The 56,916-nt window shown below is 66.7% G+C and carries 49 protein-coding genes and 1 pseudogene (2 of these 50 cut by a window edge); 24 read left to right on the top strand and 26 right to left on the bottom strand.

The features are described from left to right. Nucleotides 1-1,343: the 3' portion of a cis-3-hydroxy-L-proline dehydratase gene (gene lhpI / locus AC07O0_RS20075; RefSeq protein ID WP_494625464.1), read on the top strand. The gene continues 364 nt to the left of window position 1, outside the view; the window shows 1,343 of its 1,707 coding nt (coding positions 365-1,707); the start codon falls outside the window, past its left edge; the stop codon is at nt 1,341-1,343. A gap of 51 nt (nt 1,344-1,394) precedes the next feature. Here lhpI and AC07O0_RS20070 read toward each other — a convergent pair. The 9 genes and pseudogenes from AC07O0_RS20070 to AC07O0_RS20030 form a co-directional block, all read right to left on the bottom strand. Beyond that, a pseudogene (locus AC07O0_RS20070) lies at nt 1,395-1,766 on the bottom strand (aminotransferase class I/II-fold pyridoxal phosphate-dependent enzyme); the annotation flags it as partial. Between the two features lie 230 nt (nt 1,767-1,996). Beyond that, complete coding sequence (locus AC07O0_RS20065; protein ID WP_494625441.1) at nt 1,997-3,391, bottom strand: acyltransferase family protein; 1,395 nt, start codon at nt 3,389-3,391, stop codon at nt 1,997-1,999. After that, entirely contained in the window at nt 3,388-4,635 is a 1,248-nt protein-coding gene (locus tag AC07O0_RS20060; RefSeq protein ID WP_494625440.1) for a glycoside hydrolase family 5 protein, read from the bottom strand. The genes AC07O0_RS20065 and AC07O0_RS20060 overlap by 4 nt, the downstream gene beginning before the upstream one ends. Beyond that, nucleotides 4,632-5,537: a methyltransferase domain-containing protein gene (locus tag AC07O0_RS20055; RefSeq protein ID WP_494625439.1), complete on the bottom strand. Its 906-nt coding sequence runs from the start codon at nt 5,535-5,537 to the stop codon at nt 4,632-4,634. The genes AC07O0_RS20060 and AC07O0_RS20055 overlap by 4 nt, the downstream gene beginning before the upstream one ends. Beyond that, nucleotides 5,537-6,751, bottom strand: coding sequence for a glycosyltransferase family 4 protein (locus tag AC07O0_RS20050; protein WP_494625438.1), 1,215 nt, complete (start codon nt 6,749-6,751; stop codon nt 5,537-5,539). The genes AC07O0_RS20055 and AC07O0_RS20050 overlap by 1 nt, the downstream gene beginning before the upstream one ends. Next, nucleotides 6,751-7,977 (bottom strand): glycosyltransferase family 4 protein, encoded by a 1,227-nt coding sequence (locus tag AC07O0_RS20045; protein WP_494625437.1) that lies wholly within the window; start codon nt 7,975-7,977, stop codon nt 6,751-6,753. The genes AC07O0_RS20050 and AC07O0_RS20045 overlap by 1 nt, the downstream gene beginning before the upstream one ends. Then, nucleotides 7,974-8,789 carry a polysaccharide deacetylase family protein gene (locus AC07O0_RS20040; protein WP_494625436.1) on the bottom strand — a complete coding sequence of 272 codons (816 nt, stop codon included), beginning with the start codon at nt 8,787-8,789 and terminating at the stop codon, nt 7,974-7,976. Before AC07O0_RS20040 ends, AC07O0_RS20045 begins: the two co-directional genes overlap by 4 nt. Further along, nucleotides 8,782-10,107 carry an O-antigen ligase family protein gene (locus AC07O0_RS20035; RefSeq protein ID WP_494625435.1) on the bottom strand — a complete coding sequence of 442 codons (1,326 nt, stop codon included), beginning with the start codon at nt 10,105-10,107 and terminating at the stop codon, nt 8,782-8,784. The genes AC07O0_RS20040 and AC07O0_RS20035 overlap by 8 nt, the downstream gene beginning before the upstream one ends. Then, the gene (locus AC07O0_RS20030; RefSeq protein WP_494625434.1) at nt 10,104-11,540 is read right to left on the bottom strand and encodes a GumC family protein; all 1,437 of its coding nucleotides are present in this window, start codon (nt 11,538-11,540) and stop codon (nt 10,104-10,106) included. The genes AC07O0_RS20035 and AC07O0_RS20030 overlap by 4 nt, the downstream gene beginning before the upstream one ends. 614 nt (nt 11,541-12,154) lie before the next feature. Here AC07O0_RS20030 and AC07O0_RS20025 point away from each other — a divergent pair. Next, nucleotides 12,155-13,372: a lipopolysaccharide biosynthesis protein gene (locus AC07O0_RS20025; protein WP_494625433.1), complete on the top strand. Its 1,218-nt coding sequence runs from the start codon at nt 12,155-12,157 to the stop codon at nt 13,370-13,372. On the opposite strand, the gene AC07O0_RS20020 is transcribed toward AC07O0_RS20025, so the two are convergent. The 3 genes from AC07O0_RS20020 to AC07O0_RS20010 form a co-directional block, all read right to left on the bottom strand. Further along, entirely contained in the window at nt 13,367-14,365 is a 999-nt protein-coding gene (locus tag AC07O0_RS20020; protein ID WP_494625432.1) for a glycosyltransferase family 2 protein, read from the bottom strand. The two genes, AC07O0_RS20025 and AC07O0_RS20020, sit on opposite strands and share 6 nt — an antisense overlap. Before the next feature lie 10 nt (nt 14,366-14,375). Beyond that, entirely contained in the window at nt 14,376-15,512 is a 1,137-nt protein-coding gene (locus AC07O0_RS20015) for a GNAT family N-acetyltransferase (protein ID WP_494625431.1), read from the bottom strand. Nucleotides 15,513-15,851: 339 nt separating this feature from the next. Next, nucleotides 15,852-16,601: an SDR family NAD(P)-dependent oxidoreductase gene (locus AC07O0_RS20010; RefSeq protein WP_494625430.1), complete on the bottom strand. Its 750-nt coding sequence runs from the start codon at nt 16,599-16,601 to the stop codon at nt 15,852-15,854. Nucleotides 16,602-16,919: 318 nt separating this feature from the next. On the opposite strand from AC07O0_RS20010, the gene AC07O0_RS20005 reads away from it, so the two are divergent. After that, on the top strand, nt 16,920-18,122 hold the full coding sequence (locus AC07O0_RS20005) for an MFS transporter (RefSeq protein WP_494625429.1): 1,203 nt from the start codon (nt 16,920-16,922) through the stop codon (nt 18,120-18,122). Nucleotides 18,123-18,146: 24 nt separating this feature from the next. Here AC07O0_RS20005 and AC07O0_RS20000 read toward each other — a convergent pair whose 3' ends face one another. From AC07O0_RS20000 to AC07O0_RS19980, 5 genes are all read right to left on the bottom strand, one after another. Further along, entirely contained in the window at nt 18,147-19,778 is a 1,632-nt protein-coding gene (locus AC07O0_RS20000; protein WP_494625428.1) for an ABC transporter ATP-binding protein, read from the bottom strand. Continuing rightward, on the bottom strand, nt 19,775-20,605 hold the full coding sequence (locus tag AC07O0_RS19995) for an ABC transporter permease (protein ID WP_494625427.1): 831 nt from the start codon (nt 20,603-20,605) through the stop codon (nt 19,775-19,777). Before AC07O0_RS19995 ends, AC07O0_RS20000 begins: the two co-directional genes overlap by 4 nt. 3 nt (nt 20,606-20,608) lie before the next feature. After that, nucleotides 20,609-21,586, bottom strand: a complete 978-nt coding sequence (locus tag AC07O0_RS19990) for an ABC transporter permease (protein ID WP_494625426.1) — start codon at nt 21,584-21,586, stop codon at nt 20,609-20,611. A 40-nt stretch (nt 21,587-21,626) separates the two neighbouring features. After that, complete coding sequence (locus AC07O0_RS19985) at nt 21,627-23,231, bottom strand: ABC transporter substrate-binding protein (protein WP_494625425.1); 1,605 nt, start codon at nt 23,229-23,231, stop codon at nt 21,627-21,629. A 100-nt stretch (nt 23,232-23,331) separates the two neighbouring features. Then, the gene (locus tag AC07O0_RS19980; RefSeq protein ID WP_494625424.1) at nt 23,332-24,183 is read right to left on the bottom strand and encodes a VOC family protein; all 852 of its coding nucleotides are present in this window, start codon (nt 24,181-24,183) and stop codon (nt 23,332-23,334) included. Between the two features lie 326 nt (nt 24,184-24,509). On the opposite strand from AC07O0_RS19980, the gene AC07O0_RS19975 reads away from it, so the two are divergent. The 11 genes from AC07O0_RS19975 (at nt 24,510) to AC07O0_RS19925 (ending at nt 37,834) form a co-directional block, all read left to right on the top strand. After that, nucleotides 24,510-25,838: an NAD(P)/FAD-dependent oxidoreductase gene (locus tag AC07O0_RS19975; protein ID WP_494625423.1), complete on the top strand. Its 1,329-nt coding sequence runs from the start codon at nt 24,510-24,512 to the stop codon at nt 25,836-25,838. A 126-nt stretch (nt 25,839-25,964) separates the two neighbouring features. Beyond that, a complete protein-coding gene (locus tag AC07O0_RS19970) occupies nt 25,965-26,489 on the top strand; it encodes an RNA polymerase sigma factor (RefSeq protein WP_494625422.1) in 525 nt (174 codons plus the stop codon). A gap of 57 nt (nt 26,490-26,546) precedes the next feature. Beyond that, entirely contained in the window at nt 26,547-27,566 is a 1,020-nt protein-coding gene (locus tag AC07O0_RS19965) for a FecR family protein (RefSeq protein WP_494625421.1), read from the top strand. A gap of 107 nt (nt 27,567-27,673) precedes the next feature. Continuing rightward, complete coding sequence (locus AC07O0_RS19960) at nt 27,674-30,154, top strand: TonB-dependent siderophore receptor (protein WP_494625420.1); 2,481 nt, start codon at nt 27,674-27,676, stop codon at nt 30,152-30,154. Nucleotides 30,155-30,188: 34 nt separating this feature from the next. Beyond that, nucleotides 30,189-31,298: an ABC transporter substrate-binding protein gene (locus AC07O0_RS19955; protein ID WP_494625419.1), complete on the top strand. Its 1,110-nt coding sequence runs from the start codon at nt 30,189-30,191 to the stop codon at nt 31,296-31,298. Further along, nucleotides 31,295-32,041 (top strand): siderophore-interacting protein, encoded by a 747-nt coding sequence (locus AC07O0_RS19950; RefSeq protein ID WP_494625418.1) that lies wholly within the window; start codon nt 31,295-31,297, stop codon nt 32,039-32,041. Before AC07O0_RS19955 ends, AC07O0_RS19950 begins: the two co-directional genes overlap by 4 nt. A gap of 114 nt (nt 32,042-32,155) precedes the next feature. Further along, nucleotides 32,156-33,217, top strand: coding sequence for a multiple monosaccharide ABC transporter substrate-binding protein (gene chvE, locus AC07O0_RS19945; protein ID WP_494625417.1), 1,062 nt, complete (start codon nt 32,156-32,158; stop codon nt 33,215-33,217). A 98-nt stretch (nt 33,218-33,315) separates the two neighbouring features. Continuing rightward, a complete protein-coding gene (mmsA, locus tag AC07O0_RS19940; protein ID WP_494625416.1) occupies nt 33,316-34,848 on the top strand; it encodes a multiple monosaccharide ABC transporter ATP-binding protein in 1,533 nt (510 codons plus the stop codon). An 11-nt stretch (nt 34,849-34,859) separates the two neighbouring features. Then, entirely contained in the window at nt 34,860-36,044 is a 1,185-nt protein-coding gene (mmsB, locus tag AC07O0_RS19935; RefSeq protein ID WP_494625463.1) for a multiple monosaccharide ABC transporter permease, read from the top strand. A gap of 80 nt (nt 36,045-36,124) precedes the next feature. Continuing rightward, entirely contained in the window at nt 36,125-36,898 is a 774-nt protein-coding gene (locus AC07O0_RS19930; protein WP_494625415.1) for a FadR/GntR family transcriptional regulator, read from the top strand. A gap of 45 nt (nt 36,899-36,943) precedes the next feature. Then, entirely contained in the window at nt 36,944-37,834 is an 891-nt protein-coding gene (locus tag AC07O0_RS19925) for an NAD-dependent epimerase/dehydratase family protein (RefSeq protein ID WP_494625414.1), read from the top strand. A gap of 41 nt (nt 37,835-37,875) precedes the next feature. Here AC07O0_RS19925 and kdgD read toward each other — a convergent pair whose 3' ends face one another. From kdgD to AC07O0_RS19910, 3 genes are all read right to left on the bottom strand, one after another. After that, nucleotides 37,876-38,826, bottom strand: coding sequence for a 5-dehydro-4-deoxyglucarate dehydratase (kdgD, locus tag AC07O0_RS19920; RefSeq protein ID WP_494625413.1), 951 nt, complete (start codon nt 38,824-38,826; stop codon nt 37,876-37,878). 63 nt (nt 38,827-38,889) lie between these two features. Next, nucleotides 38,890-39,816, bottom strand: a complete 927-nt coding sequence (locus tag AC07O0_RS19915; RefSeq protein ID WP_494625412.1) for a LysR family transcriptional regulator — start codon at nt 39,814-39,816, stop codon at nt 38,890-38,892. A 51-nt stretch (nt 39,817-39,867) separates the two neighbouring features. After that, the gene (locus tag AC07O0_RS19910) at nt 39,868-40,860 is read right to left on the bottom strand and encodes a Bug family tripartite tricarboxylate transporter substrate binding protein (RefSeq protein WP_494625411.1); all 993 of its coding nucleotides are present in this window, start codon (nt 40,858-40,860) and stop codon (nt 39,868-39,870) included. Nucleotides 40,861-41,221: 361 nt separating this feature from the next. Here AC07O0_RS19910 and AC07O0_RS19905 point away from each other — a divergent pair, with 361 nt between their 5' ends. The 3 genes from AC07O0_RS19905 to AC07O0_RS19895 are packed head-to-tail and all read left to right on the top strand — an operon-like array spanning nt 41,222 to nt 44,068. After that, a complete protein-coding gene (locus AC07O0_RS19905; protein ID WP_494625410.1) occupies nt 41,222-42,097 on the top strand; it encodes a Bug family tripartite tricarboxylate transporter substrate binding protein in 876 nt (291 codons plus the stop codon). 14 nt (nt 42,098-42,111) lie between these two features. Next, entirely contained in the window at nt 42,112-42,561 is a 450-nt protein-coding gene (locus tag AC07O0_RS19900) for a tripartite tricarboxylate transporter TctB family protein (protein WP_494625409.1), read from the top strand. Nucleotides 42,562-42,568: 7 nt separating this feature from the next. Continuing rightward, nucleotides 42,569-44,068, top strand: a complete 1,500-nt coding sequence (locus AC07O0_RS19895) for a tripartite tricarboxylate transporter permease (RefSeq protein ID WP_494625408.1) — start codon at nt 42,569-42,571, stop codon at nt 44,066-44,068. A gap of 54 nt (nt 44,069-44,122) precedes the next feature. Here AC07O0_RS19895 and AC07O0_RS19890 read toward each other — a convergent pair whose 3' ends face one another. Further along, on the bottom strand, nt 44,123-44,266 hold the full coding sequence (locus AC07O0_RS19890) for a hypothetical protein (protein ID WP_494625407.1): 144 nt from the start codon (nt 44,264-44,266) through the stop codon (nt 44,123-44,125). 381 nt (nt 44,267-44,647) lie between these two features. On the opposite strand from AC07O0_RS19890, the gene AC07O0_RS19885 reads away from it, so the two are divergent. Continuing rightward, on the top strand, nt 44,648-45,487 hold the full coding sequence (locus AC07O0_RS19885; protein ID WP_494625462.1) for a DUF6502 family protein: 840 nt from the start codon (nt 44,648-44,650) through the stop codon (nt 45,485-45,487). Beyond that, a complete protein-coding gene (locus tag AC07O0_RS19880; RefSeq protein WP_494625406.1) occupies nt 45,484-46,686 on the top strand; it encodes a DUF5666 domain-containing protein in 1,203 nt (400 codons plus the stop codon). The genes AC07O0_RS19885 and AC07O0_RS19880 overlap by 4 nt, the downstream gene beginning before the upstream one ends. Before the next feature lie 13 nt (nt 46,687-46,699). Here AC07O0_RS19880 and rfbA read toward each other — a convergent pair whose 3' ends face one another. From rfbA to AC07O0_RS19855, 5 genes are read right to left on the bottom strand one after another with little or no spacing between them, the layout of a single operon-like run. Further along, a complete protein-coding gene (gene rfbA / locus AC07O0_RS19875) occupies nt 46,700-47,572 on the bottom strand; it encodes a glucose-1-phosphate thymidylyltransferase RfbA (RefSeq protein ID WP_494625405.1) in 873 nt (290 codons plus the stop codon). Then, on the bottom strand, nt 47,569-48,567 hold the full coding sequence (gene rfbD / locus AC07O0_RS19870; RefSeq protein WP_494625404.1) for a dTDP-4-dehydrorhamnose reductase: 999 nt from the start codon (nt 48,565-48,567) through the stop codon (nt 47,569-47,571). The genes rfbA and rfbD overlap by 4 nt, the downstream gene beginning before the upstream one ends. Next, complete coding sequence (locus tag AC07O0_RS19865) at nt 48,483-49,478, bottom strand: glycosyltransferase family protein (RefSeq protein WP_494625403.1); 996 nt, start codon at nt 49,476-49,478, stop codon at nt 48,483-48,485. Before AC07O0_RS19865 ends, rfbD begins: the two co-directional genes overlap by 85 nt. Further along, the gene (locus AC07O0_RS19860) at nt 49,475-50,248 is read right to left on the bottom strand and encodes an ABC transporter ATP-binding protein (RefSeq protein ID WP_494625402.1); all 774 of its coding nucleotides are present in this window, start codon (nt 50,246-50,248) and stop codon (nt 49,475-49,477) included. Before AC07O0_RS19860 ends, AC07O0_RS19865 begins: the two co-directional genes overlap by 4 nt. A 7-nt stretch (nt 50,249-50,255) precedes the next feature. Then, entirely contained in the window at nt 50,256-51,089 is an 834-nt protein-coding gene (locus tag AC07O0_RS19855) for an ABC transporter permease (RefSeq protein WP_494625401.1), read from the bottom strand. Nucleotides 51,090-51,254: 165 nt separating this feature from the next. Between AC07O0_RS19855 and rfbF the strand changes: the two genes are divergently transcribed. The 5 genes in view from rfbF to AC07O0_RS19830 are tightly spaced (at most 27 nt apart) and all read left to right on the top strand, a layout consistent with a single transcriptional unit that may run on beyond the window. After that, on the top strand, nt 51,255-52,031 hold the full coding sequence (rfbF, locus tag AC07O0_RS19850; protein ID WP_494625400.1) for a glucose-1-phosphate cytidylyltransferase: 777 nt from the start codon (nt 51,255-51,257) through the stop codon (nt 52,029-52,031). Beyond that, nucleotides 52,016-53,101, top strand: coding sequence for a CDP-glucose 4,6-dehydratase (gene rfbG / locus AC07O0_RS19845; RefSeq protein ID WP_494625399.1), 1,086 nt, complete (start codon nt 52,016-52,018; stop codon nt 53,099-53,101). The genes rfbF and rfbG overlap by 16 nt, the downstream gene beginning before the upstream one ends. After that, the gene (locus tag AC07O0_RS19840; RefSeq protein WP_494625398.1) at nt 53,101-54,336 is read left to right on the top strand and encodes a methyltransferase domain-containing protein; all 1,236 of its coding nucleotides are present in this window, start codon (nt 53,101-53,103) and stop codon (nt 54,334-54,336) included. The genes rfbG and AC07O0_RS19840 overlap by 1 nt, the downstream gene beginning before the upstream one ends. Further along, complete coding sequence (rfbC, locus tag AC07O0_RS19835; RefSeq protein WP_494625397.1) at nt 54,333-54,863, top strand: dTDP-4-dehydrorhamnose 3,5-epimerase; 531 nt, start codon at nt 54,333-54,335, stop codon at nt 54,861-54,863. The genes AC07O0_RS19840 and rfbC overlap by 4 nt, the downstream gene beginning before the upstream one ends. 27 nt (nt 54,864-54,890) lie before the next feature. Beyond that, nucleotides 54,891-56,916, top strand: partial view of a glycosyltransferase family 2 protein gene (locus AC07O0_RS19830; protein ID WP_494625396.1) — the 5' portion only. 296 nt of this gene lie beyond the right edge of the window; only the first 2,026 of its 2,322 coding nucleotides appear in the window; it begins with the start codon at nt 54,891-54,893; the stop codon falls past the right edge of the window.

The following is a 56,916-nucleotide window of genomic DNA, read 5'->3' as shown; positions in this document are numbered from 1 at the left end:
CCGTGCTGTCCCGCGTGAAGGAGGCGACGATCGCCCCGGGCGCGATATCGGCTGATGGCGGGCACGTCCGGATACCTCTTTCCACGGCGGCCCATGGCGGGCTGCAGCTGTCTCCCGCCGATCGCCGCAAGCTGGATGGAAGCGAAGGGGTCGCCGTCCAGCAGGCGATGCGCATCGTCTGCGCCATGGCGAGCCAGCAAGGGGCGACTGAGCTGGTCGACGTGACACGAGGGCATGTCGACGGCTGCATCTATGCCGGCCCGGCCAATCTGGTCTTTGCCGAGCGAATGGAGGAGCTGGGCGCGCGCGCTCGCATCCCCACGACGATGAATGCGATCTCCGTCGATCACGCGAACTGGCGCCGCCAGGGCGTCGCGCCAGCGTTCGGCGAGCCTGCGGCGCGCCTTGCCGACGCCTATGTCCGCATGGGCTGCCAGGCGAGCTTCACCTGCGCGCCTTATGCCCTGCCGGATCCGCCGGGTTTCGGCGAGGCGATCGGCTGGTCGGAGTCGAATGCGGTGATCTTCGCCAATTCGGTGCTCGGCGCCCGGACCGCGAAGCATCCGGACTTTCTGGATTTCTGCATCGCCGTCACCGGCCGCGCTCCGCTGGCCGGGGCCTTTCTCGACGAGGGGCGGCGCGCACGGCGAACGGTATGCGTGGAGGTGCCGGCGGGCGCGGACAGCTCGGCCTGGCCGTTGATCGGCTATCTCGTCGGCTTGGCCTCGCCCGACCGGATTCCGCTGATCACCGGCCTGGCGACCATGCGGCCGACGCTGGACGATCTCAAGGCGCTCTGTGCCGCCTTCGGTACGACCTCAGCCGCGGCCATGCTGCACATCGAAGGCATCACGCCAGAGGCGGAGAGCCTCGGTGGCAATCCCGAAGACGATGTCGTCGTCACGCGCGCGGATCTCGCGGCCGGCTGGCGCAAGCTGAATGACGGGCCAGCGGATGTCGATCTTGTCGCCATCGGCAGCCCTCACGCTTCCCTCGATGAATGTCGGGCCGTCGCAGAGCGGCTCGGCGGCCGATCTATCGCTGGAGATCTCTCCGTCATCATCACGGCCGGTAGGGCGGTCGTAGCGGCAGCGCAGGCCGATGGAACGATGGCGAAGCTTCGGCAAAGCGGTGTCGAGGTCATCCCCGATCTCTGCTGGTGCTCGATTACGCGCCCGGTTTTCCCCGAGAGGGCGAAGGTGGTCCTGACCAATTCCGGCAAGTATGCCCATTACGGGCCAGGACTTTCGGGCTGCATCGTAAGGCTCGGGACGTTCGAGAACTGCATTGCGGCCGCGCTGACGGGTTCCTCGCCTGCCCGGCTTCCCGGCTGGCTCTCCTGAGATCTCATCGCCACCAGCACCGGTCGCAATGAAAAGGCGACCTGCGTTGGCTCATTCCGTCGAGTCGAAATCGTCCTCCCTGGCATGCAGCAGCGCGGCCAGCGTGTGCAGGCCGATATCGAGCTGCTCCATCGTCGGCGTTGCCAGCGCCAGCCTAACCGCGTTCGGCGCATGGCCGGGCGTCACCGTAAAGGTGCTCGACGGGGTTAGCGCGATGTCGCGCCGTACGGCGGCGGCAACGAAGCTTTGCGAGCGCCAATAGGCCGGCAGCGTCAGCCACAGATGATAGCAATTCCTGTTGGCCTGGATCTCGAAACCGGAGAGGCGCTCGGCTGCGAGCTCCTGACGCGCGCGGGCGTCAAGGCGCTTCAGCCTCGCGAGCTCGGCGATGGTGCCGTCGCTCATCATCCGCTGCGCGGCCGCCGGGCGCGCTGTTCCGAGCGGTCACGCGCTATCTCAATCAGCGCGCCGTCATCGCGGACCTGCGTGAGTTCGACGAGCAGGCGCTGCACGCCATCGGCATCACCAGAAGCCAGATCGAGGCGGCCGTGCGCGGCCGCATCCCGCGCGTCGGCCGGGGGAGGTTGTGATGACAGCGCGCACTGCGCGCGGCGGCGTCGCCCTCCTGGCGCAGCACGCACTGACCGGAATGATCACAACGACTCGGCAATCTTCCAGCCGACATAGCCGAGCAGGGCGAACCAGCTCAGCGTGACGGCGGCGATCGCGGTGCCGAGGAGCGCACTCACGAGCCTGTCGCCCGAGTGGCTGTCTTCGGCGATGTCGACGACGATATCGGGCAGTTGCGGGCTCAGCTGCCTTGCAGCCGAGCGTCCAGCGCCATGCTCGCCGATCCGGCGAGCCGACGCTGGCTGCAGCACCGAGCCCTGGATGCCGGCCTGCGCAGCTGTGATCGGGCTGTGCCATTGCGCTAGCCCCCGGAGCGCAGCGGCGTGTCGCGAAGACGTGGTGGGAGAAGCCTCGTACTTTGACGATATCCGGCGCCCGAGCTTGATCATCGGGCGTTCGATAGCCCGATAGACGAACCAGGACAGCAGCAGGGTCGCGCCGGTGCAGACCAGCATGGTGGCGATGTCGCCGAGCTGTCCGGTCAAGGGCCGGACGCCATAGACGGCAGCGTTGACCGTCCCGTGGAACAGGTACATTGAATAGCTGATCAGTCCCATCCGCGCGAGGAGGGCTGACCGCGGTTGGTTCAGTCCGATGGCTGCGAGGAAGACCGCGAGGGCGAGGACATAGGCACTCAGGACGGGCCTCAGCCCCTCCATGATGAAGTTGTCGCCGCGCGCCAGTGAGACTTGCGAGACCGAGAGCAGCGCCGCGAACTGTGCCAGTGCGAGGACAAGCGCCGCGAGGCACGCGCCCCGCATCCGCTCGATGAGCCAGAGCCGCAACAGCAGGCCCAGGAGCAGGAAAGACAGATGCATGCCGAGATACTGGATCGGCAGGTTGACGACGCCGCGCATGCGCAACTGGACCGGTATTGCCGTCGCGGCGATCAGGGCCAGGCTGAGGGCGAGCAGGATGCCGACATGCCTCAGGCGGCCTGCGAAAAACAGCAGCGCGACGAGGATGTAGAAGAGCAATTCGATGAACAGAGTCCAGTGGACCGGAGAGAGCCAGGGCTGGCCGAAGAGCGGTGGCGCCATGGTCAGGTTGGCCAGCACGGTCGCCATCCTCGGCATATCCCCGGAGAACCAGCCCATCGTCGCGAGCACCGCCAGCACCAGCCAGAAGGCAGGGTAGAGCCGGAACAGCCGCGAGATGGCGAAATGCCTGAGCGGCCGTTCGCCATCGATACTGAACGGCACGACGAAACCGCTGATCAGGAAGAACAGCGCCACGCCGAACCGGCCGAGGCTCAGATTCTGGACGACCGACTGGGCGAGTGTGCTCATCGGCCCGGTCGCGGCGGGAGCCTGCCTGAGCAGATCGCCGAACATGTGCTCGACCATCACGGCCAGCGCCGCGATCGCGCGCAAGGCATCGAGATTGGCATAGCGCTGCCGGGGCGCGCCCGGGCTCATCGCGCCAGCAGCCCCAGTGCGCGCCGGGTTGCCGCGTCGAAGCCCGGACCGGTCTCGTTCTCGGCGAGCGCGAAGCCGCCGGCCCCCGCATAGGTCCAGCACGCCCAGGCGAAGCCGTGCGCCTCGGCGAGTTCGCGCATGTCGCGCAGCCAGCGCTCGCGCGCAGCCGACCCCTCGGGTGAGCGGAGATAGGGCGTCCTGTGGACTCCAAACTCGCCAAGCAGGACGGCGTGCGCAGGTAGGCCCTGTGCGTTGCGCCAGGCGTTCACCTGCCGGAAGGTCCGTTCGAGGGCCGAGCGATCGAAGCCGGCATAGCGCGCAAGCGTTCGCTTCGCCTGTCGTGCCTGCTCCAGCGCGGAACCATCGAGATCGAGACTGCTGATCCGCCGCCGGGTCGCTGCGATCATCGCCTTGGCGGATGCTGGCGCCGGGTAGGCGATCGCGTCCAGCGCATAGGCGGGATTGCCGCGCACACCCTGATGGGTGAACTGCCAGGGCGAGTAGTCGTGATAGGTGTAGATCAGGCGGCCATCGCCGGCGAACGGGCGCGTATCGATCGCGGCCAACGCCGCCGCGGCGTTCATTGAGCCGCCGCCCAGCACGAGCGGCAACGTTGCGGAGCCGCTACGCGCTGCACGGTAAGCGGCCTCGAGCATGGGCTGCCAGGCTGATTGCGAGACTTCCGGCTCGTTCATCAGCTCGAATGCGAGCCTTGGAGTGCCGGTGGCCGCCTTCTCCTGGACGAGTCGCTCCAGACGGGCGGCCAGGCGCTGCTGCAAGGCCAGTACCGCGCGGAAGCCGGCCGTATCGACGCCTGCGGTCAAAGCGGCCGGCCGGTAAGCCGGATTCATCGCGCTCGGATGCAGGTCGACGATCACGCCGAGACCGGCGTCGATGAGATCGCGAACCGCGCCGATGAGGCGTTCCTCGACCCCGTCGCGCGCCGCCCCGGCGAAGGCCAGGAAGGGGCCGACATCGACGGCCAAGCGGACGAAGTCGAAATCTGCGGTCCGGATCGCCTGCCGCTGCGCCTGATCGAAGCGAAAGCGCGGGCCCGAGAAGGGCGCATCGCCATAGGAGCCGTCGGTCTCGACCTCTGCCCAGCCCCATGCGTGCGAGACGCCGATGCCACGGCGGAACAGCGGGAGGTCTCCGCCGGGCTCGCCCGCGGCTCGCAGCTCTCCGAAGGAGGCGAGCGTCGCGAGACCGGCGATCCCGCCGATGACGGAACGGCGGCTGGTCACGACGCCATCCCCCAATCGCCGTCCGGCCCAGGATAGCGCGCCGTCAGGGCGCCATCGAGGATGCTCATGTCGTCCCGGCCAGCAAAGGGGGCGGCCAGGCCTTGCAGCGAGGTCTCGCGAAGCGCGGGATCGATCGTTCGCGACGGCACGAAGCGAACATCGCTCCAGCCCTCCGCTTCGAAGCCGCGCACATAGTCGGCAGGGCGTTGCCGGTTCGGCTGCCCGGGAAACCGGAACATCCGGTAGACCGGTTCGGGATAGCGATAGATGTTGTTCGGGTCGCGCTCGCGGATCCAGCGCGAATGCGTCTGCAGATCGATGATGTGGACGCTCTCGCAGCCGGGCCGGGCGACCCGTGTCAGGCCGGCAATGGCCTGCGCAGGGCTGTCGTAATGCTCGAAGGCGGCACAGCTGACGATCAGGTCGAAACTCCGCCTTCCGGCAAGGCGGGCGATGTCGAAATCGCGCCCGACGGCATAGCCGAATTCACGTACGCCAGCGGTACGGGCGATGGTCCGGGCACGCTCCCGATCGGCTTTCCGGCCTTCGGGGAAACGATCGAGCAGCCGGTCATAGAAGGCCGGGTCCTCGCCGCCGGCGAGATCGAAGGCATCGATGGCGTGATAGGATCGCGCGCCGAGCGCGAGAAAGAGCACGCCATTGCCGCGCGATGCGCCGGGGCTGAGCTCGAGCACGTCGCGGCCGCGCAGATCGAACCCTGGCGACAGGAAGCGACGCAGCGAGGCGAAGATGTCGAGGAGATAGGCGATCTTCCCTTCTTCATCCGCTTTCGCCACACCATTCGGCGTGGTGTAGCCGTGCAGCTTGCTCTTGCCCCAGGCGAGGCCGAGGAAGCCGAGGCCGAGGATAGTCATTTCGAGATTGCGCAGCGCAGGCGTCATCATCGGCCTCCGAACTCGACTCGTGTGCCGAGACCGGCACCGTCGCGACGCACGCTGCCCCGCCGCCAGTCGAGGAGCGCGCTCTCGTAGACGTCCATTGTGCGCTCGACGATCGCGCCCCAGCCGAAGGAGTCGAGGACCTTGGCGGCGCGCTCCGCGTCTTCGGCAGCGTTGGGCGCCGTGAGCTTCAACCGGATCGCGTCCGTGAGCGCCTCGACTTCAGCCAGGGGGAAATAGCTGTCCCGTCCGAGATCGAGCGCGAGATTCGCATCGATGTCGCTCGCAAGGCAGGGCGCTCCGTGGCTGAGGGCCTCGAGCAGCACCATCGGCATGCCCTCATGGCTCGACGGCAGAACGAAGAGAGCCGCATGGCGATAGAGCTGGGACAGCGCTTCGCCGCGCTGGAAGCCCGCCATCACCACGCCGGGCGTCGCCGCGGCCGCCGCCTCGACCTCGCGCTGATAGCGTCCGGCGTGATCGGCCGTGCCGGCGATGACGAGCTTGAGGCCGGGATCGTCCAGGCGCGCGAAAGCCCTGATCAGGTCTAGATGCCGCTTCTCCTCGACGATCCTGCCGACACTCAGGACATAGCGGCCCGGCATGACCTGGATGCGGTCGAGATAGGCGGCATCCAGCTTCGGGAACGGGTTCTCGACGCCATTCGGGATGAAGATCGCGCCGACGCTGAACTTGCGGCGGACGCTGTCGGCGATCGCCTTCGACACGCCGATATTGGCATGGGAGAACAGCATCCCCATCGCTTCGCCGGCCCGCAGAATGGATTTGGCGAGCGGGCCCCATTTCTGGCGCTCGTAGTCGAAGCCGTGATGTGTCACCACGACATGGAGGCCGAGCAGGCGGGCGAGCGGGGTCAGCAAGGCGGGCCCGATCGCGTGGATATGCACGAGGTCCGGATTGCGTCCGGCGGCGACGAACAGGCCGAGCGCCGTATGTGCCAGCGCCTCGAAGCTGCGCGAGCGCGGCGCCCAGACCGGCGTGACGGTGACGCCCTTCCAGCTATAGGGCCGCTGCGAAGGCAGGTAGGGCGCGCGGCCGAGCACCTCGACCCGCCAGCCGCGCTCTGCAAGGCGCACCGAGATCGCCGCGACATGAGTTTCGACCCCGCCCTGAATTTCGGGCACGCCGCGCAAGCCGACGAAGATCACGGTTCGCTTTGGCGGCTTTGCGCCGATCGGCGGTATCAGCGTGTACATCAGCTGAGCGCCTCATAGAGAGCCGCGGTGCGGTCGCGGTATCGGTCGGGCGAGAACTCCCGGCCGACCCAATCGCGGCCGGCAGCGCCCAGCCCGGCGCGGGCAGCGGGTGAAAGGCTCGCAAGCGTCGCGAGCGTGTCGGCCAACATGGCGACATCGCCCGGTTCCACCAGGAGCCCTGTCTCACCATTCGCGATCAGTTCCGGAATGCCGCCGATCCGCGTGCCGATGACCGGGCGCCCGAGCGCGTAGGCTTCGAGGACGCTGACGGGCGCGTTCTCGTACCATTCGGACGGGAGGACCAGCGCGCGCGCCTCGCCGATCAGCCGCTTCAGTTCTGGCTTCTCGAGATGGCCGGTGAAGGCGACATCGGCCCCCAGTTCCAGCGCGAGCTTGCGCAAGGCCGGTTCTTCGGGGCCGCTACCTGCCAGGACCAGCCGTTGGCGCGACAGCGCGGCGGCGCGCATCAGCGTGGCCAGCCCCTTCTCCGGCGCGAGGCGTCCCGCATATACGACATAGTCACCCTCGTGCGAGGCGGGCGAATACTGGCTCGCATCGATGCAGTTCGGAATGTAGGCGATGCGGCTTGCGTCCCAGCCCCACTCGACCAGCTTGTCGCGGTAGAAGCGGCTTGGGGCGATCAGGCGGTCGATCGTGTCGCGATAAAGCCCGAAGCTGCGATGGACCAGCGTCTCCAGAAGGACGAGCCCGCTCACTACGGCCGACTCCTTGACGCAGCGACGGAGCAGGACGTTGTGAATCCGGCCGCCATGGCAGCGCTCGCAGACGCGGCCTTGGCTCAGCATCTTGTAGGCCGGGCAGGCGACCTTTAGATCGTGGGCCGTCATCACCAGCGGCACGCCCTCGGCCTTGAGGGCGCCGAAGATCGACGGCGAGATATGGTGGTAGACATTGTGGGCGTGCGCCACCCTCGGCGGAGCCCTACCGATCAGGGCACGGATCTTCCGCCGTGCCTCCAGCGAGAAGATGACCTTGGCGGCCTGCCTGGCCTTGGTGATCGGGCCGACCGCCTCTCCATATTCGATCTCGTCGACGAAATAGTCGGACCAGGGGCTCGGCAGATTGGCGGGATGCCGCATCGCGAAGGGCACGACCTCCCAGCCCGCTTTCGCGAATAGGTCGATATGGTCGAGGAAGACACTCTCGGCGCCGCCGCGTCGATAGAAGTAGTTGTTGATGGCCAGGAGCCGTTGGGCGCGCGTCATTTCGCCTGCTCCCGCAGCCCCATGCGGTCCAGCGCCGCATCGACGGTCAGGACGTGGCAGCCGCGCGTGAGCGCATATCCGACGAGCAGCCGGAAGCCGGGCGGCGTGCAGCCATAGGGTGTCGGCCTCGGCGAAATGTCGTGCGTGAAGAAGATCAGCCAGCCGGGGGCGGCGATCAGCGCATCGATCCAGCGGGCCAACCCCAGCACATGCTGCTGCGGCTGCCGGATTTCGACCGCGCGCAGGAAGGTCGGGTCGGTAGGGCCGCGATTGATCCCCTCTCCGCCGGCCCGGCAGGTGCGAAAGGTGCGGGCGAGAAGCGCCCGCTTGCCCAGGGAGCCACTGTTGTAGGGATAGGCGAAGTTGCGCCGGCCCGGCCGCGGATCGATCGCGTCGAGATAGTGTGCATTGCGGGCGAGGTCCTCGACGAGAGCATCGCCGTCGATATGCCGCAGGTCGCGGTGCGCATGAGTGTGGCAGCCGATCTCGTGGCCGCGGGCCGCGAGCTCCCTGCAGCCCGCCGGATCGATCAAGGTTCGGCCCGTCTCGAGCCGCCCCGCCAAGCCGCCGGAGATGTAGAACGTGCCGCGCGCGCCGTCTGCTTCGAGGATCGCGGCGCCGATATCGAGGGCGGAGGCTGGCACGTCGTCGAAAGTGAAGGAGACGATCGGCTCCTGCGTCGGAACCTGCATGACTTGCCACGGCGCAGCCCGGAGCAGCCGGTTCTCGATACGGCCGGCGAAGCGGTCGATCAGGGTCGGCAGGCGGGCGATACGATCCGGCGGAGCTGGAAGCCAGGCGGCGCTAGACATGGGCCGGCTCCATGTCGCGGCGATGGTTTGCCGGCTCTTTGATCTCGTGCGCGTTTGCCTGCAGATGGAGGCCGAAGATCGCGACGACCAGCATGAACCAGATCAGGCTGCCCGACTGGAAGAACAGGCTCTCGACGCAGGCGACCAGGATCCCGTAGAGCCAGATCCGCACGAAGAAACGGGTCAGCGCCGGATCATTCGCGGTCGCCTCGGCCCGGGCGATGTCGCGCAATGGCAGCCAGACGAGCAGAACCAATGTCAGGACGAGGCCGGGAAGGCCTGTAGTGATCGCCATGTCGAGATAGGCGTTATGGCCGTTGAAGGCGGCGAACGCCCAGCTCGTCGCCGCGCCGCCCTTGTGGACCATCGCGTCGGTCTGCCAGAATAGCTGGAAGCCATAGCCGGTCAGCGGGTTGTCCATGGCGGCCACGGCGCCGATCTTCCAGATGTCGGTGCGATTGGTGAAGCTCGGGTCGAGGCCGAGCTGGACGACCAGTTCGCGCATGGCGGGCGAGACCGCGCAGCCGATTGTCAGGACGTTGACGGCGGCGATCCCCAGCACGACCATCGGCATCCGCATGGCGCGCCAGTGTTCGAAGATCCAGGCGATGGCGAGAATGCCGGGCAGGGCCATGGCGGCGGATTTTCCGCCGGTGCGGGTCAGGAACACGACTGCCAGCACCACTATCACCCCGCCGACGAGCCGGCGGCCGGTGCTGAACAGATAGAGCCCGGCGAAGCTGATGATCACCATCGCTGCGGCCGCGACGTTCTTGTGCGCGAAATGGCCGCGCCAGAGCCCGGCATTCATTGCCTCGCGGACCTCGCTGGTCTGGTGGATCGCGCGCTGCGGCATCAGCGCGACGCCGAGATAGGCCAGTCCCAGAGCCCCGAGGCAGCAGATGGCGAGCATGCCGGCAAACTGGCGTTCGGAACGCGGCAGCAGCAGCAGGATGCTGCCATTCACGATGGTGAGCGTCGCCAGGAAGACGCGCTTGAGCGCCAGGTCGGGTTGCGCCGATAACGCCGAGACGAGCGCGAACCAGAGCAGCAGCACGATCAGGAGCCCGCGCGGGCGCGCGACCAGATGGCGCGCGGGCGAATAGAAGACCGACACCCACAGGGCCGCCGTCAGGCAGAGATAGATGATCTGGTTGGTCGTGTTCGACTTGCCCGTGGCTGCATTGCTCGTGTCGGCAGCAGACAGGTCGATGAACGGCGTCAGCGTGACCAGGTAGAACAGCAGGGTTGCAATGAAGAGCAGCGCTCCGGCGCTACCGGCTGTCGAGCTGCCGCGCATATCGTTCGCCTGTGTCATGGGGCTGCGCTCCTGCCGGGTCGGACATCGCGGAGATAGCCGAAGGCGATGAGCAGGCTCGCCGAGAGAAGCAGTCCGAGCGCCATGCCCGCCGCGGCCGCGACGAGCGGACGGGGCGGCCAGGTCGAACGCGACGGAACGGCCGCGGCCGTGATCACGCGGACATCCGTCGCGTCGATCTGCTGCCGCTGGGCGGCCTCGCCCGCGCGGGTGAGGAAGGTCTGGTAGAGCGCGGTCTTGGCGCTCGCCTCGCGTTCGAGTTCGCGCAGCTTCACCTGGGCCTGGTCGTCGACGGAGACGCTGCCGCGTAGTGTCTGCGTCTCGCCGGTCAATGCCTCGAGCGCCTTCCTGGCTTGATCCATCTCGATCCGGGCCGTGCGCCGAAGCCGCTCGGTCTCGGCCTTGACCGCCTTGGCCAAGGCATCGGCCTCGGTCAGCACGCTCGTCAGTGAAGGGTGGCGCGGACCCAGAGTCTTGGAGAGCACCGCGATCTGCCGGCGCAGGGCGGCCTCGTCGGCGAGCAGCCCGGCCAGGGTTTGAGACTGGACGCCGCCGCCTTGCGCGCCATGCTGCGTGACCGCGCGCGAGACCTCGTTGTAGCGCGCTTCCGCCTCGGCCAGCCGGGCCCTGGCATCGGTCAGCTTTGTGCTCATCCGCTCCAGGGCTTCCGCGCTGAGCAGTTGCCGCGAGGCGCCCTGCTGCAGGCCGTTGGCGCGGCGAAAGGCCTCGACCCGGTCCTCGGCCTCGGTCGCTGCGGCCTTGATCTCGCCGAGCCGGGCGCTCAGCCCCTGCGCCGCCCGTGCGACCCGCTCTGCGTCGGCTCGCACGACTTCCTCGCGGAATGTCTCCGCGACAGCGTTCGCGAGCCGTGCCGACAGGGCCGCCTCGCTCGCCCAGACCGATAGCGACACGACATAGGACCGCTCCTGACGGGAAACCGTGATGCGCCTGGCAAGCACAGCGGCGAGATCGGAGGCGTCGCCGGATCGTTGTTGATCGAAAGCGCCCAGTAAGCCGAACAGTGGGGATTTGCCGGTGAATTCCGGATCGGTCTTCAGGGCGAACTCGTCGACGACCCGGCGCAGGACGTTGCCAGAGGAGATCATTCTCATCTTGCTCTCGACATCCAGAATCTGGCTGTCGCTCTGGATATTCGTCGCGTAGAGGTCGTTCGGAGCGATCAGCAGGTTGGAGGGGGCTATGGTCAGCTCCGTCGTCGCGGTGAAGCGCGGCGTCAGCAGAAATGTGACGCCGACAGCCGCAACAGTGCCGATGAGTGCTGCAATCGGCATCCAAAACCAGCCGTGCTGCAGCCAGCCAAGAACCTGGGTCGCACTGATCGCGCGGATCGGCGCGGGCGCCAGATCGATGGCTCGTGGATAAGGAACATCATCCTCGCGCCGCATCTTGCTGTTGTCGGTGGTGAGGTACATGGCGTCCTGCGTCAGTGGGGGTGCGCGGTTGCCTCGGACGGCACGGAGCTCCCTGCGGGCCTTGCGGGGCGAGTTCCGAGAGTCGGGGAGACAGGTCGCCGCGGTTTTGCGTGACGGGAGCGGCCGATAACGCGCGTGTTCGCTGGCGAGCCTGCGTCATCTGGCGCGTTGAAGATCGGAACAAGGCTGGCGGCGGCGATCGTGGGCATGTCTCTCCCCGTATCCGCGACTTGTCTGCTTGATTGCAATTACAGGTTGAGTAACTACATTCCACTGAGAAAATACAACCTATGGTAGTTTCTGTAATTAAGTGTTAACCTTACCGGGCAAGGAGGTGCCAAGAGTGTGCGGAGGGCCGCTAATAGTTTAGTAAGTTCAGAATTGCGGCTTATGCCAGAATATAAGCCGCTTCACTCAATTGTCGAAAACAAACTATAAGTATATCTGAAATACTAGAGTCAAATCGTGGCTCGACCGAGGAATATAACTGAATTCAGGTGTGGGGTGTCTTTTGATTGGGTGGGCTCTTGCATGATCTCGGCGGGATAATCCGGCGCGCTCGCCCGATTCTCTCCAGCTATTTGCTGTCGAGCGGGTCCTTGGCGTCGGCTGCAATGTCACAGCTCGTGACCTTCGCCATTCTGGCGCGCTCGCTCGGACCGGCCGAGTTCGGCCTGTTCGTGCAGATTTCAGCCGTGACCGCGGTTGCGGTTCAGGTCTGTGGCTTAGGAGCCTCCGACTGCCTGCTTCGCAAGGTTTCGCGCGAGCCCGAAAGCTATCCGAACCTGCTCGGTCACAATCTTCTTCTCATCGGCTTGAGCGGAGCGGCTCTCGTCATCGGTGGCGTCGCGGCTATGTCGGCCTGGGGGCGCCTGAGTTCAGGTCCTTCTGTCGAGCTGTCGACCCTGGCGTTGCTGTTCTTTGGCAATGTCGTTCTGGTCCGAGCGATCCTTCTCTTCGAAACCGTGTTTCTCGGCCTCGGCCAGGTTCATGCGGCCAATCGCGCGGTCGTCGGTTTTGCTTTCATGCGCATGGCGACCGCTGCTCTCGCCTGCATGGTGTTCCAGGTCTCGAGCCTGTCGGAATGGGCGCTCTGGCAATGCGGCGGGAATCTTCTCTACGCCCTGATCGGAGCCGTATGGATCGCGCCTCTCGGGCGGCCCAGGCTCACGATCCTTCCCGAGCAACTGCGAGCCGGCCTCCTGTTCTGCTCGCAATTCGTCGGGCGTGCCGTCCGCTCGAATGTCGACCTGCTGGTCATCGGCCTGTTCACCTCGATCGAGACGGTCGGGAGCTACGGCCTCGCCAGGCGGATCATGGACAGCAGCTATCTCGCGATCGATGCCTTCAACCGGCTGCTCTATCCACGCCTGGCGCGCGAGAGTCGCGACGGCCTGCATCTCGCTTTGGCGACGACCAAACGGGCGCTGATCGCGGCGCTCGCCCTTGGCGCCGTGACCTCCCTCATCCTGTTCGTCCTGGCGCCGAGGCTTCCAGCCTTGTTCGGCCGCGACTATCACGATCTGCCGTTCTTCGTGCGCTGCCTTTCCGGCACCATTGTCCTTGTCGGCGCCTGGGCGGCCGCGATCGACCTTCTGGGTGCCTCGGGGCGGCAGGATGCGCGGGCCTGGATCCTGAACGGCGCCAATCTGCTGGGCAGCGTCGTCATCGCGGTGGCCACCTGGTTCGCCGCGCCGATCGGCACCTTCATTGCGCTCTATGCGATCGAGGGCGCCATTGTCGTGGCAGCCTGGCTGGTGCTGCTTCGCTTTGCGCGATGCAGCCGTCTGCAAGCGGCGGAAACCACGCGGGTGGGGCCCGTACCCTCATGATCCGTCACTGACGATCCGGCTCTCTATCCAGGCCTCCGGGGCCTTCCTCCCCTGGAGGAAGCCGAGCGGCAAGGCGGCGGCGTGGAACAGCCAGGCGACGACCGCATACAAGCCGAGCGAAAGGCTGCGCTGCCGCAGGCTCATCAGGCCGATGACGGCGGCCGTCACGACCGCATCGATCAAGAGCCCCAGAGCCGGGCTCGGTAGTGCGAAGGGCAGCACGATCATCGCGATCAGCCAGAGATAGACGATGGCCCAGAGCTTCAGCTCCGGCAGCTCCTGAACCAGCCGCCGCCATTGCGGCTTCCCCAGCGCCGCGCGCAGCAGCTCGCCGATCCCACGCAAATAGCCCGATTTCCAGCGCCGCAGGAGCAGTGTGTAGGCGTTGAGTGCGTGGCCGAAATGGCTGACGAAAGGGTGGTTGAGGCGATGCAGGGTCCAGCCGCGCGCCCGCAATCTCAGGCCGAGGTCGAATTCCTCGTAACCGTGCAGATTGCGATCCGACAGATATCCGGCTTGCTCGATCGCCGCCCTGCGATAGAGGCCGCCGCCATTCATCCGGTCGATCGCGCCCGTCCGGTTCTCCGGCGAGACCCGGCGCCCGCGCCGGATATATTCGAGGCTGGTGTCGTTCATCTCCTCGACATGGCCGGTCACGCCGGCGACGCGGGGATTGGACGAGAGATAGGCGAGTGCTTCCGGCAGGAAGCCGGGATCGAGCAGCATGTCACCGTCCATCAGGCAGATGAACGGCTCGCGGCTGTACTGGAAACCGAGTTGCGGGCCGATGCCGCAGCTCGGGAGGATGGCCGGTTCGAGCTGGACGACACGGACGGGGTAGGTCGCAGCGATGGCGAGCGTGCGGTCGCGCGAGCCGCCATCGGCGACGATGATCTCGCCGCCGATGGCGTCGAGCGCCACCAGGACACTCTCGATGGCCGCGCCGATCCTTACCTCCTCGTTGAGCGTCTTGAGGATGACCGAGACCGCCATCGCACCCGCCTCAGTGGAAATCGGTGAGAAGCCGGCTCCAGTCCTCGCCGGCGAGGCCGCCGACATAGACATCGCCACGCGCGACCGCGTCGTTGATCTCGGGAACCCGCGTCAGCACGAGCGCGAAGGCCCGATGGCGGAAGACGAGCCAGCGCTGCAGCGAGAGTCCGGCCATCAGGGCGGGCTGCGCGCGGCCGCGCGCATCGACATGGCCGGTGTCGTCGAGGTGGCGAAACATCGCACCGAGGACGGCGGGCTCCCGGCCAGGGAACGCCAGGACGTTGAGGACATGCGCGGTGCGTCCGGGGGCCGCATAGTAGACGAAGCAGCCGATGGTCGCTCCAGGGCGATCGACGACGGCGTGGATCGTGAAGGCGCCGAGCCGTGTGTTCTGTGCCGCCAGCGAGACCAGCCAGGAGAGCTCCGCCACGCACCACAAGGGGCGCACCGCATAGTGAGCGATGAGCTGCGGTGCATGCACGAGGAAGTCCGGAATCGACATCTCCACGACGCTCGTGCCGGGTTCCTCGACGGCCTGTTCCGGCCGTAACCGGCGCAACAGGCCGTCGAGAGGGCGCGCGAGAACGGGCAGGCCGAGGCGCTTGCCGCGCAGGAAGCGCTCGGCGAAGCGTCCGGCCAGTGCGCCGGCTGGGCGGAAGCTGCGGGTCCATTCGAGGTTCTGCACCGGGATCGGTTTGCCCCCGATCGCGAGGAGATGGTTGCAACTCGTCGGAGAAGCGCTGTCGCAAAAGGCGAAGTCGGCGCGTCTCGGCCGCAAGGCAAGGATCAGTTGCGCCGCACCGGCGGCCTCCTTGTCGGCGTCGGTCATGAAGACGCTGAGAAGCCTTCCGGGCAGGACGTCTCCGCAGGCGACGAAACGCATCGGCACGGCCAGCAGCCCACTTCGGATGCGCCCGTCGCTTTGCTCGTAGACCTGTGTGCCTAGCGTCTCGTCGTAGGAGGGAGACGCCAGGGTCAAGCTTCGCAGATAGTCCTGAAGCTCGGCGTCAGCTGGTTTATCGGCCCCTCTGAATATCTTCAGAAACAACCGCGCGATCGCGGGCACGTCGGATGGTCGCATCGGCCTGACCGCGCCTTTGCGCAAAGTGCGCTCGCCGGCGGGAGGAGGCGGCTCGAGCTGCAGCATCTAGGCCGCGGGATTCAACGTCGGGCCATGGACCGGGTTGGATGCGAGAGTGCGGCGGTCGAGCATTGTAGCCACCTCATCCAAGAACCGGAGGGCCCGAGGCTGTATCCGACTGGGATATGAACTATAGTATATACAATTTATACGTTCAAGTTGCCGAAAAGATGTAGACGCAGGCGGTCGCCCGCTCGGGGCAGCGACCGGCGAGATCTTCTTCGATAGGCAACAGCCGCCCTGCCGAGTTGAAAGGGCGGGTCTGAATCGCGAATGCCCCGCCTTGGTGCGACGCCGTCCAACAGAGGTCGGCTCATCACCGTCGCTATTCGTCGATCACCGGGCTCACGGACCGACGAGTTGCCCGCCATCGACCACGATGGTCTGAGCGGTGACCCAGCTGGCCTTGTCGGATGCGAGGAAGAGCACGACCTCGGCGACCTCTTCCGGCTTGCCCATCCGGCCAAACGGGATGTTGGCCAGCGTCGCCTGATAGAGTTCAGGATTCGACGTCTTCCGATCCTCCCAGGTGCCGCCCGGAAATTCGATCGAACCGGGCGCGACGCAATTCACCCTGATACCCTTCCGCGACAGCATCTTCGCCTGGCTCGCGGTGTAGTGCATCACGGCCGCCTTGATGGCGCCGTAAGGCGCCGAACGCGACGAGGCCCGCAGGGCCGAGATCGAGGAGATGTTCACGATCGACGAACCCGGCTTCATATGGGGAATCGCCGCGTGGCTGCCGCGGACAACCGCCATCATGTCGACATTGAGCGAGGCCGCCCAGCCCGCCTCGTCATCCGAATGGCCGAAGCCGGAGGCGTTGTTGACGAGGACGTCCACTCCGCCGAGCGCCTGCACCGCCTCGGGTAGGTAGGCCTTGATCGCGTCCGCATCGGCGAGATCGACGCTGGCCGCGTGAGCTTCGACGCCGAGCATCTCGATCTCCTGGCGCGTCGCTTCAAGCGGCCCAGCTCCCCGCGCGCAGATCGAAACGGATGCGCCAGCTGCCGCGAATCCGAGCGCGACGGAGCGCCCGATGCCGCGGCTGCCACCCGTCACGATCACGCGCTTGCCGATGAATTCCTTGGCCATGCGGGCACGTCCTTTCCGGTTGCTTGTCGGTGCCTTCTATAGCTGCGGTGGCGGGCCTGGTTTCAAGCCCCGTCGGCACGGCCCGACGCGGGTTGCCCATGCAGCCTCGGCGGGCTGGCCGTCAACCTGCCGGAGTGCTGAGCGCAGCGGCGCGCCGTCACCCTGCCCCATGCAATTCCTGCAGGTCAGGCAACCCAGGCCCGACCTCGACCGCGCCGGCACATTCGCGGAAGACCAGCAGAGGCCGAGATCGCGCGGCGCTGCCGAAGGGTAGCGTGCCGCGCTGAACAGACGGCGAGGCGCTGGGAGGAAATCACGTTGAAGCTGCCCTTGTGGGGGAGCGCCTTGAGTGCGACGCTCCTCGTGCAGGTCGTGAGTTCCTATGCCGCGGCTGCCGTTCCTCTGCTTGGCCCGATCCTGACGCAACGCTGGAACCTGCCGCCGGAAAGTATTGGCTATGTCTCCGCGACCGTTTCGATCGGCATCTGCTGGTGCCTGGCCTGCGGCGGCCCGATGCTCGACCACCACGGTCCGATCCGCACCTTGCAGCTCGGCCTGGCCTCGATCTGCCTGGGCATGGTCTTCCTGGCGCAGCCGGTCGCGGCTCTCGGCTTCATCGGTGCTCTCCTGCTCGGCCTCGGTCTGGCGCCGAATAACCCGGCCGGCAGCACAATGCTGATGCGCACGGCGCCGCCGCGGCATCGCAATCTGATCTTCTCGATCAGGCAGGCCGGTGTTCCGCTCGGCGGAGCGATCGCCGGCGTCTCGGTGGCTCCGGCCGTCGTCGGGTTGGGGTTCGCCCATACGGCCTGGTTGATCGCGGCCATCGTCGTGCTCAGCCTGCTGGCCGTCCAGCCGTTTCAGAAGCGCCTCGATATGGAGAGAGGCCCTGCGAACCGGGCGTGGGCGCGGATGTTCCTGTCGCCCTCGGCTCTGCGCCGGTCGGCCAAGGTCATCCGTGCCCACCCGTCTCTGCCGCTCCTCACCGGCATCGGCATCTCGTTTTCGATCGCCCAGGCAAGTGTCCAGGCCTTCACGGCCACCTATCTGGTGACGCAGCACGGCAAGGACCTCGCGGAGGCGGGATACTTCATAGCTGTCCTGCTTGCCGCCAGCACGCTCTCGCGGATCGTGCTGGGCTGGCTGGCGGACCGCTGGCGCCGGGGCCTGCTCTTGCTGTGTTTGCTGTCGCTTGCCGCAAGCGGCGCGCTCGTCCTGTTCGTCTGGTCGGCGGCGGGGCCGCCATGGGCCCTGTATGGCTGTGTCGCCCTCATCGGAGCGACGTCGCTGGGATGGAACGGGGTTTACATGGCCGAGCTCGCACGGCTGGCGCCGCCTTCGCAGATCGGCGACGTCACCTCCGCGGCGAACCTCTTCGGCTTCGTCGGTTCGTTCTGCGGCCCGCTCATCTTCGCGCTGCTCGCCCGCCAGACGGCGAGCTTCGACTGGCCCTATCTGCTGGTCGCGTTTCAGTTGGCGGCATGCGGCATCTTCACGTTGTGGCGCCGTGACTGGCGCTGAACCTCCTGCCGAATGCTTCGGGAATCAGGCCATCGCCTCTTCCGCGAGCCTTGCTCCGTCGCCGAACTCCCGGCCCGGGATCGAGGCCAGCAGCGCCTGCGTATAAGGGTGCTGCGGCTGGCCGAAAACCGTGCCGATCGGCCCGGCTTCCACGACCTCGCCGCTCTTCATCACCGCGACGAGATCGCAGACCTGCGCTGCGACGCGCAGGTCGTGGGTGATGAAGACGATCGACAGGCCGAGGCGCTCGCGCAATTCGGCCAGCAGCTTCAGCACCTGCGCCTGCACGGAGACGTCGAGCGCCGAGACCGGCTCGTCGGCGACCAGCACCGCTGGCTCCAGCGCCAGCGCGCGAGCAAGGCCGATGCGCTGGCGTTGGCCGCCGGAGAATTCATGCGGATAGCGTTCGGTTGAGGCCGGATCGAGCCCGACCAGGCCGAACAGCTCCTTCGCTCGGGCCAGCGCCTGCGGCCGCGCCATGCCGTGGACGATCAGTCCCTGCGCCACCGCCTCGCCGGCCTTGCGGCGCGGGTTCAGCGAGGCGAACGGGTCCTGGAACACCATCTGGATATCGCGCGTCGCCGAGCGCATCTCCTCGCGGCTCAGTTTTGCGAGATCGGTACCGTTGAGGCGGATCTCACCGCTCTCGGGATCGATCAATCGCACGAGGCAGCGCGCCAATGTCGACTTGCCCGAGCCGGATTCGCCGACGATGCCGAGCGTCGCGCCCCTGGGCAGCACCAGCGAGACGTCCTTGACCGCATGGGTGACGCGCTGGCCGCGCCCGAGGAAGCCGCCGGTGCGGTAGGTCTTCGAAATATGGCCGATCGTCATGATCGGCTCGTCGGGCAGCGCCCGCGGCGGCGGCGCCTTTAGCGGCGGCACCGCGGCAATCAGCTGGCGGGTATAGGCGTGCTGCGGGTTGCCGAGCACGGACGCGGTCTCGCCCTGCTCGACGACCTCGCCCTTGCTCATCACCGCGACCCGGTCGGCGATCTCCGCCACCACGCCGAAATCATGGGTGATGAACAGGACGGCCGTGCCCTTGCGGCGCTGCAAATCGCGGATCAGCTTGAGGATCTGCGCCTGGGTGGTGACATCGAGCGCCGTCGTCGGCTCGTCGGCGATCAGCACCTTGGGATCGAGCGCCAGCGCCATTGCGATCATGGCGCGCTGGCGTTGGCCGCCCGAGAGCTCGTGCGGATAAGCCTTGAAGGCGAGCGCCGGATCAGGGATGCGCACTTCCTCGAGCAGAGCGAGCGTGCGGGCCTTGATCTCGGCGGTCGACAACTCCGTATGCAGTTCGAACATCTCGCCGATCTGGTCGCCGATGCTGCGCAGCGGGTTGAGCGCCGTCATCGGCTCCTGGAAGATCATGGCGATCCCCGCGCCGCGCACCTTGCGCATCTCGGCCTCGCCGAGCCCACAGAGATCGCTCCCCTCGAACAGGATGCGGCCACCATCGATGGTGACGCCGCCAGGCAGGAGCCGCATGATCGCGTTGGCCGTCATCGACTTGCCGGAACCGGATTCGCCGACGACGCAGAGGATCTCGTTCGCCGCCAGCGTGAGCGAGACATTGGCCATGGCATGCGAGCGGTCGCCGCCGGCCGGCAGCTTCACGCTGACATCGTCAAGGACGAGGATCGGGCTCATCGGCTCTTCAGCCTCGGATTGAGGGCGTCGTTGAGCCCTTGCCCAACCAGCGAAACGGCGAGCACGGTGACGAGGATGGCGATGCCGGGAATGGCCGAGACATACCATTGCACCCGAAGCACGTCGCGACCGGCGCCGATCAGATTGCCCCAGGAGGCGACGTTCGGGTCGGAGAGCTTGAGGAAGGCGAGGGCGCTTTCGAGGAGGATCGCGATCGCCATCACGACGCTGGCGTAGACGATCACCGGCGGCAGCGCGTTCGGCAGGATCTCGCCGAAGATCAGCTTGATATCCTTGAGACCGAGGGTCCGGCCCGCCTGCACGAATTCGCGGTTGCGCAGCGAAAGGAACTCCGCCCGCGTCAGCCGGGCCGAGGCCGGCCAGGAGACGATGCCGATCGCGACCGTCACGGTGATGATGGTCGAGCCGAAGACCGCGACCAGCACCAGCAGCAGGAGGAAGTTCGGCAGGGTCTGGAACGCCTCGGTGACGCGCATCAGCGCGGTATCAACCCAACTGCCGTAATAGCCGGCGAGCGCGCCGATGGTGATGCCGATCATGATCGAGATCGCTGTCGCGACGCCGCCGATCAGCAGCGAGATGCGCGCGCCGTGGAAGATCTGGGCGGCGATGTCGCGGCCGGAATTGTCGGTGCCGAGCAGGAAGCGCGGATTGCTGAACGGCCAGATCAGTGGCCGCCCGGCAAGCGCCAGCGGATCGCGCGGATAGAGAAAGTCGGCGCTCGCCGCCATGGCGAGCACGAGGATGAGCAGCAAGAGGCCGATGACGGCGGCCGGGCTGCGAAAATAGAGCTTCACCAGGTCCATGGCTCAGCTCCCCGTCGTGATGCGCGGGTCGAGCCGGGCATAGAGCAGGTCGACGATGAAGTTGACCGCGATCACCAGCAGCGCAGAGACGAAGACGATGCCGAGCAGCGTGTTGAGGTCGCGCTGGATCACCGATTCATAGGCGAGACGCCCGAGCCCCGGCAGCGAGAACACACTTTCGACCACGACCGAGCCGCCGAGCATGGTGCCGGCCTGCAGGCCGATCAGCGTGACCATCGGCAGGAGCGCATTGCGGAGCACATGGCGGACCACGACGCGCGTCTCGTCCATGCCCTTCGAACGCGCGGTGCGGACGAAGTCGAGGTTCAGCACCTCGAGCATCGAGCCGCGCATGATGCGCAGATAGATCGCCATGTAGAACAGGCCGAGCGTCAGCGTCGGCAGGACGAGGTGCAGGGCAATGTCGAGCGTCCGCCGCAAGCCGGTGTAGCTGACGGTGATGTCCTCGAAGCCGCCGGCCGGTAGCCATTGCAGGTAGATCGAGAAGACGACGATCGCCATCAGCCCGAACCAGAAGGTCGGCATCGCATAGAACATCAGGCCGAAAGTGGAGATCAGCGTATCCGGCCATTTGTTGACGCCGCGCGCCGCGAAGACACCGAGGATCAGGCCGAAAAAGAAGGCGAAGGAGAGCGAGGCGGTCATCAAGAGGATGGTCGCCGGCAGCCGCTCCGCAATCACCGTCGCCACCGGCTTGCCGTAGATGGCGGAGAAGCCGAGATCGAGCCGGACCAGCCGCCAGAGATAATTGCCGAGCTGGGCCCAGACCGAGAGGTCGAGCCCGTAGAATTCGCGTAGATGCTTGGCGGTGGCGGCATCGCCCCCGCCCATCTGCGCCATCAGCGCATCGACCGTGTCGCCGGGCGCGAGCTGCAGCAGCAGGAAGACGCCGATCAGGATCAGGAACAGGGTCGGGATCGAGGCGGCAAGACGCCGCCCCGCGAGACTTAGGACACGCATGGGTACTGGCCGGTTTCGGCTGCTCGGGTGAGTGAAGCGGTCACTCCGCCAGCCACAGATCGTGCCAGGAGGACGAGCCCCAGCGCGGCGTGTTGGAGTGGTTGCGGGCCTTGGCGCTGATCGCGGTCAGGAAGATCTGCTCGATCGGCGTCCAGATCGGCAGCTCAGTATTGGCGCGCCGGACGAAGTCGCCATAGAGCGCCTTGCGCTTGGCCGCATCGACCTCGGTCGCCGCATCGTCGATGATCTTGTCGATGGTCGGGTCGGTCCAGTCCCACTGATTGGTCCAGGGCGCGCCCTTGGGCTGGCCCGACCGGTACCACACCGTGGTCGAGACGGCCGGGTCGTTGCGATACTGGTGCCAGCCGGTGGCGAGATCGAAGGCATGGTCGTCATAGACCTGCTTCAGATAGCCGCCGCCATCGGTACGGACGATCTCGACCTTGATGCCGACATCGGCGAGCGATTGCTGGATGAAGGTCGCGAACAGCGAGATGTCCTCGCCCCAGGGCGCCGGGAGCAGACGCAGCGAAAAACGCGTTCCCCCAGTGCCTGGCTTGAAGCCGGCCTCGTCGAGCAGCTTGACGGCGAGCTTCTTGTCGAACGGATACTGCGGGCCGTTGTCGGCCGGATAGAAATCGGTCGAGACCGAGGGGACCGGCCCGGTGCCGCGCTTGGCGAAGTCGCCGAGGAAGTTCTCGATGAAGAACGGAATGTCGAGCGCATGCGCGATGGCGCGCCGGACGCGGATGTCGGCGAGCTCCTTGCGGCGGAAATTGAACTCGATCGTATTGGTGCGGGCGTTGCCCTCATTGCCCTTGGTCGAGACGATGAAGCGCTTGTCCTTGCCGAGGCGGGCCGAGTCCGAGATCGTCAGGCCGGAGAACGGGCTGTAATGGATCTGCCCTGCCTCCATCTGGGCGGCCGCCGCGGCGCGGTCAGTCACCACGCGCCAGACGATCCGGTCGAGATAGGGCGCATTGGCGCGCCAGTAGTTCGGGTTGCGCTCGGCAATGACGTGCTGGCCGCGCTCGTACTGGACGAACTTGAACGGGCCTGTGCCGACCGGCGCCAGATTGACCGGGTTCTGGCGGATGTCGCCCTTGCCCTCATAGAGATGGCGCGGCGAGATATAGCCGAGATCCGGAAGGGCGCGCAGCAAGAGGTTGAGCGGCATCGGGCGCTCATAGCGGAACACAGCGGTCAGCGGGTCGGGCGTATCGACCGCGGTGAGGAAGAGCTGCAGCGTCGAGCCGTAGTTCAGGATCTTCTTCCACATCTCCATCGCCGTGTATTGCACGTCGGCGGAGGTGAAGGGCTTGCCGTCATGCCAGGTCACGCCGGGGCGGAGCTTGAAGGTGATGGTCTTGCCGTCGGGCGAGGCTTCCCAGCTCTCGGCGAGCACGCCGACCGGCTGGCCCTTGGCGTCGAGGTCGACCAGCTGCTCCTGGATCTTGCCGCCGATGATGTAGACGCCGGTCGAGGCCTGCAGGCTCGGATTGAGCTGGCGCTGCTCGGCGCCGTAGTGGACGGTGAAGACGCCGCCCTTGCGCGGCGTTTCCTGGCCAAAGGAGCGCATCGGGAACAGCACGCTGGAAGCGATGGCGGCGCTGGTCATCAGCGCGGCGCGGCGGGTCATATCCATGGATGATCTCCTGGGGCCGGCGTGCAGGCTCGGCACGATGCGGTCGTCACAAGGCCCCGTCAATGCGACGGGGCCGTTCTCGAAAAAGCGGAAAACCGCACTACTGCGGCAGGAAGCTCACGATCAGGCCATTGGCCGAAGCGGCCGGCACGCTGAGCGCCGCGCCATGCCGGACGCCGACAGGGCCGATCGCCTTAGCGGCGCCATCGAGATCGGTACTCGCCAGCACGATCGCGACCGCTCCGGCAGGCGCCGCACCGGCCCGCACCGCATCCGGGTAGCGCCGGGCGAGGCCGGCCGCGTCGTAGAACAGGAAGTCGGCGCGCTTGCCACCGGAGGGCACCAGCCAGCCATCATCCTGCTGCTTCACCGGCTCGTCGATCAGCCGGCTCAGATGCTCGGCCGCGGCCTTGGGATCGGCGGCGAGGATCTCGACGCGGATGATCCGGCTCGCGCCATTGGCATGGCTTTGCAGCTCCGGGATCCAGACCGTCTCGCGGGTCAGGTGCTGGCAGGCGAAGATGCGCAGGCTGCCGGGGTTCTCGTCGAGCGGCCAGCGGAAGACGTTGAACTTGGCCTCGCCCTTGCCGCCATTGGGCAGGTCGACCGGGCGACCGAAATGGACCGGACCGAGCGGCTCGAGACCGCGGCTCTTGAGCTCGGCCGCGCCGGCGGCGGCGTCATCGGTGGTGAAGGCGGCGCGCTCGATGCCCTCGCGCTCCCTGAGGAAGTCGCGGGTCGGCTTGTTGTGCTCGGTCTCGGCCAAAATGCCGAGCAGCTCGACATAATCGTCGCCGAACATGATCGTGTAGTTGCCACTGCCGAGGATGGGCGAATGCGTGCCGCGCGGCGAGACGGTGAAACCGAGGCTCTGCCATTGCCGGGCGGAAGCGTCGAGATCGCGAACCGTCACCACGACGTGGTCGAGGCCGAGAATGTGCTTGAGCGGCATGACGCCCCCTTATGATCAGAACCCAACGGAAGGAGAGTTCATCCGAACGGAAGTTAGGGCGCAACCGCCCCGGGATGGCGTTTTCTGCACCCCCCGCTGCGCGGCAGACATAGCGTTGGGAGAATAGTCTTTTCAAGAACACGAGAAGCGGAACCAAAATTTGGTAGAAATCGATCGTTTATGGCGAGAAATATAGAAAATTGTTCTCCGACGGATGAACCGCCGGGAAGGGCCTACTTGCGGGCCGGCGGTCCTGGCGGCAAGGATATGGGCGCGCCCATCCTATGGGATTGCGCTCATCCCATCCCAGCCGAAAGCCGCCGCTGATGACCGCCTCTTCCTCCGTCGTTTGGCCGCCTTCGCTCTGGGCCGCGACGGCCCAGCCGGGCCCCGTGCTCCGGACACTCGAAGGCGCGGTCGAGAGCGATGTCGTGGTGATCGGCGCCGGCTTCACCGGGCTGTCGACCGCGATCCATCTGCGCGAGAGCGGGGTCGGCGTCACCATTCTCGAGGCGGCCGAGCCCGGTTGGGGCGCCTCGGGGCGCAACAACGGCCAGGTCATCCCGACCTTGGCCGGCCACGATCCTTCCGCGATGGTCGCCCGGCATGGCGAGGCCGGCGAGCGCTTCAACGCCGTGCTGCGCGACGCCGCGCAATATCTCTTCGATCTCGTGCGCAAATACGACATCCCGGCCGAGGCCGAGCAGGCGGGCTGGGTCCAGCCGGTGCATTCGCCGGGGCGGTTCAAGCTGGCCGAGAAGCGCGTTCGGGAATGGTCGGCGATCGGCGCGCCGGTCGAACTGCTCGACCGGGCCGCGGCCGCTGAGATGCTCGGCTCGGACGCCTGGTTCGGCGGCTTCTGGAACCGCACCGGCGGACACATCAACCCGCTCGCCTTGACCCGGGGCCTCGCCGAGGTCGCCCTCAGGCTCGGCGCCACCATCCATGCCCGCTCGCCGGCGGTGAGCATGGTGCACCAGAACGGCCGCTGGCTGGTGACGACGGCAAAGGGCTCGGTGACCGCGCGCGCGCTCGTGTTGGCGACCAATGCCTATACCGGCGAGTTCGAGCCCGGCCTCGCGCCGGAGATCGCCAATGAGGTCATCCCCGTCCTGTCCTGGCAGATGGCGACCAGGCCAGTCAGCGACAACATCGCCAAGACCGTCATCCCCGGCCGGCAGGCGATGTCGGATACGCATCGCGAGCTCTATTTCGCCCGCTGGGATGCCCGCAATCGCCTGGTCACCGGCGGCGCTGCAATTCTGCCGGGAGCCGGTGGCGCTAATCTGCGCCCGACCGTCGCGGCACGGCTGAAGCGGCTCTGGCCGCAGCTCGGCGAGGTCGAGTTCGATTATGTCTGGTCCGGCTATGTCGGGATGACACCCGACAACCTGCTGCAGCCGCAGGTGCCGGGCTATCCGCGCATCCACCAGCTCGGGCCGAACGGTTTTGGCTGGGTCGGCTGCAATGGCCGCGCCGTCGCATTGTCGATCTCGCTCGGCCGCGAGCTGGCCAAGGCGACGCAGGGGACGGCGCTGGAGACGCTGGGCCTGCCGATCTCGGCGCCGAAGCCGCAGCCCTTCCAGGGCCTGATCCGGCGCATCGCGCCGCTGGCCCTGCCGCTCTACCGAAGGCTGGACGCGCAGGAGATCTAGGACCCTCCCGCCGCAGTGCTGCCGCGTGCACATTAGAGTGCATCTAAACTATTGTTTTCATTGACTTTACTGTGCTTGATGCCTGATAGCAGCGCAGCGCCGACCGGTGCTGTGCAGTGAGGATCGATGTCCGACGAGGCGCTCAGCGTCGCCGCTCTCTACGCAACCGAGCAGGACCGGCTTCGGCGGCGGCTGGTCGGGCGTGGGCTCAGCGCTCAGCAGGCGGCTGACGCGGTACAGGAGCTGTTCCTGCGGCTGCTGAGGACGCCACGCACTGATGTCCGCGATGCGAGCGCCTATCTCAGCCGCGCGGCTGACAGCATCGCGATCGACCATTGGCGGCGTGAACACCGCGCGAACCGCCTGTTCGAGGCCGAGCCGCCGGATGCGCTGCTGATCGCCGATCCCGCCCCGTCGGCCGAGGCCCGGCTCGTCGAGCGCGACAAGGCCCTGGATCTCGATCAGGCGCTCGCCGCTCTGCCGCCGCGCTGTCGCGAGGTGCTGCTGCTGCACAAGTTCGAGGAGCTCAGCTATGCCGAGATCGCGCAGCGCCTCGGCATCTCCCGCAACACCGTCATGGTTCATCTCGCCAATGCCATGACCCTGCTGCGGAAGCACATGCGCGAGAAAAATCGCGCGGGCACTAATTAGTTTTCCGCTCGGGATCGTCTAAACAACAGGGCGGCCGGCAGGCCGAGAGATGGAGCATTGGCGCGCCATGCGTCTGCGAAAACCGGCATTGCGGCTCGGACCGACGCGCTGATGGACACGGGCCCCACTGGCACCGTCGACGACGAAGCCGTCGCCTGGTTCGTCAGGCTGCGCGACGAGGAGGCGTCCGAAGCGGACCGGGCCGCCTTCGCCGTCTGGCTGGAGGCCAGCCCATTGCACGCGCGGGCCTGGCGCGAGCTCGAAACCGTCTGGGGCGCGTTTGATCAGGCCGCCGCACCGAAGCCGACGGCCGCCGCTGCTCCAAACATCCTCACGCACAACGCGGCTCGGCACAGGCCCCGCACGTCATGGCGGCCGCTGGCTGCCGCGGCGATGCTTCTGCTGGCCGTGACCGTCACTTGGCGCCTCTCCCCAGCCGGCTTGCTCTCCGACCACCGCACTGGCATCGGCGAGCGCCGCATCGTCGCGTTGGCGGATGGCTCACGAGTCGAACTCGGCCCGGCGAGTGCGATCGATGTCGACCTCACCGGAGCCCGGCGGAGCGTCAAACTGGTCGCGGGCGAGGCCTTCTTCACGGTGGCCCGGGACACAGCCAGGCCGTTCGTGGTCAGCGCCGGCCAGGGCGAGATCGCCGTGCTCGGCACCGCCTTCGATGTGAAGCTCGGCCAGAGCGAGACCGTCTCGGTCGTCGTGACCGAGAGCAAGGTCGCGGTCAGTGCCGCCGGGAGCCAGGCCGTCGGCGTCGCGGCAGGCGAGGAGGTCAGTTATGACCGCAACGGTGTCTCGGCCGTGCGTCCGGCCGACCTCGACACGGCCCAGGCATGGCGGCAGGACCAGCTTGTCTTTCACGACGCGCCGCTCGACGCGGTGCTGAGCGAGCTCGGCCGCTATCGCCGCGGCCATATCCAGTTGCTGGGCGGCGAGCTCGGCAAGCGACGCATCACCGCCGTCTTCGATGCCAAGCGCCCGGATGCGGCGCTCGACACCATCGCCCACAATCTCGACCTGCGGCTGTTGCGCATGAGCGACTACCTCGTCGCTCTCGTTGCCTGGTGAAGAAAAATCGCGCCGGCGCCTAATTAGTTCTCTTCCCTCGAACGTCTTCCCCAACGGGGGAGCGCCAGAACGGCGCTTCGCATGATCGCGGACAGGGGCATCGGACGATGAAGAGCAGGAACAAGGTCGGGCAGCAGGCGGTCCGGCCGGCGCTGATTGCCGCGCTGCTGGCGGGAACGGCGCTCGGCTGTTTCACCACGCAACCGGTGCTGGCACAGGCGCCCGCGGCGACGAGCGCCGCAATCGATATCCCTGCCCAAGCTCTTTCCTCCGCCCTGATCGCCTTCTCGCGCCAGACCCGAATCGAGATCTTCGTGCCGTCCTCGCTCGCCGCCGGCAAGCGCTCCGGCGCTGTCTCGGGCACCCAATCGCCGGAAGCCGCACTGCAGCGCCTTCTCGCCGGCACCGGCCTGACTTATCGCTTCACCGGCGCGCGTTCGGTCACGGTCGAGGCCAGAGCCACGGCTGGTGCGGCCCCCGCCGGCGCGATCCCGCTCGACGAGGTGGTCGTCGAAGGCGCGCGCGGGCTGCCGCCGCCGACCGGAACCATCGGGCAACCACCTGCGCCTTACGCAGGTGGTCAGGTTGGAACCGGGACCCGAATGGGTCTCCTCGGAAACCGCTCCGTCCTGACGACGCCGTTCAACGTGACCGGCTATACGGCGAAGCTGATCCAGGACCAGCAGGCGAGGTCGCTCGCCGACGTCGTGCAGAACGACCCGTCCGTGCGCAATGACGCCCCGCCGTTCAGCGAGCGGGATTCGTTCTTCATCCGCGGCTTCTCGGTCGTCAATCTCGATACGGCCTTCGACGGCCTCGCCTATATCGCCAACCCGCGCCGCAGCGTCGTCGAGGGCATCGAGCGCGTCGAGATCCTGAAGGGCCCGACCGCCTTGCTCAATGGCGGGGTCGCCCGCATCGGCGGGACGATCAACCTCATCCCCAAGCGCGCCTTCGACGAGCCGCTGACGCGCGTCACCACGACCTATCTCAGCGACGCACAACTATGGACGCATGTCGATCTTGGCCGTCGCTTCGGCGCGTCCAAGGAATGGGGCGTGCGCTTCAACGGCTCATACCGGCAAGGCGACACGCCACTCGACAAGAACGCCATCGAGGTCGGCAATCTCTCGCTCGGTCTCGACTATCGCGGCGAGCGCTTCCGCGCCTCGCTGGACCTGGCCCATTCCACCCAGAACGTCACGGCGCCGACATCCCTGTTCAACGCGGCGGCGCCGAACATCGCTATCCCGCGGGCTCCGAACGGGCGCAGGAATACGGCGAGCTCGCTCGAGTACAACGACAGCCGCTACAACATGGCAGCCGGCCGGGTGGAGTTCGACCTTCTCCCCGATACGACGATCTACGCCGCCGCCGGCGCCAGCCGCTATCGCGAGGATTTCCTGTCCTCGTCCTATCAGATCACCAGCATGGACGGCCGCGCCACGAACAGCCTCGCCATCATGCCGCTGGAACTGCAGGGCTATTCGGGCGAGGTCGGCCTGCGCTCGAAATTCCAGACCGGCTTCATCGACCATCAGGTCAACATCTCCGCCTCGCAGTCGATCAACGAGAACTATTCGCGCGGGTTCTTCCCGCCCGCGCTGCCGACCTTCCAGACCAACATCTACGCGCCGGTCCATCTGCCGCGTGAGTCCGTCAGCACGTTCGGATTCCCGCGTTCCAGCCGGCAGCCGCTCTTCACCAGCCTGATGCTGCGCAGCGTGGCGGTGGCCGATACGCTCTCGGTGGCCGGCGACCGGATCCAGGTGACGGTCGGTGGGCGCTACCAGGACATCGTGCTGAAGAGCTATGTCACGCGCCCGGTGCCCACCTTCGGCACGCTTGCATCGAGCTACAAGGAAGGGCGGTTCAGCCCTGCGATCGCGGCGCTCGTGCGCCCGACCGACAGGCTCTCGATCTACGCCAACTACATCGAAGGCCTGACCGAAGGACCGAGCGCCCCGGCCACGGCCGTCAACGCCAACGAGGTCTTTGCGCCCGTCGTCAACAAGCAGACCGAGGTCGGCGTCAAATATGATTTCGGCAGCGTGGCCGTCACGGCCTCGCTCTTCGAGATCAGGCAGCCGAACGCCTTCACCGATCCGGCGACGAACCGCTTCTCGGTCAGCGGCCTCCAGGTCAACCGCGGCGCCGAGTTCACCGTGTTCGGCGAGCCTTTCGAAGGCGTGAGATTGCTTGGCGGCGTCACCTTCATGGACGCCGAGCTCGCCAGCACGGCCGGCAGCCAGTTCGACGGCAAGACCGCTCCGGGCATCCCGACCACGGCGATCAACCTCTATGGCGAATACGACCTTCCCTGGGTGCGCGGGCTCACGCTCACCGGCCGGATGATCTACACGAGCAAGATGTTCTACAATCAGGCGAATACGCAATCTGTCCCTGATTGGACACGCTTTGACTTCGGCCTGCGCTACGCCTTCACCGGCCCGGCGGGGAAGCCGGTGGTGCTGAGAGCGAGCGTCGAGAACGCCTTCGACAGGACCTACTGGGCATCCGCCGCGCGCGGCTTCCTGGCGGTGGGGGCGCCCCGGACATACGTGCTCTCCGCCCAGGTCGACTTCTAGCCGTTCGCCCAAGCCGATTCGGAGACCAAACGCGATGCTGCGCGCCGTCCTGCTCAGCCTGGCTCTCCTGCTTCCCCCCGCCTTGGCGGATGCGAAGCAGGTGGCCGATCTTGCCGGCAGGACGGTGACGGTTCCCGACAAGGTCGAGCGCATCATCATCGGCGAGGGCCGCTATGTCCCGGCCCTTGCCATCCTCGACCCGGACGATCCAGTCGGCCGCGTGGTCGGCATGATGGGCGACTACGAGGCCGTCGATCCGGCAAGCTATGCCCGCTATCGCGCGCGCTTCCCTAAGATCGCCGAGATCGCCCGGATCGGCCGCGCCGCCAAGGAGAGCTTCAGCCTGGAGAAGACGATCGCGCTGAAACCGCAGGTCGCGATCTTCGGCCTCGGCGGCCACGGACCGGACACGCGCTCGGGCGAGGTGATCGCCGCGCTGGAGAAGACCGGCACGGCGATCATCTTCATCGATTTCCGCAGCGACCCGCTGGTCAACACCCCGAAATCGCTGGAGCTGCTCGGCCAGGTGCTCGGCCGTGAGAAGGAGGCTGCCGAATTCCTCGCGGTCTGGCGTGCCGCGCTGGCGCAGGTCGAGGACCGGCTAAAGCAGGCGAAGCCGGCACCCGTCGGTGTCTTCGTCGAAAGCCGCGTCGGGCTCGATGCGAGCTGCTGCGAGACGATGACGCGCGGCATGATCGGCCGTTTCGTCACGGCGGCGGGCGGCCTCAACGTCGCCGAGGCGATGGTGCCTGGCGAGGCCGGAACCGTCAGCCTGGAATGGCTGCTCGCCCATCCGCCGCAGGTCTATGTCGGCACTGCGATCGGCAATGCCGCTTCGGCCGGGAGCAAGCCGTGGCTCGCGCTCGGCGCCGGGGTGGCCGCGGACATCGCGCAGGCAAGCCTCAAGCGTTCGATGGCGCGCCCCGGCATTGCGCAGCTCGAGGCGGTACGCCTTGGCAGGGCGCACGCGGTCTGGCACCACTTCTACAATTCGCCATTCAACGTTGCGGCGGTGCAGGCCTTCGCCAAATGGCTGCATCCCGCGCTCTTCGCCGATCTCGATCCCGAAGGGTTGCTCCGCCGGCTGCACGAGCGCTTCCAGCCCTTCCCCCTCGACGGCGTCTACTGGACCTCACTGCCATGACCGATATGCCTGCCGCTCCTGCGTCCCGCCTGGCCCTCGAAGAATGGCACCTTTCCGTCGTCGAGGCCCTCGACGTCGAGCCCCACCTTCGCCGCGTCGTCTTCACCGCCGAGACGCTGGACCAGCTCGACTATCAACCGGGCCAGGCGCTGGTGCTGCGCATGCCGCTGCCGGAGGGCGGCACCGGCCGGCGCGACTACACCATCCGCTGGCTCGATCGGAGCGCGAAGCGGCTCGCCATCGATTTCGTGCTGCACGGGGCGACGCCGGCACCGAGCTGGGCCAAAGCTGCGCGACCCGGGGACGCCTTGCTCGCTCATGGTCCGCGTGGCCGCACGGTTGTCGCACCGGATGCGGACTGGCACCTGTTCTGCGTCGATGAGACCGGGATGCCAGCACTGCGGCATATGCTGGAAACGATCCCCGCCGGCACGACAGTCCATGCGCTGATCGAGAGCGCCTTCGCGCAGGACGAGATCGCCATCGAAACCGCTGCGGCTTTGACCAGCCGCTGGCGCGCGCGCGGTAGCGTCCCTGCCGGACCGAACGCGCTGGTGCTGGAAGCCCTGCGCGCGCTGCCGCTTCCCGCCGGCAGGGGGCAAGCCTACCTGATGGGTGAAACGAGCAATGTCCGCTCCTGGCGGCATCATCTCGTGCAAGCGGGAATGCCAAAGGCGGCGATCGCCTCCGAAGGCTATTGGCGGCCGGGCCGTGTCGGGGGTCACGACCACGTCGATGACTAGTTGATTGACAAGCCACATCGGCTCTGCCCAACTGCGAGTGCCTGTTGGTATATTATATGACTAATAGGCAGGCCTGCCGGAGAGCAGGCCACTGTTCAATCATGGGAGAGACGCATGAAGGCAGTCCAATGGATGATGGCCCTTGCGCTTGGCGCTTTCGCCTTTGCGCCGTTGGCGCAGGCTCAGCAGAAGGGCACGATCGGCGTCTCGATGCCGACCAAATCCTCGGCGCGCTGGATCGCCGACGGCGACAACATGGTGAAGTCGCTGAAGGAGAAGGGCTACGGCGTCGACCTGCAATATGCGGACGACGACATCCCGAACCAGCTCGCCCAGATCGAGAACATGATCACCAAGGGTGTCAAGGTGCTGGTCATCGCCGCGATCGATGGCACCACTCTGTCAGACGCGCTGCAGCAGGCTGCGAGCAAGGGCATCAAGGTCATCGCCTATGACCGGCTGATCCGCAATTCCAAGAATGTCGACTACTACGCGACCTTCGACAACTTCCAGGTCGGCGTTCTCCAGGCGGGCTATATCGAGAAGGCGCTCGGCCTCAAGGAAGGCAAGGGACCCTTCAACATCGAGCTCTTCGGTGGCTCGCCCGACGACAACAACGCCTATTTCTTCTACAACGGCGCGATGTCGGTGCTGGAGCCCTACATCAAGAGCGGCAAGCTCGTGGTGCGCAGTGGCCAGCTCGGCATGGACAAGGTCTCGACCCTGCGCTGGGACGGCGCGGTCGCCCAGGCCCGCATGGACAACCTGCTCAGCGCCTACTATGCCGACAAGCGCGTCGACGCCGTGCTCTCGCCTTATGACGGCCTGAGCATCGGCATCATCTCCTCGCTCAAGGGCGTCGGCTACGGCAGCGGCAAGCAGGCCATGCCGGTGATCACCGGGCAGGACGCCGAGGTCCAGTCGGTCAAGTCGATCCTGAACAAGGAGCAGACCTCGACCGTGTTCAAGGACACGCGCGAACTCGCCAAGATCGCGGCGAACATGGTCGACGCCTCGCTCTCGGGCAAGGAGGTCGAGGTCAATGACACCAAGACCTATGAGAACGGCGTCAAGACCGTGCCGTCCTATCTGCTGAAGCCCGTCAGCGTCGATGCTTCCAACTGGAAGGAGACCCTGATCGCCAGCGGCTACTACACCGAGAATCAGGTGAAGTAAGCGCGCCGCCGCACGGCCGGGCGCTACTCGCGCCAGGCCGTAACGCCCCTCCGGGCGCGGGCTCACCATAGCCCGCGCGCTCTCCGCTGCGGGATGAAGTGATGCAAACAATCCTCGAGATGCGTGGGATCACCAAGACGTTCCCGGGCGTCAACGCGCTCGACAATGTCAACCTCACCGTCGAAGCGGGCGAGATCCACGCCCTCGTCGGCGAGAACGGCGCCGGCAAGTCGACCTTGATGAAGGTGCTGAGCGGCGTCTATCCGCACGGCTCCTATTCCGGCGCGATCCATTTCGACGGGCAGGAGCGCCAGTTCCGTGGCATCGCCGACAGCGAGAGCCTCGGCATCATCATCATCCACCAGGAGCTTGCCCTGGTGCCGTTGCTCTCGATCGCCGAGAACATCTTCCTCGGCAACGAGCAGGCGAGCCGTGGCGTGATCGACTGGTCGGCGGTTTCGGCCCGCGCCAAGGACCTGCTCGCCAAGGTCGGGCTGAAGGAGGCGCCGGAGACACTCGTCACCACGCTCGGCGTCGGCAAGCAGCAGCTGGTCGAGATCGCCAAGGCGCTGTCGAAGCGGGTCCGGCTGCTCATCCTCGACGAGCCGACCGCTAGCCTGAACGAGCGCGACAGCGACGCCCTGCTCGAGCTGCTGCTCGAATTCAAGAAGCAGGGGATCGCCTCGATCCTGATCTCGCACAAGCTCAACGAGATCGCCAAGGTCGCCGACGCCATCACCGTGCTGCGCGACGGAGCGACGGTCGAGACCCTTGATTGCCGCGCGCAGGCGATCAGCGAGGACCGCATCATCAAGGGCATGGTCGGGCGCGAGATGGCTGACCGCTACCCGAAGCGCGACAGCCGTCCCGGCGGGGTCCTGTTCGAGGTCCGGAACTGGACCGCCCATCACCCGATCCATGCCGAGCGGCAGGTGGTGAAGGGTGTCAATCTCAGCATCCGGCGCGGCGAGATCGTCGGCATCGCCGGTCTGATGGGAGCGGGGCGCACTGAATTTGCGATGAGCCTGTTCGGTCGCTCCTACGGTCAGAAGGTCAGCGGCACCGCGAAGCTCGCCGGCAAGGAGATCGATGTCGGCACGGTCGAACGCGCCATCGCCAGCGGCCTCGCCTATGCGACGGAGGACCGAAAGTCCCTCGGCCTCGTCCTCGAAGAGGACATCTGCAAGAACGTCACTCTCGCCAACCTGGCAGGTGTCGCCAGCCGCGGCGTGATCGACGACATGCGCGAGCTTGCCGTCGCCAACGACTACCGCGCCAAGCTCAGGATCCGCAGCCCGAGCGTCTACCAGCAGACCGTCAACCTCTCGGGCGGCAACCAGCAGAAAGTCGTGCTGAGCAAATGGCTCTTCGCCGACCCGCAGGTGCTCATCCTGGACGAACCGACGCGCGGTATCGATGTCGGCGCCAAATACGAGATCTACACGATCATCAACCAGCTGGCTGAGGCCGGCAAGGCGGTGCTGATGATCTCCTCGGAAATGCCCGAGCTGCTCGGCATGTGCGACCGCATCTACGTCATGAACGAGGGTGCGCTCGTCGCCGAGCTCGAGGGTGCCGAAGCATCCCAGGAAAAGATCATGCAGGCCATCATGAGATCGGGGAGACGCTGATGGATACAAGCCTGACCGACGATGTGCGCGGCTCGAAGGGCGCATCCTCGCTGAGCTTCATCAAGTCGCATTTCCGCGACTACGGCATGCTGCTCTCGCTCCTGGCGATCATGCTGTTCTTTCAGGTCATGACCGACGGCACACTGCTGAAACCGCTCAACCTGACCAATCTGATCCTGCAGAACAGCTATATCGTCATCATGGCGCTCGGTATGCTGCTGGTCATCGTCGCCGGCCATATCGACCTCTCGGTCGGTTCGGTGGTCGGCTTCGTCGGCGGCCTCGCCGCGGTCCTGATGGTGCGCTACGGCGTCCACTTCGTCCCGACCATCATCATCTGCCTGATCGTCGGCGGGCTGATCGGTGCGGCGCAAGGCTATTGGGTGGCCTATTTCAACGTGCCGTCCTTCATCGTCACGCTTGCCGGCATGCTGGTCTTCAAGGGGCTGACGCTCGCCCTGCTCGGCGGCATGTCGGTCGGCCCGTTCCCGCCGACCTTCCAGAAGCTTTCCTCCGGCTTCATCCCGGACCTGTTCGGGATGGACGGCTTCAACCTGACCGCGCTCTTCCTCGGCGTGGCCTGTATCGTCGCGATGGTCTATTTCAGCCTGAGAGGCCGGGCTAACCAGCTCCGTCACGGCGTCGAGACCTCGCCCTTCACACTGTTCGCCGCCAAGAACGCGCTGCTCGCCCTGCTCATCCTCGCCTTCTGCTATCAGCTCGCCACCTATCGCGGCCTGCCGAACGTGCTGGTGATCATGTTCCTGCTGATCGCCCTCTACGCCTTCGTCACCAACCGCACCGTGATCGGCCGGCGCATCTACGCGCTCGGCGGCAACGAGAAGGCGGCGCGGCTCTCCGGCATCAAGACCGAGCGCCTGACCTTCCTGACCTTCGTCAACATGGGCGTCCTCGCCGGCCTCGCCGGACTGATCTTCGCCGCGCGCCTCAATACCGCGACGCCGAAGGCGGGCCTCGGTTTCGAGCTCGACGTCATCGCCGCCTGCTTCATCGGCGGCGCCTCGGCCTCCGGTGGTGTCGGCAAGGTCACCGGCGCGGTGATCGGCGCCATGGTCATGGGCGTGATGAACAATGGCATGTCGATTCTCGGCATCGGCATCGACTATCAGCAGGTCATCAAGGGCCTGGTCCTGCTCGCTGCGGTTTCGATCGATGTCTACAACAAGAAGAAATAGCTCCGCCATGCGAAGGGTCCGCCTCGCTGCGATGCTGCCGGCTAGCCGCGTCGCGCCGAACGGGGCGGGGTGAGCGCATCATGAACTCGCCGCAAGCCGGCCTCGTCCTGTCGATGCCTTCCCGCTCCGCACATGACCTCGTCGTGCATGGCATCGGCCGTCGCATCGTCGCCGGCCAGTATCCGATCGGCAGCACCTTGCCGGGTGATGCCGACCTGATGGAGCGCTTCTCCGTCTCACGCTCGGTCCTGCGCGAAGCGCTCAAGACACTCGCCGCCAAGGGGCTGGTCGAGCCGAAGACCAAGGTTGGCACGCGCATTCTCGAAGAGAAGCGCTGGAACATGTTCGACGCCGATATCCTGAGCTGGCGCTTGCAGCGCGGCGCCGATGCGCCCTTTTTCGAGAACCTGTTCGACATCAGGCAGGCGCTCGAGCCCCTGGCGGCCGCCTCGGCCGCGCTGCGCCGCAGCGACGAGGACATCTGCCGGATCGAGGCGGCCTGGCGCCGCATGGGGCCGCCCGACCAGACGCGCGATGGCTTCACCACCGCCGATCTCGCCTTCCATCGCGCCATCCTCGACGCCTCCGGCAATCCCTTCCTGCATTCGATCGGCTCGGTCATCGAGACGGCGCTCGCCGCCGCCTTCGCGCTGAGCGCGCCGGTCGACGATCCCGAGCGCTTCGCGCTGGCGCTGCGCCAGCACCGCACGATTCTCGATGCGATCATCGCGCGCGACGCCGACGCCGCGAGCGCCGCCATGACGATCGTCATCATCGAAGGCACGCGCTGGACCAGCATGGAAACGCAGATGGCGCCAGGCATTGCGATCTCGCTCAAGCTGTTCGGCCGCTGACCGCACCGCTCTCACGCTTTCCATTTCCTCTCGACCGGACATTCGATGACACCGCAGAGCGCTATCCAATCCGTCCTGATCACCGGTGCCGGAGGCAATCTCGGCCGCAAGCTAGCGGCTCACCTGCTCGCCAGCTCTTGGTGTCGGCGCGTCGTCGCGGTCGATCGCCTGATCGTTTCCGATCTGACGGACCCGCGGCTGGTCTGGATCGAGGCCGATCTTGCAGATCCACAAGACGCGCGCTGGCGCAAGGCCCTGCAGGGCATCGATGCGGTCGTCCACCTCGCCGCCAGCAATCCTTTGCCGGACGCGCCATGGAGCGATTCCTGCGTCTCCTTCGACATGACGCTGCATCTGCTCGAGGCAGCCGCTCAAGCTGGAGTGCGGCGCTTCGTCTTCGCCTCCTCCAACCACGCTATGGGCCAGTACAAGGACGAGCCGCTGGCAGGCACGATCGGCCCCGGCGGCTTGCGCACCGACCTACCGCCCGGCCCGGGCACGCGCTTCTTCAACGGCCACGAGATCGTGCAGGGCTTCGCCTATGGCGCCTCCAAGCTGATGGGCGAACGCGCCTGCTGCGCCAAGGCCAACCTGTCCGGCGGCAGGTTCACCACCGTCTCGGTGCGCATCGGCTGGTGCCAGCCGGGCGCGAACGATCCGCACACCCTCAACACCTCCGGCCTGCCCGGCGAGGAGCCCGGCGCCGGCGAAGAGGCCGAACGCGATCTGCGCTGGTTCCGCAATATGTGGCTGTCCGACCGTGACTATGCCGCCGTCATGGAAAGAGCATTGCTGGCGGATGCGGCCGGCTGGCCAGCGCCCGGCATCGTCGTCAACGGCATGTCGGCCAACACGGGCATGCCCTGGAGCCTCGCGGAAAGCGAGACGCTGATCGGTTACCGGCCCAAGGATGACGTCTGGGCCCACCTTGATTGAGCTCAGACGTCATCAGGATCGAAGTGCGCCGGGCTACCTCGTCAGGCCGCAGCCAGTTCGCGCGTGGCGAAGTCGCCCTTATCGAGGCGCGTGATGAGCGCCGCGAGTTCGGCCGTCTCGGCTTCGGTCAGGTCGGTCAGTGGCGCGCGCACCGGGCCGGAGTCGCGGCCGATCACACGCATGCCCGCCTTGATGATCGAGACGGCGTAGCCACGCCTGCGATTGCGGATCGCAATCAGGGGCAGGATGAAGTCGCGCAAGCCGGCCTGGACGGTCGCCCGGTCACGCCGGCGCACGGCGGCGTAGAACTTGGTCGAGAACTGCGGAACGAAGTTGAACACGGCTGAGGAATAGGTGTTCACACCCATTTCGAGATAGGGCAGGGCGAAGGTCTCGGCGGTTGGCAGGCCGCCGACATAGGTCAGGCGGTCGCCCATCTTCAGGTGGATGCGGGTCATCAGCTCGATGTCGCCGACGCCGTCCTTGAAGCCGACGAGATTGGGATTGCGCTCGCAGAGCCGCGCCAGCGTTTCCTCGGTCAGGATCGCGTTGTCGCGATTGTAGACGATCACGCCCAGCTTCGTCGCCTTGCAGACGGCGTCGATATGGGCGGCTAGCCCGTCCTGCTCGGAGGAGACGAGATAGGGCGGCAGCAGCAGGATGCCGTCGGCGCCGGCGCTTTCGACCTCTTTGGCGAGCTCACAGGCGATCTGTGTGCCGTGGCCGACGCCGGCGAGCACCGGCACCCGCCCGGCCGTCGCCGAGACGGCGGTCGCGACGACCTTGAGCACCTCCTGCGGCGAGAGCGAGAAGAACTCGCCCGTGCCGCCCGCCGCGAAGAGGCCGGCGACCTCGTAGCCGCAGAGCCAGTCGAGATTGGAACGGTAGCGCGCCTCGTCGAAGGTGTTGGCGGCCGTGAACGGCGTCACCGGAAAGGACAGCAAACCGTCGCCGATCTGCCTTGCCATCTCCTGCGGCGTGAACTTGCTCATCATCTCGATCCCTCGCTGGCTATGCCGAAGCAGTAGAGCAAGATCGATGCGTGTTGAGACCAATCACTGGATCGATCGATCCAATCGTTGAATAGTTTCGCTGGTCTCGGCGATCTCCCGCGCCAGCGCGGTGACGATCGGCACCAGCGGATTGTCGTTGTCGTCGCGGCTGACGAAGAAGAGCTCGGCCGGACGATGGCGCGGCAGGTCGAGCGGTCGCAGCGCGACGCCGCTGAAACGCAGGTTGACTGCCGTTTCCGGCACGAGCGCGACGCCGACGCCGGAATGAACCATGGCGAGCATGGAGTGGATCTGCGCCAGGTGCTGGACATAGTTCGGCACGAGGCCGGCGCGCGAGAACAGCTCGACGAGCAGGTCGTGGAAATAGCGCGCCTCATAGGGCGCGTACATGATGAAGGGCTCGCCAGCGAGATCGGGCAGCGCCACGCTCTCAGCCCGCGCCAGGGCGTGGCCGGCGGGAACGGCGGCGATCAGCGGCTCGGTCATCACCCGGAAGGCGTTGAGGCCGCGGCGCGGGATCGGCGGGCGCAGCAGGCCGATGTCGATCTCGTCGGAGTCGAGCCGCTTGAGCTGGTCGCCGCTGACCATCTCCTTCAGCGCGACCTCGACATCGGGCAATTCGCGCCGGCAGGCGGCGACCAGCCTCGGCACATAGGAATAGGCCGAGGTCGCGGTGAAGCCGATATTGATCGAGCCCGCCTTGCCGTTGGCGACGCGCTTGGCGAGGAGGGCGGCGCTCTCGGCGAGCTTGAGCAGCCGGCGCGCCTCGGAAAGGAAGCTCTGGCCGGCCGGCGTCAGCTTCACAGTGCGGTTGCTGCGCTCGAGCAGCACGACGTCCAGCACCCGCTCGAGGATCTGGATCTGCCGGCTGAGCGGTGGCTGGGTCATGTTCAGCCGCGCCGCGGCGCGGCCGAAATGCAGTTCTTCCGCGACGGCGACGAAGCAGCGCAGCTGGCTCAGCTCGAACATGTCCCTCCTCCCGCGCGGCCTCTGCGATGGAGCCGCAGCGTCGGGCCGGCGTCAGTTCTGGATCGTGATCCCGGCCTTTTCAATGATGTCCTTGAATTTGGCGAGCTCGGCGACCGACTTTGCTTTGGCTTCCGCCCCGGTCGAGGGCGTCGGCGCCGCACCGAGTTCCTCGAAGCGCGAGACGACTCCCGGGTCCTTGAGGATCGCCTGCATCTCCTTGGTGAGGCTGTCGCAGATCTCCTTCGGCGTGCCTTTCGGCGCGAGGAAGCCGTTCCAAGAGCTGATGTCGAAGCCCGGCAGGGTCTCTGCCAGCGGCGGGATCTCGGGCGCGATCCTGGCCCGGTCGACCGTGGTGACGGCGAGGCCACGCAGCGTTCCGGCCTTGTAGTGCGGATAGGGCGAGGTGAAATTGTCGAAGGAGAGCTTGACGTTGCCGGCGACGACATCCTGCACCAGCGCGGCCGAGGAGCGATAGGTGACGTGCTGCATCTTCACGCTGGCGAGCTGCATGAAGAGCTCACCGCAGAGATGGATCGAGGTGCCGATCCCCGAGGAGCCGAAATTCTCCTTGCCCGGATTGGCCTTGAGATAGGCGATCAGCTCCGGAACCGTCTTGGCCGGCAGGGAAGGGTGGATGCAGAGAAAGTTCGGCTGCGAGGACGACAGCGAGAGGAACTCGAAATCCTCGATCGCCCTGAAGGGCAGCTTGTCCTTGTAGAGGTTGGGGTTGATCCCGTGCGTCGAGACCGTCGTCATGCCGATCGTGTAGCCATCGGGCGTTGCATGGGCGAGTGCGGCGACGCCGGTATTGCCGCCCGCGCCCGCCCGGTTCTCGATGACGAAGGCCTTGCCCAGCCGCTGCTGCAGCTTCTCGCAGATAATCCGGCCGATCACGTCGGTGGTGCCACCGGCACCGAACGGGATGATGACCGTGACAGGTTTCGCCGGATAGCTTTGCGCGAAGCCTGACCGCGCAAGAAAAGGCGCCGCGAGCGCCCCCCCTGCGAGTCCGAGCGCCCCGCGGCGTGTGATCGATCTGGTCATGCTGGTCCTCCCCGAGATGGTGCGCGGCTTTTGCCGTCTGCAATCGAAGATTAGGGGGATGGCCGGCGCGGGCAAGGCTTCCGGCGCTATCGCGCAATCCAAAAACGGTATCGTTCCATTGCCAAACTAATTCATTGCGGCATCGTGCCTGACCTATCCTCCGCCTCACAGGGCAGCATCCAGACTGTCCGCCAGCGCGCACCGGCCAGGCTCGGCCAGGCCGCCTCCGGAGGAAAGAGCGACCATGTCCAGATCTTCGTTCCGTCCGTCGTTGGCTCTCGCAAAGGGCCTCATACTTGCCGCGCTCGCGGGCCTTGGCCTCGCAGCAGGGCCTGCCGCGGCCCAGAACTTCGAGCGGCCCGTGCGTATCATCGTACCCTTCGCGCCGGGCGGTACCTCGGACATCCTTGCCCGCCTGATCGGGCCCAAGCTCTCGGCCGCGATCGGCCAGCCGGTCGTGATCGAGAACAAGCCGGGCGCCGCCGGCAATCTCGGCGCCGACACGGTCGCCAAGGCTCCCGCCGACGGCCATACCCTCCTGCTCATGGATGTCGGCTCGCTGGCGACCGCGCCGAGCCTGTTCTCCGATCTCACCTACGACCCGGCTAAGGATCTCGCGCCGGTCAGCATGGTGATGTTCGGCCCCTACGTCCTCGCCGTGCATGAATCGGTTCCGGCCAAGACCGCGCAGGAACTCGTCGCCTATGCCAAGGCGAATCCGGGCAAGCTCGCCATGGCCAATTCTGGCGTCGGCGCTGCCAACCACATCACGGCGGTTTCGATGGCCAAGGAACTCGGCATCACCTGGAAGAACGTGCCGTATAAGGGCGGCGCCGCCGCCTCGCGCGCTGTCGTCTCCGGCGAAAGCACCGTCATCATCAACGGCTCCACCGCGACGCTGCCCTTTGTCGCCAACAAGCAGCTCGTTGGACTTGCCGTCACCGGCGAGGAACGCATCTCCGGCATCCCGACCTTCAAGGAAGCCGGCCTGCCGGGCGGCGATGCCGGCACATGGCAAGGCATCTTGACCACGGCCAAGACACCGCCGGCGGTGGTCGCGCGCCTCAATGCCGAGATCGGCAAGATCCTGCAGGATCCCGAGATCAAGGCCAAGATCGCCGAGCAGGGCGGCGTGGTGAAACCGGGTGCGCCGGCCGAATTCGCCGACTGGCTGAAGAGCGCCACCGAGCGCTGGGGCGGCATCATCCGCGAAGCCGGCATCAAGGGCACGAACTGACGGTGGCGCGGCCGATGACCCGGCTCCGGATCGACTGGCAGGACGTCCTGCTCGGCGCCTTCCTCGTCGCGGTGGCGCTGGGGGCGCTCTACGCCACCCACACCCTGTCGGTCGGCCATGCCGCCGATATGGGGCCGGGCTACATGCCGCGCGTCGTCTCGCTCGCTTTGCTCGGCTTCGGCCTGTTCTTCCTCGGACGCAGCGTCAGAGGTGTGGCTGCCAGCATCGAAGCGGTGCGGCTGCGGCCGCTGCTCGCCGTACTGGCCGCGGTCGGCGTCTTCGCATTGACGGCGGAGCGGCTCGGCCTCGCCATCGCGTCGGTCGTCACCGTCCTGCTGGCCGGGTTGGCGACCCGCGAGACGCGGCCGCTGGAAAGCATGGGCTTTGCGCTGCTGCTCTCGGGCCTGGCCGCGTTGCTGTTCGTCAAAGTCCTGGCCCTGCCGGTCCCGCTTTGGCCCCGCTGAGCGCGCCATGGAACTCTTCGACAATCTGCTGATCGGCCTGTCGACGGCGCTGCAGCTCAAGAATCTCGGCTTCTGCCTGATCGGCGTTCTGATCGGCACCGCGATCGGGGTCCTGCCCGGGATCGGGCCGATCCCGACCATCGCCCTCCTGCTGCCGTTCACCTTCGGCATGGAGCCGGCGGGCGCGATGATCATGCTCGCCGGCATCTTCTATGGCGCGCAATATGGCGGCTCGACCACGGCGATCCTGGTCAACGTCCCCGGGGAGACCTCCTCGGTGGTAACTTGCCTCGACGGGCATCAAATGGCCCGGCAAGGTAAAGCCGGGCTGGCGCTGGCGATCGCCGCGCTCTCCTCCTTCTTCGCCGGCACGGTCGCGACCATCGTCATCGCCCTGCTCAGCGTCCCGCTCGCGGCGTTGGCGCTGAAATTCACGGCAGTCGAGTATTTCAGCCTGCTCGTGCTCGGGCTGATCGCCGCGGTGGTGCTGGCACATGGCTCGGTCGCACGGTCGCTCTCGATGGTGCTGCTCGGCTTGCTGCTAGGGCTCGTCGGCATCGACGTCAGCTCGGGTGCGGCGCGCATGACCTTCGGCATCCCGGAATTGTCCGACGGGCTCGACTTCGTGCCGGTCGCGATGGGGATGTTCGGGCTCGCCGAGATCATCGCCAATCTCGAGCGCCCGGCCGAGCGGCATGTCGTCCACCAGACGGTGCGCGGCCTCATTCCGAGCTGGGTCGACCTCAAGCAGGCCTTTCCCGCCATGGTCCGCGGCACGGCGCTGGGCTCGGCGCTCGGCGTGCTGCCCGGCGGCGGAGCGGCGTTGCCTCCCTTCTCCTCCTATGCGCTGGAGAAGAAGCTGGCCAAGGACCCGTCGCGCTTCGGCCATGGCGCGATCGAGGGCGTCGCCGGGCCGGAGGCGGCCAACAATGCCGGCGCGCAGACGAGCTTCATCCCGCTGCTGACCCTCGGCATCCCCGCCAATGCGCTGATGGCGCTGATGATCGGCGCGCTGATGATGCAGGGCATCCAGCCCGGCCCGCAGATCATGCGCGAGCAGCCGCAGCTCGTCTGGGGCGTGATCGCCTCGATGTGGGTCGGCAACCTCATGCTGCTGGTGATCAACTTGCCGCTGATCGGCCTCTGGGTCTCGATGCTGAGGATACCCTACCGGCTGCTGTTCCCGGCGATCGTGCTGTTCTGCTGCATCGGTACCTATGGCATCGCCAACAGCCTGTTCAACGTCTGGCTGATGCTTGGCTGCGCTGCGGTCGGCTACTTCTTCATCAAGGTCGGGGTCGAGCCGGCGCCGCTGCTCCTCGGACTGGTCCTCGGGCCACAAATGGAGGAGTATTTCCGCCGCGCCATGCTGCTCTCCGACGGGGATTTCTCGGTCTTCCTGACACGCCCGATCAGTGCCGGCCTGCTCGCCGTCGTCGCGCTGCTGCTCGTCGCCATGCTGTCGCCGGTGGTCGTCCGAGGGCGTAAGCAGGCTCTGGCCGAATAGCGCCACTGGCTGGCACCGGATCAGCCGGAGCCAAGGCTCTCAGCTGCTCGTTCATCACTGCATCCGGCCGGCCCGTCCCGTGACGGGATCGCGATAGGTCCGATGCAGGCAGCCCTCGTTCTGCTCGCAGGCCAGCTCCGCTGACACGAGGAGCCAGGAGAGGCCCAATCCCGTCAGAAGATGCAGGATGATCAGCACCTGGCGCAGACATGCGAGAGCCCGGCCGCTGCCATGTGCCGTGATCTCGCCACTGCGTCGAGAATCTGCCGCTGGTACAGGGCGAGCGGGGATCATGATCCCAATGCGCCATTCAGCAGGAACATCGCGTAGGGCGTCGAAAGTGCCAGGGCGCAGCAAAGGACCCGCCGAAGCATTGCAGCGGTTGCGGAACGCCTCGCGACATAATCGAGGAGATCGTGCGCGGCTGGCCGAAGATGTGGCTGGCTCGATGGTAGGGAATGCATGACATCCATCTATGTGGGAATAATTCCCACATAGATGGATGTCAGAAGCGGCGCAAGAGCTGCGCTGAAATTTGTGGGATTGTGTCCCACTTGGATTGACGCTAACAGAAGCGTCATGACGGACGCTGCGCCCGGCCCCACTGCCGAGAAGCTTTATCCGCCGCTGGCACGGCTGCTGCGGCCGCTCGTTCGCCTCTGCATCCGGGCCGGCATGACCTTTCCGGCGCTGTGCCAGTTGCTTCGGGAATTATATGTCAACGTGGCGGAGTACGATTTCGCCCTGCCCGGGAAGGAGCAGACCGACAGCCGTGTGAGCCTGTTGACCGGCATCCATCGCAAGGAAGTCAGCCGCCTGCGCGGCGCCGGCGCCCCGGTCAACGCGGTGCCGGCGGCAGTGTCCCGAACTGGCGCCATCATCGCCCGCTGGCTCGCCTCGTCACGCTTCTGCGACGCAGCCGGAACGCCCTTGCCGCTGCCGCGCAGCACGGAGGGGACGGGCCCGTCCTTCGAGGAGCTGGTCTCGTCCGTGACGCGCGATGTGCGGCCGCGTGCGGTTCTCGACGAGTGGCTCGATCGCCGGGTCGTCACGATCGACGCGGAAGACCGGATCGTGCTGGCCGAGGCTGCCTTCATCCCGCAGCACGGCGACGACGAGAAGCTGTATTATTTCGGCAGGAACCTGCACGATCACGTTGCCGCCGCGACGGAGAACGTGCTCGGATTGAAGCCCGCCTTCCTGGAGCGCTCGGTCCATTATGACGGCCTGTCGGCCGAGCTTGCCGAGAAGCTCGAAGCCCGCTCGCGTGAACTCGCCCTGGAGATGCTGCAGCGCATCAACCGGGAAGCGCATGCGGCCAGCGAGACCGACCGCGGCGGCGAGCATCGCTGGAACTGCGGGGTTTACGTCTTCCGGGAGCGGGACGGCCGCGCAAACGACGAAAGCGGGCAGGGATGAGCTCGCGGCCCGTACTGACACGCCGGGCGGTTCTCGCCTCGCTGGGGGCAAGCGTCGCGTCGCTGCATCCCGCGATCGCCGCGCCGGAGAAGCCGCGCGACGTCGGCATCGGCGGCACAGGCTTTGCGCCGGAGGGGCAGAGCGGCGGCGACCGCGGCATCGGCGGCACCGGCTTCGTCGGGACGATCCAGCGCTTCGGCAGCATTGTCGTGAACGACCGGCGCATCGCCTATGGGCCGGATGTGCCGGTCACGATCGACGGGCGGGAGCGCAGCGTCCGCGACTTGCGCATCGGCCATGTCGTACGTGTCGTGGCGCAGGCGGATTCAGCCGGGCTCGTCACGCAAGCGATCCGGGTGGAGCGCGAGGTCGTCGGCCCGGTCACCGCCGTTTCCAGCGATGCCATCGAAATCCTCGGGCAGAGGGTTCAGGTCGCAGGAACAAGGCCGCCGGGCGCATGGCGTAAGGGCCAGCAGTTGGCCGTCAGCGGCCTGCGCCGACTTGACGGGTCGATCGCCGCCAGCCTGATCGAGCGCAGCGAGCGCGCTCCGCCAAGGGTTCTGGGCGTTGTCGAACGGGACGAAGACGGCTTCTGGATCGGCGGCCTCAAGCTGGTCGAGGTCGACCAGGCCGTGGTCGGTCGCCGCGTGGCCTTGACGGGGCGCCTCGCACGCACTGGCTTCCTCCCTGCCCGGATCGACGTCGCACCTGCGCTTCCGGTGGCAGGCTCGGTCTCGATCGAGAGCTATATCAAAGCCCGCGACGGCCACCTGCTGCTCGGCTCCGGCCTCTCCGTGCGCAGCGACGCCTTCGCGTATGACCTCTCTCCATGGGAGGAATTCCGGGCGGTGCTCGATGGGCGTTTCGGTCTCGATGGCGCGCTCAGCATCGACAATATCCGCTTCGCCAGGACGAATGGCGAAGGCGAGGGGCATTCCGGTGGCGCTCCCGGACAGAGCGGCTTCGGACCGGGCGGTTTCGGGCCCGGTCCTGCCGGACCTGGCGGGTTCGGCCCCGGTCCCGGTGGAGGCTTCGGGGGGCCGGGGGGTGGTAGCGGTGGCGGTCCTGGCGGCGGCCCCGGTGGTCTTGGCGGCGGGCCGGGCGGTGGCCCGGGAGGTGGTGGCCCGGGAGGCGGCGGCCCCGGCGGCGGTGGTCCGGGCGGTGGTGGTCACGGAGGGGGCGGCGGACCAGGTCGCTAGCCCCTAGGGGCCGTTACGCATGCTCCGCCGCGATCGCCAGGAGCTTGCGGCCGTAGTCGGTCTTGTCGAGAGCCCGGCCGCGGGCGCAGAGCTCCCGGTGCGAGATGAAGCCCTGCTGGAAGGCGATCTCCTCGAGCCCGGCGACGAGCTGCCCCTGGCGTTTCTGGATGGTGCGAACGAATTCACCCGCTTCCAGCAGGCTGTCATGCGTGCCCATGTCGAGCCAAGTGTAACCACGTGACATGCATTCGACATGGAGCTCGCCGGCTCGCAGATAGACGTCGTTGACATTCGTGATCTCGAGCTCGCCGCGAGCCGAAGGCCTGATGCCGGCGGCAATCTCGACGACCCGGTTGTCGTAGAAATAAAGGCCGGTGACCGCCCAGCGTGACTGCGGAGACTGTGGTTTCTCGACGATGTGCAGCGGTCGGTTCGCCGCGTCGAGCGTGACCACGCCGTAGCGTTCCGGGTCGTCGACGGCATAGGCGAAGACGGTCGCGCCGCTCTGACGCGAGCGGGCACGAGCCAGCATGTCGGTCAGGCCCGCACCGAAGAAGATGTTGTCACCCAGCACCAGCGCGACGCTGTCCTCGCCGATGAAATCGCGCCCGATGATGAAGGCCTGCGCCAGGCCTTCGGGGCGCGGCTGCACGGCATAGCTCATCTTCAGGCCGAAGCCCGAGCCGTCGCCGAAAAGGGCGACGTAATTGTCGAGATACTCCGGCGCCGAGATGATCAGGATCTGGTCGATGCCGGCCTGCATCAGGACCGAGACCGGATAGTAGATCATCGGCTTGTCGTAGACCGGGACGAGCTGCTTGTTCACGGCGAGCGTCGCGGGGTGGAGGCGCGAACCGCTGCCGCCGGCAAGAACGATGCCCTTCATGAAGTCCTCGAGAGTTCGGTCTGTGTGCTGCCGCGCGGAGGGGGCGGGCCGAGCAGGCAATCCAGCACGATTTCGATGTCGCGGCGGAAAGCTCCGAGCGCGATGCCCCGCCGCGCTGCGAGCGTGCAGTCGAGAACGGCATTGAGCGGCCGCCTCGCTGCGGTTGGATGAGCGCTCGATGGGATCGGGACCACTCTGGCCCAGGGCCCGCCGCGGTCCCGGGCGAGGTCGAGGATGATCTGCGCCTGTTCGGCCCGGCTCAGGGCGGTCTCGCCGGCCAGATGCATCAGGCCGCCGGTCGCGTTGCCGGCGATCATGTCGTGCGCGAAGATCAGCAATGCCTCAGCCAGAGCCGGTGCATAGGTCGGCTTGCCGCGCTGATCGCCCACGATCGTGAGGCTGTCGCGCCCCTTCGCCCAGTCGAGCAGCCGCGTCACGAAGCTCTCGCCCTGCGGCCCGAAGGTCCAGGAAGTTCTGACGACCAGCGCGGACGGCATCGCGTCCAGCACGGCGCGTTCGCCCGCCCGTTTCGAGGCTCCGTAGATATTGAGGGGGCGCGGCGCGTCGGCTTCGTGATACGCGCCGTCCTTCGTTCCGTCGAAAACGCAGTCGGTCGAGATGTGAATGAGCGGCACGCCGGCTCGCGCGCACGCCTTCGCCAGAGCGGCCGGGCCATCCCGATTGAGGGCGAAGGCGAGCTCAGGCTCGCTCTCGGCGCGATCGACCGCAGTATACGCCGCGGCGTTGATGACCGCTGCGGGGCGGAGCGTGTCGAGAAGGCGGGCGGGTGCGTCAGGCGATGCCAGGTCGAAATCCGGCCGGCCGGCGGTCAGGACGGTTCCGCGGCCGCGCTCGGCAAGCGCGCTGGCGAGCAGGCCGCTGCGTCCCAGCACCAGGATATCCGGGTCGTTCATGTCGAGCGCTGTCCGTTGGCTGCCGCACTCGTCACTGCCGCAGCCCGCGTCCGGCGCGCGTACAGGCCGGGCTTCCACCACGGAATGAGCGCGCGGTCGGGCGGCCCCAGTCGAGCGAGCGCGCCGTCGACGAGACCGTTGACCAGTGCGGTGATGCAATCGGAGGAGAAACGGTGATGGGCGAGGTGGACGACGAGTCTGACGGGCAGCGAGGCCAGGAACTTGACCTTGTGCCGGCTAGGAACATGCCGCAGCCGGAGCATGGCGAGCTGGTTGCGGATATAGGTGTAGAGCCGCCGCGGCGGCTGGTCGGTCAGCAACAGGCCGAGGGGCAGTCGGATGACGCCCCGCCCGAGCTGGTGCTGCATCGGCACCGCCGGATCGACCCAGATCGAATACCCGGCGGCACTGGCCCGCAGACACCATTCGATGTCGATCGCGTCGATGAAGTAATCCGTGCGGAAGTCGCCGATGGCGGCCAGAGCGTCGAGGCGGATCAGCGAGCCGGACGAGATCACGAAACTCGTCCGCAATGGTTCTCCGTCATCCTGCCTGGCGGCGGTCGCCAGGCGCATCTTCCCGCCTTCTGAGGTGATCGGCTGCGGGCCGACGACCGCCGGCTTCTCTCCGCAGGCAGAAAGACGGCGATGGGTCGCCATCAGGCCCCCGACCATTCCAGGCTCGGGCGTGCTGTCCTGGTCGAGCAAAAGCAGGAACTCGTCGTTGCGTGCCTTGGCCAGATGGCGAAACGCGTTGTAGGCCGCGCCGAGGCCGCGATTGAGGCCTGGTCTCAGAATGACCAGTTCGGCCCCGCCGGCTGCCGCTTCCAGCACCTGCTGCTGTTCTCCGCTGACGGGTGAATTGGCGTAGACGGCTATGGTCGAGACATCGCCGGCGAGCGACGCGACGAGGCTTTGCAGTGCCGTGAAATGGGGTTGGTAGATCACGATGCCGGCAAGGCAGGATGTCGGGTTTTCAGCCAGGGCGGTCATGCCGGGATGCTCCTGAGGTTCGATGGTGACGGGGTAGGGGTGGAGGCCAGCACCTCGCCGAGCGGCCCGTCGGCGACGAGGCGGCCATGCTCGAGGCGCAGCGCCCGCGTGCAGAGGCTGGCGAGCAGGCTGTCGCTGTGGGAGGCGAGGACGAGGATGCCGGCGCGGGCGACGAAGGCGGTCAGCCGGGCCTGCGCCTTCGCCATGAAGGCCGCATCGCCGGCGAGGATGCCTTCGTCGAGCAGCAGCACGTCGGGATCGACGCTGGTGCAGATCGCGAAGGACAGGCGCGTCTGCATGCCGGCCGAATAGGTCCGGATCGGCATGTCGAGGAAGCCGCCGAGCTCGGTGAAATCGGCGATCTCGTCGATGCGGCTTTCGATCTGGCGCCGGCTCAGGCCGAGATAGAGGCCGCGCAGGCGGATATTGTCATAGCCGCTCGCCTCGCCATCCATGCCGAGGCCGATATCGAAGAGCGGCGCGATCTTGCCGCTCACCGCGACGCGGCCGGCCTGGGGCACATAGATGCCGGCGAGCACGCGCAGCAGCGTCGTCTTACCGGCGCCGTTGTGGCCGACCAGGGCGACACGCTCGCCATGGGCGATGCTGATGTCGATGTCGCGCAGGGCCTCGATGCAGGCCCGCGAGCGGGCATCGGAACCGATGCGCCCGCCGGTGGCGCTGCTGACGAGGCGGTTGCGCAGCGAGCGGGCACTGCCGCCATAGAGCGGGAACTGCACGCTGACGCGATCGAGATGGATCGAGCTCACCGCCGCCTCACAGCCAATAGGCGACGCGCCAGCGCAGCCGCGTGTAGAGGGCGAGCGCGAGGCAAAGATTGAGGGCGGTGACGGCGAGCGCCACAGCGAAGCTTTCGACCGGAACGCCGGAGCCGAGCAGCGGCGCGCGCACGATCTCGATCAGGTGGAACAGCGGGTTGAATCGCGCCAGCGCGTGCCGGTCGCCGAGATCCTCGGCGCGCCAGAGCACCGGCGTGACGAAAAGCAGCATCTGCGTCGCGTTGGCGACGAGCGGCATCATGTCGCGAAAGCGTGCGCCGACGAGGCCGAGCGTCACGCTCCAGCCAATGCCGTTGAGCAGCAGCAGGGCCAGCCCCGGCAGGGCCGCGAGTCCCGTCCAGCCGGGCTCGATGCCGCAGGCGACGAGGACGACGAGGACGATCGCGGCATTGTGGGCGAGGATGATCAGGTTACGCCAGACGACGCGCAGCACATGGATGCCGATCGGCGCGGGCATCTGCTTGATTGCCGCCGTGGCCGCCGTGAACGTGGCGACGCCCTCGTTCAATAGGGCGGTGATCAGCGACCACAGCACCATGCCCACGGTGACATAGGGCAGGTAGGCGGCGACCGGCACGCGGAAGAGCGCCGCGTAGGTGACCCCCAATCCCGCGACGAAAACGGCCAGGCTGATCGTCACCCAGAACGGCCCGAAGACCGAGCGGCTGTAGCGCTGGCGCACATCGTACCAGCCCATGGTCAGCCACAATTCGGCGAGGCCCACGGCGCGAGCGGCATCGGCGATCGCACTGCGCCACGGGTGGCGGTCGCGCGACGGCGCGTCGTGAACAAGCATCGCGGCAGGCGACATCTGCCAATCTCCTTGAGCGAGGTCCCTGTCACGAAGCGCAGGAAACGACGCGGTAGCGGGTTGACAGGTTGAATAAGTGGGAATAATTCCCACGTCAATATCAGGTGGGAAATTTTCTCACTCTAACGCCGCGCACGACGAGGCGCGGGATTACGGAAGCGGATGATGAAGATCAGGAAAGCAGTGATCCTGGCCGGCGGGCGCGGCACGCGGATCATGGAAGAATCGGAATATCGGCCCAAGCCGATGATCGAGATCGGTGGCCGGCCGATCATCTGGCACATCATGAAGCTGTATTCGCGCTACGGCATCAACGAGTTCGTGATCTGCCTCGGATACAAGGGCTATTTCCTGAAGGAGTATTTCGGGAACTACCTGCTCCACTCATCGGATGTGACATTCGACTTCACCCTGGGCGGGATGACCGTTCATGCCGGCCGCGCCGAGCCCTGGAAGGTGACGCTCGTCGACACCGGCCAGGAGACGATGACCGGCGGCCGCATCGCCCGCGTGAAGCCCTATCTGGACGGTGAGAGCTTCTGCCTGACCTATGGCGACGGCGTCTCGGACGTGCCGATCGACCGGCTGGTCGCCTTCCATGAAAGCCATGGCCGCGCCGCGACCGTGACGGCAGTCCGCCCCCCGGGGCGCTTCGGCGTGCTCGACCTTGACGGCAACGGCGTCAGCGGCTTCCGCGAGAAGGCCGCGAGCGACGCGGGCTTCATCAATGGCGGCTTCTTCGTGCTGTCACCGCGCGCGCTCGACCATATCGCCGGCGACGACACTGTCTGGGAAAGCGGCCCGATGGAGGGCCTCGCCCGCGACGGCGAGCTCATGGCCTACCCCCATGACGGCTTCTGGCAGCCGATGGACACGCTGCGTGACAAGCGTCGCCTTGAGGAACTCTGGGAAAGCGGCGAGGCGCCATGGCGGGTCTGGTGAATCCCGATCCGGCCTTCTGGCGTGGTCGGCGCGTCCTCGTCACCGGGCATAGCGGCTTCAAGGGAACCTGGCTCAGCCTGTGGCTGGCGCGGCTCGGTGCGGTCCCGCTCGGCCTGTCACTGCCGGCACAGGATCTGGACGAGGAGGAGCGGCTGGCCATCCTGCACGGCACGGTGACGGGCGCGCCCTGCGATCTGCGAGATGCGCAGGCGACCCGGGAGGCCCTTGCGCAACTCGCACCGGAGATCGTCCTGCACCTGGCGGCCCAGCCCCTGGTGCGCCAGTCCTATCTCGATCCCCGGCTCACATTCGAGACGAATGTCATGGGCACCCTGAACCTGCTCGAGGCGGTTCGGGCTCACCCGAGTGTGCAAGCGGTCCTGATCGCGACCACCGACAAGTGCTACGAGAACCGCGAATGGTCCTGGCCCTATCGCGAAGCCGACGCACTCGGCGGCCACGATCCCTACAGCGCCAGCAAGGCCTGCACGGAGCTGCTCGCCGCATCCTGGCGCAGCTCCTTCGCCGTGACGCCGGCGCGTACTATCGCGATTGCGACCGCTCGTGCCGGCAATGTCATCGGCGGCGGGGACTGGGCACTGGACCGGCTCGTGCCGGACGCGATCCGGGCCTTTGCCCGCGGCGAGCCTGTCATCGCGCGCAACCCGGCTGCGACGCGGCCGTGGCAGCATGTTCTCGATGCGCTCTGCGGCTATCTGCTGCTGGCCGAGCGCCTCCATGTGGATCAGGCGGGCTTTGCCGAAGCCTGGAATTTTGGGCCCGACGCCAGTGCCGAGCGCCCGGTCTCAGCGGTTCTCGACAGCCTCGTCCGGTTTTGGGACGAGAGCGCCTCCTGGCGGCACGACGCGAAGCCAGGCCCGCATGAGGCGAGCCGGCTCGCCCTCGACTCCAGCAAGGCGCGCCAGCGTCTCGATTGGCGTCCACGCCTCGACTTCGAGGCGGCAATGGCGCTGACGGCGCAATGGTACCGGGCTCACCACCTGGGCGCACCCGCCGCCGAGCTTATCGCCGCCGATATCGAAACCTATGAACGCGGAGCTTTTCGCTGATGAACCTGTGCAAGTGCCGCTTCTGCAGCGCGCCCCTGACCACGATCTTCGCCGATCTCGGCATGAGCCCGCTCGCCAACAGCTTCGTGCTCCCGGAAGACGCCTGCGAGCCCGAGACCTTCTTTCCGCTGCAGGTCTATGTCTGCGATGCCTGCAAGCTGGTGCAGACGCGCGATGTCGAGGCGCCGGACGCGATCTTCGGCGACTACGCCTATTTCTCCGGCTATTCGCAGAGCTGGCTGGCGCATAGTGAACGCTATGCGGCGAGGATGATCGAGTCCTTCGGCCTCTCGGACACCAGCAAGGTCGTCGAGGTCGCGAGCAATGACGGCTACCTGCTCCAGTTCTTCCAGCGCGCCGGCATTCCGGTGCTGGGCGTCGAGCCGGCGGCCAATGTCGCGGCTGTGGCGCAGCGCCTCGGCATTCCGACGCAAGTGCGCTTCTTCGGCCGCGCCACGGCGCGCGACCTGTCGGCGCAGGGGCATCGCGCTGATCTGATCGCTGCGAACAATGTCGTCGCCCATGTGCCGGATCTGAACGACTTCGTCGCCGGCTTCGAGCTGCTGCTCAAGCCGGGTGGCGTGCTGACCCTGGAATTCCCGCATCTGCTGCGGATGCTGGCGGAGAACCAGTTCGACACGATCTATCACGAGCACTTTTCCTATTTCTCCTTTCTGGCGATCGAGCGTGTCCTGCTGGCGCATGGTCTCGTTGTCTTCGATGTCGAGCGGCTGCCGACGCATGGCGGCTCGCTGCGTGTCTTCGCCGGGCATGCCGAGGGCGGGATCTGGCAATGCTCCGACGCGGTGATGGCGCTGCGCCGGGAGGAGGAGGCGTTCGGGCTCGATGGTCTCGACGCCTACACGGACTTCGCCCAGCGGATCGCGCGCACCAAGTTCGCGCTTCTGGATTTCCTGATCGGCGCCAGGCGAGCCGGCAAACGGGTCGCCGCCTATGGGGCTCCGGCCAAGGGCAATACGCTGCTGAACTATTGCGGCATCGGGCCGGAGCTCATCGATTTCACCGTTGATCGCAGCCCGCACAAGCAGGGCCGGCTGCTGCCCGGCACGCGTATCCCGATCAAGGCGCCGGACGAGATCCTGAAGGCGCAGCCAGACTACCTGCTGATCCTGCCCTGGAACCTCAAGACCGAGATCATGCAGCAGATGGCGCCCGTGCGCGCCTGGGGCGGACGCTTCGTCGTGCCGATCCCCGAGATCGAGGTGCTGGCATGATCCTCATCGAAACCCGCATCGCCGGTGTCTTCATCGTCGAGATCGAGCCGCATGCCGACGAGCGTGGGCACTTTGCCCGCTGCTACTGCGCCGAAGTCTTTGCCCGGCACGGCATCGACTTCACGCCGGTCCAGTGCAACCTGTCGTTCAATCCGCATCCTGGCACGCTGCGCGGCCTGCACTATCAGGCAAAGCCGGTGCCGGATGCGAAGCTGGTGCGCTGTACGCGCGGCGCGATCTTCGACGTTGCGGTCGATCTGCGACCGGGCTCTCCGACCTATGCCGAATGGGTGGGCGTCGAACTCTCCGCGGACAATGGGAGGGCACTCTTCGTCCCGGAAGGCTGCGCCCATGGCTTCCAGACGATCCATGCAGGGAGCGAGATCCTCTACCTGATGGGCGCGCCCTATCGGCCCGACCTGGCGCGCGGTGCACGCTGGAACGACCCGGCATTCGACATCCGCTGGCCGGCTCCGGGCCCCCGCCTGAATACGCGCGATGCGACCTACCCGGACCAGCGCATCTGAAACCTCCCGCCGGAAATGACTCACACAATGACAGGCATCGAAGACAGCGCGGCTGCCGACGGGCATGCTGCCGAGAGCGTCGCGCGCGGCCCCTTCCGGGCTCTGGGCGCCATCCTGAAGCGCCGCGCAGGGACGCCGTTTCACCCCGCTGGGAAGCTCCGGCCGGAGCCGATGGCGGGGCATTGGCGAAGCCAGGGCTTCGATTCCTATTTCTACGTGCCGATGCGATGCCGGGCCGGATTGCTGCGCGTCCGTTTCGAGGCGACCATTCTGGATGCGGGTGCCGATCACCGTGATCGCTGGCGGCTCTATTTCGACATCGGCGAGGGCTTTCGCGAGGAAGACAGCCTCGTCATCGACTGCAGCGGCCCCCGGATTGAGATCGAAACGATGATCGACCTGCCAGCGCCGGTGCGGGCTTTCCGCATCGACCCGTGCGAACGAAGCGGGCGGTTCGTGCTGCACAAGCTGGCGCTTTCCGCTCTCGCCTCGGCTCCGCCGCTTGCGAGCGGCGCTCTGCATCGGATCGCAGAGCTGTATCGGCGGCGTGCGCTGTTGCGGGCAGCGATGACGGCGGCCCATCTCGTCTTGCGTGGTGACTGGCGTGTCTTGCGGCAACGCATTGCGTCCGGAGCCGGCACCGACGCGGCAGGTTATCATCGCTGGGTGCGGAGCCGGATCATGACGCCAGCGTTGCGGCAGCGCTTCGTCGCCCGGAGCCGGAGGTTCAATCTTCGGCCGCGCTTCTCGATCATCATGCCGACCTATAATTCGCCGCCTGTCTTTCTGGTGAAGGCGCTCGAATCGGTGCTGGCCCAGACCTATCCCGACTGGGAGCTGCTCGCGGTGGACGATGGCTCCACGGATCCATCCGCGCTCGCAATCCTCCGCGATTTCGCTGCCCGCGATCCGCGGATCAAACCGACTTTCCTGCTCGCGAATGGCGGGATTGCCGCCGCCAGCAATGTGGCGCTGGGGCAGGCGAGCGGCGATTACATCGCGCTGCTGGATCACGACGACGAGCTCGCGCCGCATGCGCTTCATGCTTTCACCGACGCGATCAACCGCACGCCGCAGGCTGACTGGCTCTATTCCGACGAGGACAAGATCGACGAGGCGGGCCATCGCTCCAGCCCGTTCTTCAAGCCGGACTGGTCACCCGCTTATTTCCTGTCCTGCATGTACAGCTGCCATCTCGGCGTCTACCGCACCAGCCTGGCGCGGCGTCTCGGCGGCTTCCGCTCAGAATACGACTTCGCCCAGGACTATGACCTAGCGCTGCGCTTCGCCGCATCGACAACGCATATCGTCCACGTGCCCGACATTCTCTACCATTGGCGCATGCTGCCGCAGTCGACCGCGTCCGGCAGTGAGGCCAAACCGCAGGCGGAGCTGGCGGCGCGCCGTGCGGTGCAGGACTTCGTCGACCGCGGTCCCTATGGCGGCAAGGTCGAAGCCGGCCCGGTGCCAGGGACCCACCGCGTCCGGTTCGCCATCGCCGGCAAACCTCTGGTCTCGATCGCGATTCCTACGGCGGGCTATCGCAACCAAGTGCAAGGAGGCGGGTGGTACGTGCTCGATCTCGTACACTCCATCCGCGAGCGTGCGACCTATCCCGACATCGAGATCGTGGTCTCGGAGAATGGCGACCTCGCGCCGGGGCTCCGACAGGCCCTCCTCGAATTCGGCGTCCGCCTGGTCCGCTATGAGAGCGGGGAGTTCAACCTCTCCGACAAGATCAACCGCCTGGCGGACGCGACCTGCGGCGACTACCTCCTGCTCCTGAACGACGACATGCGCATCATCTCGCCGGGCTGGATCGAGGAGATGCTGATGTGGTGCCAGCAGGATGGCGTCTCCGGTGTCGGCGCGAAGCTGTTCTTCCCAGACGGGCGGATCCAGCATGCCGGTGTGCTGCTGCTCGGCCAGGGGCCGTCGCACCCCTACTACCTGCATCACGGATCGGAGATCGGGCAGGTCTGCTCGGCCATCGTCCCGCGCGACTACAGCGCCGTCACCGGCGCCTGCATGATGGTGAGGCGCGCAGATTTTC

The organism is Allobosea sp. GW821-FHT10B12 (assembly GCF_059415545.1).
Note: the sequence above shows the minus strand (reverse complement) of the source record. Positions and strands in the feature narration are given on the sequence as shown.

Excerpts from the sequence above, each read along its gene's own strand:
- AC07O0_RS20065 (WP_494625441.1), bottom strand. The coding sequence starts at position 3,391 with ATGAGCCCGGGCGCGCCCCGGCAGCGCTATGCCAATCTCGATGCCTTG.
- AC07O0_RS20055 (WP_494625439.1), bottom strand. The coding sequence starts at position 5,537 with ATGACGCCTGCGCTGCGCAATCTCGAAATGACTATCCTCGGCCTCGGC.
- AC07O0_RS20050 (WP_494625438.1), bottom strand. The coding sequence starts at position 6,751 with ATGTACACGCTGATACCGCCGATCGGCGCAAAGCCGCCAAAGCGAACC.
- AC07O0_RS20045 (WP_494625437.1), bottom strand. The coding sequence starts at position 7,977 with ATGACGCGCGCCCAACGGCTCCTGGCCATCAACAACTACTTCTATCGA.
- AC07O0_RS20040 (WP_494625436.1), bottom strand. The coding sequence starts at position 8,789 with ATGTCTAGCGCCGCCTGGCTTCCAGCTCCGCCGGATCGTATCGCCCGC.
- AC07O0_RS20035 (WP_494625435.1), bottom strand. The coding sequence starts at position 10,107 with ATGACACAGGCGAACGATATGCGCGGCAGCTCGACAGCCGGTAGCGCC.
- AC07O0_RS20030 (WP_494625434.1), bottom strand. The coding sequence starts at position 11,540 with ATGTACCTCACCACCGACAACAGCAAGATGCGGCGCGAGGATGATGTT.
- AC07O0_RS20025 (WP_494625433.1), top strand. The coding sequence starts at position 12,155 with ATGTCACAGCTCGTGACCTTCGCCATTCTGGCGCGCTCGCTCGGACCG.
- AC07O0_RS20020 (WP_494625432.1), bottom strand. The coding sequence starts at position 14,365 with ATGGCGGTCTCGGTCATCCTCAAGACGCTCAACGAGGAGGTAAGGATC.
- AC07O0_RS20015 (WP_494625431.1), bottom strand. The coding sequence starts at position 15,512 with ATGCTGCAGCTCGAGCCGCCTCCTCCCGCCGGCGAGCGCACTTTGCGC.
- AC07O0_RS20010 (WP_494625430.1), bottom strand. The coding sequence starts at position 16,601 with ATGGCCAAGGAATTCATCGGCAAGCGCGTGATCGTGACGGGTGGCAGC.
- AC07O0_RS20000 (WP_494625428.1), bottom strand. The coding sequence starts at position 19,778 with ATGAGCCCGATCCTCGTCCTTGACGATGTCAGCGTGAAGCTGCCGGCC.
- AC07O0_RS19995 (WP_494625427.1), bottom strand. The coding sequence starts at position 20,605 with ATGGACCTGGTGAAGCTCTATTTTCGCAGCCCGGCCGCCGTCATCGGC.
- AC07O0_RS19990 (WP_494625426.1), bottom strand. The coding sequence starts at position 21,586 with ATGCGTGTCCTAAGTCTCGCGGGGCGGCGTCTTGCCGCCTCGATCCCG.
- AC07O0_RS19985 (WP_494625425.1), bottom strand. The coding sequence starts at position 23,231 with ATGGATATGACCCGCCGCGCCGCGCTGATGACCAGCGCCGCCATCGCT.
- AC07O0_RS19980 (WP_494625424.1), bottom strand. The coding sequence starts at position 24,183 with ATGCCGCTCAAGCACATTCTCGGCCTCGACCACGTCGTGGTGACGGTT.
- AC07O0_RS19975 (WP_494625423.1), top strand. The coding sequence starts at position 24,510 with ATGACCGCCTCTTCCTCCGTCGTTTGGCCGCCTTCGCTCTGGGCCGCG.
- AC07O0_RS19970 (WP_494625422.1), top strand. The coding sequence starts at position 25,965 with ATGTCCGACGAGGCGCTCAGCGTCGCCGCTCTCTACGCAACCGAGCAG.
- AC07O0_RS19960 (WP_494625420.1), top strand. The coding sequence starts at position 27,674 with ATGAAGAGCAGGAACAAGGTCGGGCAGCAGGCGGTCCGGCCGGCGCTG.
- AC07O0_RS19955 (WP_494625419.1), top strand. The coding sequence starts at position 30,189 with ATGCTGCGCGCCGTCCTGCTCAGCCTGGCTCTCCTGCTTCCCCCCGCC.
- AC07O0_RS19950 (WP_494625418.1), top strand. The coding sequence starts at position 31,295 with ATGACCGATATGCCTGCCGCTCCTGCGTCCCGCCTGGCCCTCGAAGAA.
- chvE (WP_494625417.1), top strand. The coding sequence starts at position 32,156 with ATGAAGGCAGTCCAATGGATGATGGCCCTTGCGCTTGGCGCTTTCGCC.
- AC07O0_RS19930 (WP_494625415.1), top strand. The coding sequence starts at position 36,125 with ATGAACTCGCCGCAAGCCGGCCTCGTCCTGTCGATGCCTTCCCGCTCC.
- AC07O0_RS19925 (WP_494625414.1), top strand. The coding sequence starts at position 36,944 with ATGACACCGCAGAGCGCTATCCAATCCGTCCTGATCACCGGTGCCGGA.
- kdgD (WP_494625413.1), bottom strand. The coding sequence starts at position 38,826 with ATGAGCAAGTTCACGCCGCAGGAGATGGCAAGGCAGATCGGCGACGGT.
- AC07O0_RS19915 (WP_494625412.1), bottom strand. The coding sequence starts at position 39,816 with ATGTTCGAGCTGAGCCAGCTGCGCTGCTTCGTCGCCGTCGCGGAAGAA.
- AC07O0_RS19910 (WP_494625411.1), bottom strand. The coding sequence starts at position 40,860 with ATGACCAGATCGATCACACGCCGCGGGGCGCTCGGACTCGCAGGGGGG.
- AC07O0_RS19900 (WP_494625409.1), top strand. The coding sequence starts at position 42,112 with ATGACCCGGCTCCGGATCGACTGGCAGGACGTCCTGCTCGGCGCCTTC.
- AC07O0_RS19895 (WP_494625408.1), top strand. The coding sequence starts at position 42,569 with ATGGAACTCTTCGACAATCTGCTGATCGGCCTGTCGACGGCGCTGCAG.
- AC07O0_RS19885 (WP_494625462.1), top strand. The coding sequence starts at position 44,648 with ATGACGGACGCTGCGCCCGGCCCCACTGCCGAGAAGCTTTATCCGCCG.
- AC07O0_RS19880 (WP_494625406.1), top strand. The coding sequence starts at position 45,484 with ATGAGCTCGCGGCCCGTACTGACACGCCGGGCGGTTCTCGCCTCGCTG.
- rfbA (WP_494625405.1), bottom strand. The coding sequence starts at position 47,572 with ATGAAGGGCATCGTTCTTGCCGGCGGCAGCGGTTCGCGCCTCCACCCC.
- AC07O0_RS19865 (WP_494625403.1), bottom strand. The coding sequence starts at position 49,478 with ATGACCGCCCTGGCTGAAAACCCGACATCCTGCCTTGCCGGCATCGTG.
- AC07O0_RS19855 (WP_494625401.1), bottom strand. The coding sequence starts at position 51,089 with ATGTCGCCTGCCGCGATGCTTGTTCACGACGCGCCGTCGCGCGACCGC.
- rfbF (WP_494625400.1), top strand. The coding sequence starts at position 51,255 with ATGAAGATCAGGAAAGCAGTGATCCTGGCCGGCGGGCGCGGCACGCGG.
- rfbG (WP_494625399.1), top strand. The coding sequence starts at position 52,016 with ATGGCGGGTCTGGTGAATCCCGATCCGGCCTTCTGGCGTGGTCGGCGC.
- AC07O0_RS19840 (WP_494625398.1), top strand. The coding sequence starts at position 53,101 with ATGAACCTGTGCAAGTGCCGCTTCTGCAGCGCGCCCCTGACCACGATC.
- rfbC (WP_494625397.1), top strand. The coding sequence starts at position 54,333 with ATGATCCTCATCGAAACCCGCATCGCCGGTGTCTTCATCGTCGAGATC.